Raw genomic sequence first — 56302 nt, 5'->3', positions numbered from 1 at the left:
AGCATTAAGGGTGAATGGACATAAACGAATTAGTATAGGATGCGTATATTTTGAAATAACCTATCGCACGTTTGTAAATTTAACTCGCAGGAGAAGAACTTTCAAGCGAATAGGACGAATGTAATGCAAACGTAACAAGATTAAGCTTTATGAAATATATGAGAAATTATGTGTAATATTTATAAAAAGCTTATAAATAAAGGGTTTCAGGGCAATTGAACTTAAGATTTCAGTGAAAAAATGAATGTAATATTACAAATGAAAAACGTGAGAAAAATAACCTAATTTTGATTTTTCATGAGGAATGAACTAATCTATAAAAATCAGTAAAGCCAAAATATGCTGCAGAAGAAAAAAGGGACAGGGCGGAGAGAAAACACTCCGGCAGTACAACAAAAAACCCCCTGAATCATCAGGAGGCCTGCAGAAAGCTATGTGGAAAAACATAAATCGTGAGAAATTAGTTGTGCGTCAGTCGTTGCTTAAATGCTGATAAAGAGTGATTTTAAGTAAATCTGTCAGGACAGTCAGAGGGATATTTGACATCGACCATCCTTTTTCCATGGCTTTTTCCTTTGTTCTGTTCCAAATATTGTCGTCTTCGGCAACATCGATGAAATCATGGCCGGCAAATGTAATTTTAATATTATGGTAGCTTGTCACCTGCTTACTCAAGGTTTTATGCCGGGTAGCCTCGATCAGGCCTCCATCGGTGAGCAGATACATATAATAATCGGTTTCTTCGTTTTTAGATGTGAGGCTGAATCCGGGCTTTTGCTCTTTCAGATCAATCAAAAGCTTCCTGATTGATTCCATGTCTCTTTCCATAACCATTTTATCTTCCACCTTTTTTATACTTACTGAAATTATAATATTGGGACTGGCTTAAATGCCAGAAAAGATTTACGTACCCGGGTGCTTTGATAAGAAATATTGTCATACGCACCTGTTAAAAAAGAAGCCGGGAAACGCCGGCTTCTTTTTCCGAATGCTTATTGCCAGACGTCTTCGGCAAGAGAAACAACGTGGCGAACTTTCGCCCATTGCTCTTCTTCAGTGAGGATATTGCCTTCTTCGGTAGAAGCAAAGCCGCATTGAGGGCTTAAACCAAGTTGTTCAAGTGGTACATATTTTTCTGCTTCCTGCAGTCTGGATTTAATTAAATCCGTATCCTCAAGTTCAGGGAATTTTGAAGTGATTAAACCGAGAACTACCTGAAGATCGCTGCGGTTCACATACTTTAAAGGCTCAAAGCCTCCGGAGCGCTCGTCATCAAATTCCAGCAGGAGGGCGTCGACGTTTAATTTACTGAACATATATTCTGAAACGGCGTCGTAGCTGCCGCTGGATGCATAGGTGGACTTGTAGTTGCCGCGGCAGACATGCATATATATCCGCATATCTTCAGGTTTATCAGCGATCGCTTCATTGACAGTGTTTACAAACATTTCCAGCGTTTCTTTCGGGTCCAGGCCTCGTGCTTCAAGCAGGCCGCCGGAAAGTACGAGGTCCTTATCCTTTTCAGCTCCGAGAAATAAAGACCAGGTTGTATCATCAAACTGAAGGTGGCGGCAGCCAGCCTTGTAAAGAGCCTGTATCGTATCCTTGTACACCTGCACGAGGTCTGAAAACAGCTCAGCTTCCGACTGATAGACATTTTTTTCTTCTTCGGTTACAGTCCGGAAAATAAACATGCTCGGACTTGGAACTGTCACGCGGGCGGCGTGCTCCCCTTTCAGGCTGTGCAGAAATTCGTACTCGCGGACAACAGGGTGGTCGCTGAAGGCTAATTTATTAACAACTTTAACCCCCTCGGCTTTTGTTTCCGTATTGTCGCTGAATACAAGCCCATGGTCCAATTTAATAAATTCTGCCCCTTCGACCTCCTGCATAAAATCGAGATGGAACCATGCGCGGCGGAATTCACCATCTGTTACGACCGGAAGACCAGCTTCTTTTTGTTTTTCAACAAGAGCAGCAATTTCTTCATTTTCAATGTCCCATAGCGCCCCGGCGCTTAACTCTCCCTCTGTGTACTGCTGGCGGGCTTTTTTGAGTCGCTCCGGACGGAGAAAGCTTCCTACGTGTTCTGCGCGAAACGGTGCTTTTGTCAAACCATCCACTCCTCTGTAATATGTAATGAGTCAAAAATACCTGTATATTTTGCCTACTAATAGTATATGGAAGCCGATGATGTTTTGTCTACAGAAACCGTTGGAAGCAGAGCGTACTTCCAGGAAAATGAAAAACGGTAGTAACTTCTTTCTTAGCAGGCAGGCTAAGGACGCCGCTGAAAGACAATCACCGGCTCCCCGAGGTCGTTTGTGTGACAAACAGTCTTGTAAGCGGAAAATAAACGGTAAAGGCCGTTAAAGCCTTTCAATTTGATTACAAACGCAATATCTTTCATACTCAACTTTTCTCCAGTGAGAGCGTAAATCGTTTTTTTCGGCCGGAAGCTGTTGTCCATTTTGTCAGCGGTCTGCTTATCGATTTGCTGAAAAATGAGAATAGCTTTGAGCTGGCGTGCAAATTCGCCTTCTGCCTTCATGGCAGGGGCTTTTTTCTTTCGCGCCCGGTTTAGCGCGGACGGTTTTTCTACGAGGGTCATTATAAAATTCCTCCTGACAATAGTTTGCTGCTTTTCTTTCCATACCCCGAAAGCTGCCTCATTCAACCCAGCCGTTTATAGCGTTTTGAAGGAAGTTTATGAGAATAGAAAACCGTGAATAAAATAATCATCTCCAGCAGAAAGAAGGAACGGCCTGTGATTGAAATATTGATTGAACATGTACCGAGTACACTGCTGCATCTGCTGACCGGCGCGGCAGTAATGTATATATTTTACGGAAATCCGGATTTAATTGTTTCACAACGCTTGAAGGTGATGGCATTCGGTGTGATGGTGATTGTGCCTGATATCCCGAAGCTGTTTGGTAATTATATTTTTCATACGCTGCTGACGGTGCCATTTATTGCGGCAGCGTTCGCTCCGGTTGTCCGCCACGTGCTCGGGGGAGGATTCCCAAAAGCCTGGACAGCTTCATTTTTTACGCTGGCCGTCGGCTCCATGCTGATTGACTTTCTGGGAAACGGTACTCAGTTTTTATTCCCAATAACCTCGAAGAATTTTTCTTACCCTCTGCTTTATCAGGAATGGTGGGTAATCGTACCGCTTGCGGGTGTCCTGGGGACGCTGGCTGTATGTGGAAAAAGAAATATTTCGCCCCGGCAGACATAAAAAATACATGAAAACCTCTTCAATTCCAATGAATATATTAGTAAACTTATAGTATATTTAGACTAGGAATTCTATTTAAAAGAAAAGAGGATGTCATGCGAAAATTGTATTATGGATTGACGTGCGGGATTTTCCTTTTGAGTGGCTGCAGCAGCGCCGGGGAAAATGAAAATTCTGAGACACAGAATGAAGCCTCGGAGGCGCAGAATGAAAATTCAGAAGCACAGACAGAAGAAGATTCCAAAAATCAGAAGCAGGAAGATGAAAGCATTACGATTGGCGCGGCGGGAGACGTTTTGCTGCACGGGCGTGTATATAAAAGAATGGAAGAAGACGGGGAGTACGATTTCACTCCGGCGCTGAAGGCAGTTGCTCCGATGCTTGAAGAACCGGATTACACGATTGTGAACCAGGAATCAATACCCGGCGGCGAGGAGCTTGGTTTATCGGCTTATCCTTCCTTTAACAGTCCATATGCAATTGTAGACGACCTTCAGGATGCCGGAGTGGACATGCTCTCCGGAGCCAATAACCATACGCTTGACCGTGGAATGGAGGCTGTAAACAATGCGATTAATCATTATGAGCAGACAGGTATGGATTACGTAGGAGTCTATAAGGACGAGGAAGATGCAGAGCGGCAGCGTATTGTAAATGTGAAGGACGTAGACATGGGGGTGCTTTCCTATACATACGGGCTGAACGGCATCGAGGTGCCGGAGGGGCATGAATATGTCGTGCAGAAAATTGATAAAGAACAAATACAGGAAGATGTCGAAGCGATGAGAGATGACGCGGACATCGTAGTCGTCAATATGCACTGGGGAAATGAATACGAGCGCCTGCCCAATGAAGAACAAAAAGAGCTGGCCCAATTTCTTGCAGACCAGGAAGTGGACGTAGTTATTGGTCATCACCCTCACGTGCTTCAGCCGATGGAATGGGTGGAGGGTGAAGAAGGAAATGAAACGCTTGTTTATTATTCTCTCGGCAATTTCTACTCCGGTCAGGATCAGGAATATACCGATACAGGCGGTATTGCTACATTCGATGTGGAAAAAGACGGCGAAGACGTGAAGATTACAGAGCCTAACGTTGATTTTACCCAGGTTGTACCGGGCCCTGAGGATCAGTACACAGTGAAGCCGATGGCCGAAGCAGACCACCCTGCTGAAGGTGGTGAAACCGAAGAGGATCTGCGCGAGCATGTGTATCAATGGATCGAAGCAAACGATTAAAATACTAACCGTCTGAAACTGGGCGGGAATGCATAAATAATTTCATTTACTGTATTAAGATATTAAAAGACCTCTAATTTTAAATCAGAGGTCTTTATTTTTATGCGCCAAACCCATTAATGAACGGGTTGGAATCCATTTCGGCTTCGATATCGGTGAAGGGGCCGTGGCCGCAGGCTACTATTGTATTTTCCGGGAGTTCAAGCAGCTGCTCGTGAATAGAGGCTAGCAGAGTATCCATGTCGCCTCCGTAAAGGTCAGTACGTCCAACACCACCTGAAAACAATACATCGCCGGAGAAGACTGTGTTGGTTTCTTTATGCCAATAGGAAACACTTCCCGGCGAATGGCCCGGTGTATGAAGCCATTGGAATTCAAAGCTGCCGAATTGAAGCGTTCCTTCGGACTGCAGAAGGTGATCCGCGGGCTTTGCAGTAAACGCAGCCTCCGGCATCATGCGTCCGGAGCCGTTTTTTTGGGCGTCCCCAGGCCAGTCCCTTTCATGCTCATGAAGATAAACAGGGATATTGTAGGCTTCCCGCACGGCATCAAGCGCACCGATATGATCAAAATGGGCGTGTGTTAACAGAATGACTACAGGACGCATCTCGTTTTCCTGAAGATAGGTGAGCAGTTTATCGGCATCCCCGGCCGGATCAATAATTACGGCGTTTTTATCATTATCGTACAGAACATAGCAGTTTGTCTGCAGTGGTCCCAGTGGAAGCTGTTTCCAGTTCATAGTTTCCCTCCAATTTTTATGCTGGTTTTAGTATAAACAATATTACAGTGAGAAGAAATGATTGATCCAAAGTGATAAACGAATGATGCAGTACAATTTATCGGAAATGTTCGGGTTAATTTTTTTTTCAGCATTGGTTTTTATCTGAATTAGTGATAGAATATGAGCAAATAAAGATGTACATATAATGCGCGGATGATGGTAAGGGGAGAGACTGCCAGGCAGCGCCGAAGGAGCAAGCCGTAACAGGTGAATCTCTCAGGCAAACAGACTCTTACTGGACGCTCCTCTGGAGAGCGCTTCTTTTAGAAGCCACCCACGAAGACACTCTTTCCGTACAACGGAAAGGAGAAACTTTCTGGTTATAGGACAGAGCTTCCATATCTTATGGAGTTCTGTCTTTTTTATGCTTTTTCCTGTTTTGATTTTTCAGAAAATAATGATGAGGTGATTTTCTTGGCAGAATTAAAACGAACACCCCTGTATCCGGTATATGAAAAACACGGAGCAAAAACCGTCGATTTTGGCGGATGGGAAATGGCTGTTCAGTTTTCCGGCATCAAAGACGAACACGAGGCGGTTCGTACAAAGGCTGGTCTGTTCGACGTTTCCCATATGGGCGAGGCGGTCGTAGAAGGAGAGGGTGCTGCTGAATTTCTGCAGTATATGCTCACAAACAACATAAAAAATGCAGAACCCGGAAAAGCACTTTATACCGCCATGTGTTATGAAGATGGAGGTACGGTTGACGATCTGCTCGTGTACCAGCTCGAAAAAGAAAAATACATGCTCGTTTTGAACGCAGCTAACATTGAAAAAGATCTGGCATGGCTTCGCCGCCACGTAACGAAAAACGTAAGTATTACCGATATTTCGGAAGAAACAGCACTAATCGCTGTACAGGGCCCGGTGGCAGAAACGGTGCTGCAGAAAGTAACTGATGCTTCTCTTGCAGAGATTCTGCCATTTCGGTTTGCTGCCGGTGCTTCAGTCGGAGAAGCGGAAAATATTATCATCTCAAGAACCGGCTATACCGGAGAAGACGGCTTTGAATTATACTGCCGGGCTGAAGAGGCCATCCGCTGCTGGGAGACGATCATGGAAGCAGGAGAATCCGAAGGACTCATTCCATGCGGTCTCGGCGCGAGAGACACCTTGAGGTTTGAAGCGAAGCTGCCGCTCTACGGCCAGGAGCTGAGCGCAAATATTACTCCGCTTGAAGCAGGCATCGGCTTTTGCGTAAAGCTGAAGCAGGAAGATAATTTCATTGGTAAAGAAGCTTTAAAAAAACAAAAAGAAGCGGGATTAAAACGTAAACTTGTCGGGATCGAAATGGTTGATAAAGCAATTCCGCGCCCGGGTTACATGGTACACAATGATGACGGAGAGGAAATCGGCTGGGTAACTACGGGCACTCAGTCGCCGACGCTGAAAGCAAATGTGGGACTTGCTCTTCTGAATATTGGATGGACGAATCTTGGTCAGGCTGTCGAAGTGGATGTGCGGGGTAAAGCCAAACGCGCAAAAGTGGCAGCTGTGCCCTTTTATAAACGGGAAAAATAAACAGAGGAGGCACCAGAATGGATTATCGCTATCTGCCGGTAACCGGCGAGGATAAAGAAGAAATGCTTAAAACGATCGGTGTGGATTCGATCGGTGAATTGTTTGAGGACGTACCGGAAAATATTCGCTTTTCCAAAGAAATGAATCTGCCGAAAGCTCTTGGCGAAACGGATCTTCTAAAGGAAATGAAGCGCCTCAGTAACAGAAATACCAGCGTGCAGGACTGCGTCTCCTATCTCGGGGCAGGGGTGTACGAGCATTATATACCGACAGTCGTCGATCATGTGCTCCGGCGCTCGGAATTTTACACGGCATATACTCCGTACCAGCCGGAGATTTCGCAGGGCGAGCTGCAGGCAATCTTTGAATTTCAAACGATGATCAGTGAACTTACGGGAATGGATATCGCTAATTCGTCTATGTATGACGGGCCGACAGCGCTCGCAGAAGCAGCACTGATGGCCGCAAGTGAAAACAGGGGGAGGCGCCGTACCATCGTCGTCTCTGGAACGGTTCACCCTGAAGCGCTCGATGTATTGAACACATACGCTGCCGGGCCCGGACTTACAGTGAAAATCGTTCCCGAAAAGGACGGGCATACGGACATGGCTAAGCTTGAAGACATGATTGATGCTGATACCGCAGGAGTGATTGTGCAGTACCCAAACTTTTACGGTACTATTGAAGATTTAGCTGCTGTAAGGCAGGCAGCCGATAAAGAAAACTCGCTGATGATTGTGTCGGCAAATCCCCTTGCGCTCGGCGTCCTGACGCCGCCGGGAAGTTTCGGAGCGGATATTGTGGCAGGAGACGCTCAGCCGCTTGGTATTCCAATGCAGTTTGGCGGACCGCACTGCGGATTTTTTGCCACCACTAAAAAGCATATTCGGAAGGTCCCCGGGCGTCTTGTCGGACAGACGGAGGATGAAGACGGAAGCCGGGGTTATGTACTGACGCTGCAGGCAAGAGAGCAGCATATCCGCCGGGATAAAGCGACATCCAACATTTGTTCAAACCAGGCTCTGAACGCGCTGGCTGCTTCTGTCGCAATGACGGCTCTCGGTAAAAAAGGGCTGAAGGAAACGGCAGAAAGAAATGTTAAAAGTGCTCATTTCTTTAAACAGCTGCTCAAACAAAAAGGCATTGAGCTTGTCCATGAGGCACCATCGTTTAATGAATTTGTGGTTGACCTCGGCCGTCCAGTGGCAGAAGTGAATGAACAGCTATTCAGGCAGGGGATCATCGGCGGGTATGATTTAGGTGAAGTGTCGGCGGATAAAAAAGGCCAGATGCTCGTATGTGTGACTGAACTTCGCACAAGAGAGCAGATGGAAACCTTTGCCAAACATTTGGAGGTGCTTGTACATGAAACAGCCTAACCAGCCGTTAATTTTCGAACAAAGCAAACCAGGGAGGGTAGCGTATTCCCTTCCTGAGACAAATATACCTGAACAAAGCCTGAGCGATATTTTGCCCGGGGCTAATATCCGGGAAGAAGAGCCGGCACTGCCGGAAGTATCTGAACTGCAGTTGATGAGACATTATACGGCGCTTTCGAATCGAAATTACGGAGTGGATTCGGGCTTTTACCCGCTCGGGTCCTGCACGATGAAATACAATCCGAAAATCAATGAAGAAACGGCCCGCATGGCCGGTTTTGCCGCGACGCATCCGTACCAGCCGGAAGCACAGGTGCAGGGGAATCTCGAAATGATGTACGACCTGCAGCAGGCGCTTGCTGAAATAACCGGTATGGATGAAGTGACGCTGCAGCCGGCGGCCGGTGCCCAGGGAGAGTGGACCGGTTTGATGCTGATCCGGGCGCTTCACGAAGCGAACGGAGAAACGGGACGCACGGAAGTAATCGTGCCCGACTCTGCGCACGGAACGAACCCTGCTTCAGCAACGGTGGCAGGATTCGATCATGTAACGGTCCGGACCGATGCACGCGGCCTGGTGGACCTTGAGCATTTAAAAGAAGTAACGAGCGAAAAAACGGCTGCCCTCATGCTCACGAACCCGAATACACTCGGTTTATTTGAGGAAGATATTATGGAAATGGCCGATACGGTCCATCAGGCTGGCGGCCGGCTCTATTATGACGGGGCGAACTCCAATGCTATTATGGGCATCACAAGACCCGGGGACATGGGATTTGATGTCGTTCACCTGAACCTGCATAAAACATTCACGGGCCCTCACGGAGGCGGTGGGCCCGGCAGCGGGCCGGTTGGCGTAAAAAAAGAGCTGATCCCTTATCTGCCGGGGCCGGTGCTTGCAAAAGAAAATGATAAGTACTACTGGGATAAAGACCGTCCGCATTCCATCGGCCGCGTCAAGCCGTATTACGGTAACTTTGGCATTAACGTACGTGCCTACACGTATATCCGTACGATGGGAGCAGAGGGACTCAAAAGAGTATCAGAGTATGCTGTATTAAACGCCAATTATCTAATGAGACGGCTTGAGCCGTATTTTGACCTCCCATACGGCCGTCACTGCAAGCACGAATTTGTGATTTCGGGCCGCCGCCAGAAGAAGCTCGGCGTACGTACGCTCGATATGGCTAAACGCCTGCTTGATTATGGTTACCATCCGCCGACCATTTATTTTCCGATCAACGTCGAAGAGTGCATGATGATCGAGCCGACGGAAACCGAAGCGAAAGAAACGCTTGATGCGTTCGCAGACGCCATGATCGGGATTGCCAGAGAAGCAGAGGAAGACCCGGAAATGGTGCAGGAGGCGCCTCACACTACCGTAGTCGGAAGGCTGGACGAGACGCTGGCAGCACGTAAGCCAGTGCTGACATATAATACTGAAACGTCGCTCAAGTCCATGAAATAAATAAATCGATGAGGTTTGCGGACTTCAAAGATATAAAAAAAGGAAGAGCATGCCAGCTCTTCCTTTTAATTATGCGCTTTTTTTCTTTTTGCTGATCTTACCTGTCCAACGCTTGAATCCGCCTTTCAGGTGATAGATATCCCGGTTTCCCTTATGCTTTTTGATCAATTTTGCAGCTTGCTTTGAACGCATGCCGGATTGGCAGTATAAATAAACAGGCTGGTCTTCCCGGATCTCCACCATCCGCTGCTTCATCTGGGAAACAGGAATGTTCCGGGCCCCGAGGATGTGGCCGCCGTCATATTCTTTCGGCTCACGCACATCGATAAGCTGGGCTTTGCGATAGCCTTTAATAAAATCTTCCTGTGGTAATGCAGTTAAGTCTTTCGGGCCGACAAACCGTCGTACAATAAGAAAAACTAATACCGCAATAAGCACTATCCATAACCATTCAAATATCATATATATTATTTCACCTCTTTCCGGGTCGATTGCAGATTAATTATAACGCATAACCCTGGTACTTTGCTAGATTTCTAATTAACGGGCTGTCATTTTTATATATAGAAAGCAGTGATCTCTGCTACAATGGAAATGGAAAAATCGAGAAAGAGAGATGAACATTAATGGCAAAAGATACTTGGCTTTTTATAGATTCAGGCAATCAGTCACCAGCCTATAACATGGCGCTCGATGAAAAATTGCTGCAATGGCACAGCGAAGGACAGATTCCGCCGGTAATCAGATTTTACGGTTGGAATCCGCCTACGCTTTCGGTCGGTTACTTCCAAAAGGCGAAGAAAGATATTGATATGGATGCAGTGGAAAAGCACGGCGTAGGTTTTGTGCGCCGGCCGACGGGAGGTCGGGCGGTTTTGCATGATCAGGAGCTGACCTACAGCATCATCGTTTCAGAAGATCATCCCGAAATGCCGGAAACGGTGACAGAAGCCTACCGCGTACTGTCGGAAGGGATTCTGCAGGGATTTTTAAAGCTCGGCCTGGATGCTTATTTTTCCGTGCCGAAAACGAAGGAAGAAGAGGATTCTTTGAAAAATCCCCGTTCGGCTAATTGTTTTGATGCCTCATCGTGGTATGAGCTGGTGGTGGAGGACCGGAAAATTGCGGGGAGTGCCCAGACGAGACAGCGCGGCGTTATCCTTCAGCACGGTTCGATTATTTTGGATCTTGATGAGGATAAATTGTTCGATTTGTTTAAATATCCGAGCGAGCGCGTGCGGGAAAGAATGCAGAAAACCTTTAAAAATAAAGCTGTAGCAATTAATGAGCTGACGGATACGCCATTTACCCTTGGCGATCTGCGCGAAGCATTTAAGGAAGGATTTGCCGACGGTCTGAATGCCGGGCTTGAAGAATATGAGCTGACCACCGTCCAGGAACAAGAGGTGCAGCAGCTGGCCGCAGAGCGCTACCAGTCAGAGGAATGGAATTTCAGGCGCTGATACAGTGCATAAATCACGGAATAAAAATACAAAAGACCGCTCCGGAGCGGTCTTTTGTTGATTACGCATATAGATGCTCAGTTATAGGTGACAAGCGGCTGGGTATCCCCTGCTTCGAATAGTTCTACCTCCCGGCGGAATTCTCCAAGCAGCTCTCTCGTTACGGGAGAGTCTCCGTATCCGGCTTCAAATGAGCCCTGAATGGATCGCACAGGCACAATTTCAATCGAAGTGCTCGTCATAAACATTTCGTCAGCCTCCTGGGCCTCCCCGATAGTAAACGGACGTTGTTCAACGGGAATATTCAGCTGCTTTGCAAGCTGAAGCACATAGCGTTTAGTGATACCTTCGAGAATATAATTGCTCTGCGGATGGGTGATAATCGTTTCATCTTTAACAATAAAGGCGTTAGTGGAAGAGCCTTCCGTAATAACGTCTCCGCGGTGCTGGAGGGCCTCTGCGCAGTGGTGGTCCTCTGCGGCTCGTTTGGCAAGGACGTTTCCGAGCAGGTTAATGGTCTTTATGTCACAGCGAAGCCAGCGGATGTCTTCAGTGGCGTACACATCAATACCGTCGGACTGCTTAGCAAACGGCACCTCGGCCGCTTTTGTAAAACCGGTTAGTACAGGGGCATTGCCGCGTTCATACAAATGATCCCGGGCCTGGATTCCTCTGGTCAGCTGAAAGTAAATATAGCCCGTGGTAAGCCCGTTTTTATCAATCAACCGGCGGAGAAGCGATTTCATAGTATCGGGGGAATAGGGAACTGCCAGGTCAAGTTTAGAGGCACTGTCCTGAAAACGCTCAAGATGACCTTCCTGGAGGAATAATTTCCCGTTATATACCCGGATTACTTCATAAATACCGTCGCCGAAATAATAGCCGCGGTCGTCAAATGAAATAGCGGCTTCCTCTTTTGGGATGATGGATTCGTTATACATCACATAGCTCATGAATGCTGCCTCCTTCAATACTTTATATTGTACAAGATTGCAGATGCGAAAAAAAGAAAAGCCCTTCAAAAGGGAAAGAATTATTCAGAAAACAAAAAAGTTTCTTAGGGGCAATTTTGAAATATGGGTTAATAATAAGAAAAAGAAGGTTTGTTTTTTAGAAATAGTTTCGTTAAAATGAAGAAAGCCAATTTTTTTGTGTGACGGTTTTTATCATATTTATTGGAGGGTCTCGATGCCGACTCCTAGTATGGAAGATTATTTAGAGCGGATCTATCAACTGATTGAATCAAAAGGTTATGCGCGGGTCTCGGACATTGCAGAGACGCTCGAAGTGCATCCTTCCTCGGTAACAAAAATGGTCCAAAAACTCGATAAGATGGAATATCTGATTTATGAACGGTATCGGGGACTTGTGCTGACTTCAAAAGGAAATAAAATAGGGAAGCGTCTGGTTTACAGGCATGAGCTGCTTGAGAAGTTTTTACATATTATCGGTGTGGAAGAGGACAAAATATATGCCGATGTGGAAGGAATTGAACATCATCTCAGCTGGGATGCGATTGACCGTATTGGAGATGTTCTTCAGTATTTTGAAGAGGATGATGAACGTGTGCAGGCGCTGCGTGACATTCAGCGTTCGTATGAATAAAAAAGATCAGGCGTTTATTTTACGCCCGATCTTTTTTTCGGTTTTTGTTTCCCTGAATTACTTTCAGGTTTGCATCGTTTCGTCGTTTACTGGAGTTTTTAGCGGATTTTTTCTTCTGCTGCTTCTGGGCCTGTTTGAAATTTTTCGCCTGATTTCCTTTCGCTGCCCCAGGCCGTCCCGAAGCAGCATTAGAGCCGGCTTGGTATTGGTTCATCATCGCGCGCTTCATGATAACTTTTGTGAAAAGGAAATATAATCCAACAGCGATAGCTGCACCAATAACAAGATAGAGAAGCAGACCAAGCGGGTCTGTTACGAGCCGGTAACCCACCCCTAAAATGGCAAGTCCCAGCACAACAGTGGCAATGGGATTTTTCAGCGCTTGCTGCATGGAACACACCTCTCGTTTCGTTAAAATTTTCATGCGTTATCAGCGGGCAGGGACAGTTATATCGAAAATTAATCAAATAGTATAGTACATTAAATAGTAAAAATCAGAGATACCCTGATATCCTTCTTGCTAAATCAAACAGCTTCCTTGAGAAGATTTACTTCCATACCCGCTGGGTGAGGCGGTGAAACTTTCTGCAGAGGCATAAGGAGGTAGGGGGGATAGAGTGTTAATAGAAATAGTACTTAAATTTTACAATAAAGATTTGAAATGCGCTACTTTTAAACATTCTCTCACAGTAATATTAATATTCCCATATTCTAACGAAAATACACGTGATATATAAATGAAGCTCTCCACCCTCCTAATGCCTGTTTCCCTTCCGGGCGTTGTGTTACGATAAACAGGGAAGCAAAGTTAATCGAAAAAGAGGTGTCGGTAATGCACGAAATCACAGCACGTATTCGGGAAGACCTTGAACATAAAAAGCTCGACGCTCTAGTGATACAAAGCCCTTATAATCGCCGTTATGTGAGTGGTTTTACCGGTTCGGCCGGTACGCTGGTTATCACAAAAAAATCGGCCCGGCTGATTACGGATTTTCGTTATGTGGAGCAGGCTAACGATGAAGCCCTTGATTTCGAGGTGGTGGAGCAGAAAGGCTTGGCATGGGATATGGTCGAAGAGATCGCCCAGAGTGAAGAAGTGACCTCCATCGGATTTGAAAAGCAGCATGTAACCTATGCACAGTTTGAAGATATGAGAGAAAAATTAAGCGGATCCCTTTCTCCGGTATCGGGAATCGTGGAAAAGCAGCGGGCGTACAAATCTAAAGAAGAAGTGGAAAAGCTGCAGACAGCGGTCAATATTGCTGAGGATGCGTTTGAACACATTAAATCGATCATTGCCCCGAACATGACCGAGCTTGATGTAAGTAACGAGCTGGAATTTTACATGAGAAAAAACGGGGCAGCGGGATCTTCATTTGATATTATCGTTGCTTCAGGCTGGAGAGGCGCTCTTCCTCACGGTATCGCTTCCGATAAAGTGATAGAGGATGGGGAGCTGGTGACGCTTGATTTTGGGGCTTATGTGGACGGATACTGCTCGGACATTACAAGAACCCTCGCTGTCGGTGAACCCAATGACGACCTGAAAAAAATATATCAAACCGTATATGAAGCCCAGGTGAAGGCCGTGGAGCAGATTGGGCCGGGAATGACCGGAAAAGAAGCAGATGCGATCGCGCGGGAGCATATTAATAAAGAAGGTTTCGGCGAGCGCTTTGGCCACAGTCTCGGGCATGGACTCGGTATGGAAGTGCATGAACAGCCGGGCGTTTCCCCGAAAAGCGATGTGCAGCTCGAGCCGGGCATGGTGATTACCATTGAACCGGGGATTTATGTACCGGAGCTTGGCGGCGTTCGAATAGAAGACGACGTTCTTATTACCGAAACAGGCATCCGGAAGCTCAGCTACTCCGCAAAAGAGCTGACGATTGTCGGCAATTAACCGGGAGTGCGTATAAAAAAACGCACAGCTGTGATATAGTAATAATCGATCAATTGAAGAGTGGAGGAACGTTTATGGTTTCAGTTAATGATTTTAAAACAGGACTCACCATCGAAACAGACGGCGATATCTGGACAGTGGTCGAATTCCAGCACGTAAAGCCTGGAAAAGGGGCAGCATTTGTCCGCTCCAAACTCCGCAGTCTGCGTACGGGTAACATTCAGGAAAAAACTTTCCGCGCGGGTGAAAAAGTGAATAATGCCCATATCGAACGCCGGAAAATGCAGTATTTGTATGCGAGCGGTGATGTGCATACATTTATGGATATGGAGACGTTTGACCAAATGGAATTGACGAGCGATCAGCTGAAGTATGAATTAAACTTTCTGAAAGAAAACATGGAAGTGTCCATCACCAGTTATGGGACTGAAACACTTGGTGTTGAAGTGCCTAACACGGTAGAGCTTGAAGTCAAAGAAACAGACCCAAGTATTAAAGGTAACACTCAGTCCGGAGGATCCAAGCCGGCAGTGGTAGAAACCGGCTATCGTCTGCAGGTCCCTATTTTCATTGAAGAAGGCGAGCGGATCGTGGTCGATACAAGGACCGGCTCATACGCCTCCCGTGCCTAAAAACTAACGGCCTGCCATTGGGGAGGCCGTTTTTTCTTGAACAAATAGACGCAGGTGGCTCCGGACCGGTGAAATTGCAGAATCACCGTGATATAATGGAATGGAATTTTGAGCGGTAATACGGAAAGAGAGGCTATTATATGGAATGGAATGATTTAACGGAAGGCGCAAAAGCGGTACTTGAACAGACCCGCAATATGAAAAGCGACCAAATACAGATCGTGGAATTTGAAATAGGGTTTGAGCACCAGTACGGAGAACCCGGCCATGAATATACGGTATCGATTCAGGAAGAAGATTACCAAAGCATTAAACAGTTTGCTGAAGAAAATGAGTACGGAGAAAAGTATCATATGGCCCGGAATAAGGATATTGTCAAATTGATTCTGCTTGAAAAAGGAAAAATTCCTGATAATCTTTCTGAGTATCCCGTATTCCGCCAATATAAATACGAATATGTACAAAAGCAGAAAGAAGCGGAAGAAAAAGAAAGAGCAGAAGCAGAGGCGGAGCAGGACGAATAAAATCATGCTGCATAGAAAGCGGGGAGCGCTGTGAGCGAATACACGCTGCTTACGATAGGCGAAGAAAAAGAAAGCCTGGGAAATATTGAGATCGCCCGGGACGTGATTGAAGTAGTGGCAAGCATTGCCGCGCTCGAAGTCGAAGGGGTATACGACCTGCAGGGCAGCATCGCAGATGATGTAGCAGAGCGTCTCGGCCGGAAATCATACGGCAAAGGTGTGAAGATAGACTTGACTGAAAGCGGGGCGGTGGTAACGATCAGCATGCTGATTCATTACGGAAGCTCTGTGCCCGTTACGGCTAAGCAGGTACAGGAAAACATTCAGCAGACCGTACGGGGCATGACAGATATTCACATCGATGCGGTGAACGTACACATTATCGGCCTGCAGTTCCCTGAAGAAGAGCAGCCGTTACAGGAACAGGAAAAATGAACAGGGGGGCTCTCCCGCAACCGTTTTTCGGGGCAGCCGTCCTTCTTTCATTTACGAATACGGCTCCGGGTACATAGGAGAAAAGGAGAACACGAAATGAATCGACGTTTAGCCAGGCTTCGGTCCGTACAGGCACTGTACCAGATGGATATTACAGATGTTGATGCAGACCAGGCAATAAAAAATTCCATGCTCGAGGATGAAGAAGCAGATGAATTTCTGATTTCTGCGGTGCATGGCGTATGGGAACACCTAGTAGAAATTGATGAACGGCTCGTAGATCAGCTTGAACACTGGACTCTTGAACGGGTTGGGAACGTGGACCGGGCTATTTTAAGAGAGTGCGTTCATGAGATGTTATATGTACCTGATATTCCACTGCATGTCAGCGTCAATGAAGCCATTGAACTGGCCAAAGCATTCGGTGGTGTAGAGGCAGGGAAATTTGTCAACGGCGTGTTGTCGAATATTTTAAGCGATTGTGAGCGTGAAGGGAGAGAGAGCGAATGAGTGCCCAACTGATCAGCGGCAAAGAAGTAGCAGCTTCATTGCGTGAGGAAATCAAGCAGGAGGTCGCCTCCTGGAATAACGGAGAGCAAATACCGGGGCTTGCCGTGGTTTTAGTAGGAGATAATCCGGCTTCGAGGTCGTACGTCAAAGGAAAGCAGAAGGCGTCTAAAGAAGTCGGTATCCATTCAGAATTAAAAGAACTGCCGGAATCGGTTACTGAAGAAGAACTTTTGCAGGTTGTAAAGGATTATAACGACAATGAAGATATCCACGGAATTTTGGTGCAGCTGCCGCTGCCGGATCACATTTCGGATAAAAAAGTAATTGAAACCATTTCGCCTGATAAAGATGTAGATGGGTTTCATCCCATTAACATCGGCCGGATGATGACCGGCCAGGAGGCGTTTCTTCCCTGTACTCCATACGGCATTATTAAAATGCTTGAATACACCGGGGTTTCAATTGAAGGCAAACACGCTGTCGTTCTCGGACGAAGCAATATCGTCGGTAAACCGATGGGTCAGCTGCTTTTAAATAAAAATGCTACGGTTACCCACTGCCATTCACGCACGAAAGACCTGGAGTCCTACATGCAGTCGGCAGATATTTTGATTGCGGCCATCGGCCGGCAGGAGTTCGTTAAAGGAAAAGATGTTAAACCGGGAGCTGTCGTGATAGACGTCGGGATGAACCGTAAGGAGGACGGTAAGCTTTGCGGAGACGTTGATTTTAAAGAAGTGAGCGAGAAAGCCTCATACCTCACGCCGGTACCGGGAGGCGTCGGTCCGATGACGATTACGATGCTCCTCTACAACACACTGCAATCTGCTAAACGTTTTCACCGGCAGGAGGCATAAGGCCATGCAGTCACCTGCAGATAAATGGCTCTCCGTTTCCCAGCTGACGGGTGCGATCAAGCGTTCTATCGAACAGAACCCAGGGCTGCAGAAAGTATGGCTCCGCGGAGAAATCTCAAACTTTAAAAAGCACAGCAGGGGTCACATGTATTTCACCCTGAAGGACGAGCAGGCGAGAATATCGGCGGTTATGTTTGCCGGAAAAAACAAAAATCTTTCTTTTATTCCGGAAAACGGCATGAAGGTTCTCGTAACAGGCAGCGTCTCTGTGTATGAGCCTTTCGGGCAGTACCAGATGTATGTGAACGCGATGGAGCCGGATGGGATCGGACAGCTGTACGTGCGCTTTGAACAGCTGAAAAAACAGCTGGAGGCCGAAGGGCTGTTTGCACCGGAGCATAAGCGTTCTCTCCCACCCATCCCAAGGCATATTGTCGTAATCACGTCGCCGACCGGTGCAGCCATACGGGATATTGTATCCACCCTGAAGCGACGTTTTCCCCCGGTGAAAATCACATTGTTCCCTGTGCTGGTGCAGGGGGAACAGGCGCCGGGATCGATCACCCGGGCTCTTGAGAGAGTCGAAAAAATGACCAGCGCAGATGTAGTCATCGTTGGACGCGGAGGCGGCTCTATCGAAGACCTGTGGGCGTTTAATGAAGAAGTGGTGGCACGAGCCATCCGGAACGTAAGCGTGCCGGTGATTTCCGCTGTGGGACACGAAACAGATGTTACGATTGCCGACTTTACTGCGGATGTGCGGGCAGCGACGCCAACAGCGGCTGCTGAGATAGCTGTCCCGATGATCAGTGAACTCGAGGAAAAAGTCCGGCAACTGCAGAATCGCCTGCACCGGCAGATGAATTATAAAATACAGGAGCAGCGCACCCGGCTTGCCAAGCTCCGTCGCTCGTATGCATTTAAATACCCGGCCCGCCTGTTTGAGCAAAAAGAACAGGATCTTGACCGGATGATGGAAAGGCTTGAAAAGCAGGCGCTGCAGACGATAAAAACAAGCAGGCAGAAGCTTGAAGAAACAGAAAAGCGGCTTATGCGCCAGCACCCCGAGCGCTTAATCGAACTTGAACGCGAGCGGATGCACGAAAAGCGGGCCCGGCTGCAAAAAGCGATGAATCAGCAGGTGGAGCGGAAAAAAGCCACTTTTGCAAAATCACTGCAGGCGCTTGAGCTGCTGAATCCGCTGGCTATTTTACAGCGCGGCTACAATGTTGCTTACGACGAAAATGATAAGGTGCTGTCTTCGATTGCCCAGGCAGAAGAAGGAAGCAGCCTGCGGATGTATATGACGGATGGGTATCTGCAATGTGAAGTTAAAGAAAAAGGGGAAGATGGCTTTGAGGCACTTTCCCGTCCGGAAAAGGAGCGGTAATCTTGGCAGAACAAGAACAAACTTTTGAACAGGCGATGGAAAAGCTCGAGCAGATCGTAGAACGGCTCGAGGAAGGCGAAGTGCCTCTGGAAAAAGCGATCACGATGTATCAGGAGGGCATGACGCTTTCCAACACGTGTCATGAAAAGCTGCAGAAGGTTGAAAAGCAGATGGACGAAATTGTGGATGAGAACGGAGAGGTAACACCGCTTGAAAACGAGGAACCGGGCGAATGAGTGCAGATCTCCAGCATTTTTTCGATACATACCGGCCGTCTGTCGACCGGGCTCTGACTGACCGGGTACGTGCATTAAAAACGCCGGAGACGCTGAAAGAAGCGATGCTTTATTCTCTCGAAGCAGGAGGGAAACGTGTGCGTCCGCTGCTTTCACTGGCTGTGCTGCAATGCTACCGCCCGGTGGAAGAAGAGGATCTTCCGGCCGCGTCTGCCGTAGAGCTGATTCATACGTATTCGCTCGTCCATGATGATCTGCCGTCGATGGACGATGATGACTGGCGCCGGGGACAGCCGACGAATCATAAAAAATTCGGGGAAGCCGCGGCCATTTTAGCGGGTGATGCTCTGCAGACGACAGCCTTTTCCTGGATTGTGGAAGCCGGCCGGCCGGCTTCTGCCGCTGCCAGACTGCAGCTGGTACAGGAGCTGGCTGAGGCCTCCGGAAGCGAAGGCATGGTTGGCGGTCAGATGGCCGACCTCGAAGGGGAAAGGCAGTCTCTCACCCTGGAGGAGCTCGAATACATTCATCATCATAAAACGGGAGATCTGCTGACCTACGCAGCAGTTTCCGGATCGCTTATAGCAGAAGCTGCAGACGAAGATGTGGAAAACTTGCGTGCATTTGGCCGGGAACTCGGTCTCGTTTTTCAAATTAAGGATGACATTCTGGATGTAGAGGGCTCTCTCGAGGAAATGGGAAAGTCCTCTGGAAGCGATGAAACGAAAGAAAAAAGCACGTATCCAAAGCTGCTGACGCTTGAAGGGGCAAAAGAGAAACTTGCCCATCATATTGAACAGGCGGAAAAGCTGCTCGGGCGCATGACGGTAGACACGTCCCTTTTAACAGCATTTCTCCAATATGTTGGTCAGCGTAATCACTAAAGCAGAACGAATTAGTTTTCAGGACAGAAAAACCATGCTAAAATAACTTTGAAAAGTTGAATGGTGCAGTATCCTAGTCGGTTCTCCATTTTCGAAGGCGGGCCTAAAAATCCGCTGAAGGGCACATCGATGAAGTTCCTGGCGTCGGCTTGCGGCGCCCAGCCCTGGGTCGGTGCTGGGAGTTAAGGCGTAAGGGCGATCCACAATGGCATGTGGGCGCGAACCCTTTCGCCGTGGAGGCTGCGGTTATGCATCCGGGTCATCCTGGAAGACGGATACCGTCCCGGACGCATGCCGCGGTAAGACCTGTTGCAAGGGCCAAGGGAAGGCCTTTCGACAGCGTAGCCTGCCTTGAGTGGAACAGTGGGGAGGTTGTTCAATTGGTATCATACCGGTCGGCCAACTGGTATGGGACCCAACAACTGAAACTTGTTCTGCAAAAGAGGATAAGAAAGTGGCACGGAACTGCCGGGGAAAACCCCTAGGCTGTTTGACGCACGTCCGGAGTGGATTGCAGTGTGGTCTGAGTGGTAATTCAGTCGAACTGCCGGTGACGGCGTTCACCAGGCATTAAAGGGAAACCACCGATTCGGCGACGAATTGGCTGCCTGGTGGGAAATCCTACTGGACCTAAGCCACAAGGTTTACGCTCCGGGCGACCATTCAACTTTATACATAAGTAGTTGAAGAAGCGCTGACAGGCGCTTTTTTCTTTTACGTGAGTGTTTGAGGGGAAAGCAGAGAAAAGCTTAAATGTATGTTATTTAGGGTATAAACAATCAGGCCAGAGCACAAAATGATATTAAAAGAATGAGATGTACGTTATGATAAAAACAAAGAATTTGGTGATAAGTGAAGATGAATAGTTTATGGAAAAAATCACTCCGGTGGAGTACGTTAATTGGGTTTGTTACCCTGATACTTGCAGCAATCTTCTCAGTAGTCTCGACAGCAGTGCTTTCGGGGGTTGGCTGGGCGATTGGCATGGTAGTCGTGCTTATCATCGTATTTACCGGTGTCATCTTTGATGTGATCGGCGTAGCTGCCACCGCGGCAAAGCCGAGACCGTTCAATGCAATGGCCGCTAAAAAAGTTCCCGGGGCCTCCCACAGTGTTTTTATTCAGCGGAACGCCGACCGGGTTGCGAACTTTTGTGCCGACGTGATCGGCGATATCAGCGGGGTTGTAAGCGGGACGGCCAGCTCGGCAGTTGTTGTGCAGCTTGGTATGACCATTGGCACAAATAACAGCTCCAACGGCCAGCTGGTTCTAAGTACTATATTCACCGCTGTCGTGGCAGCGCTCACAGTCAGCGGGAAAGCACTTGGGAAAACACTAGCGATTACGTATGCGAATAATATTGTTTTTCAGGTCGGAAGAGTCTTGTATTTTATTGAAAATAAGTTAAAAATTAAGCTGATTCCAAAGAAAAGAAGATGGAAATCATCAACAGAAAAACATAGCAGGTAGGGGGATTTAAATGAACCTGGAAACGATCCAAGACCCTGGATTCATGAAGGAATACAATGATAAAGAGCTAAAAGCACTCGGGGAAGACATACGGGCTTTTCTGATTGAAAAATTATCCGTTACCGGCGGCCATCTCGGTCCCAATCTCGGAGTAGTGGAATTAACGCTCACCCTGCATCAGCTGTACAACACGCCAAAAGACAAACTCATCTGGGACGTCGGGCACCAGTCCTACGTGCACAAAATTTTAACTGGACGCGCGGATCGCTTTGATTCGCTGCGCCAGTACCAGGGACTTTGCGGCTTCCCTAAACGCTCAGAAAGTGAACATGACGTATGGGAGACCGGCCACAGCTCGACGTCGCTGTCTGCGGCAGAGGGAATGGCGCTTGCGAATCAGCTGAAGGGTGAAGATGCCAAAGTAGCAGCTATTATTGGTGATGGAGCCCTTACTGGCGGTATGGCTCTCGAAGCACTTAACCATATCGGGCATGAACAGACGGACGTTACTATTATTCTGAACGACAATGAGATGTCGATTTCTCCGAACGTAGGGGCACTCCACAGTATGCTCGGCCGTATTCGGACAGCCGGTACTTACCGCAGAACGAAAGAAGACGTCGACCATATGCTGCGCAGAATTCCTGCGTTCGGGTCGAAGCTTGCTTCCTATGCCGACCGGATGAAAGACAGCATGAAGCAGATGGTTCTGTCCGGCATGTTTTTTGAAGAGCTTGGATTTACGTATCTCGGTCCAGTGGATGGTCACGATCTCGATGACCTGCACGCTAACATTAAATATGCCAGAGACACTAACGGACCGGTGATTGTGCATGTACTCTCCAAAAAAGGCAAAGGCTACACACCGGCGGAGGAGGATGCCAAAGGAACGTGGCACGGTCTTGGGCCATATAAGATTGAATCCGGTGAAGTAATTAAAAAACCGGCAGCCGCGCCTGCCTACAGTGCCGTATTCAGCAATACCCTGCAAAAAATAGCAGAACAGGATTCGCGTCTGGTGGCCATAACAGCGGCTATGGCCGGCGGTACGAAGCTCGACACGTTTGCGGACAAATTCCCGGATCGCATGTTTGACGTAGGCATCGCCGAACAGCACGCTACGACGATGTCTGGAGCGCTTGCCACGCAGGGAATGAAGCCGGTGTTCGGCGTGTACTCCACGTTTTTGCAGCGGGGCTACGACCAGCTTGTTCATGACGTCTGCCGCCAGAATCTGAATGTGCTCTTTGGCATTGACCGTGCAGGACTGGTCGGCGCTGATGGAGAGACGCACCAGGGCGTGTTTGATATTGCATACCTGCGGCATTTACCGAATATGAAAATATTGATGCCGAAGGATGAAAATGAACTGCAGCATATGCTGTACTCGGCTTTCCATAATGACGATGGCCCGACAGCTGTCCGCTATCCGCGTGGTAACGGCCTCGGAGTGGAGATGGATGAAGAGTTTCAAATGATTCCTTATGGCAAATGGGAAATCGTCCGTGAAGGGACGGACTGTACGATCCTCTCGTTTGGAACAATGCTTCCAATCGTAGAGGAGGCAGCTGCTTTGTTAAGCAGTCAGGGCACAGATGTCCGTATCGTTAATGCCCGTTCAGCCAAGCCGCTTGATGATGAAATGCTCGAAGAATTAGCTGAAGAAGGTAAGCCGGTGCTGACAGTCGAAGAAGCAGCACTGAAGGGCAGCTTCGGAAGTGCCGTGCTTGAATATATGGCCGACCATGAGCATGACTCGCTTCCAATCCGCCGGATGGGCATTGCCGACTACTATGTAGAGCATGGCAGTGTGCCGGAGCTTTATGAAGAACTGGGCCTCACGCCAGAGAAAGTAGCGGAAAAAGTGGCGGCGATGACCAGTAAAGAAAGAACAAATATCCGCGGATGAATAAAGAACGCATTGATACGCTGGTAGTGCAGAAGGGACTATTTGATTCCCGGGAAAAAGCTAAACGGGCAATTATGGCAGGTCTTGTACTGGCAGATGATGAAGTGGTGGACAAGCCCGGCGCAAAAATAAGTGATGAGGCAGCTTTACGCCTGAAGGGAAAGCAGATGCCCTACGTCAGCCGGGGCGGATTAAAGCTGGAAAAAGCTATTGAGTCTTTTCAGCTGGAGCTGCAGGACGCTGTGGTGCTCGATGTCGGAGCTTCTACCGGGGGCTTCACCGACTGCGCGCTGCAAAACGGGGCTTCTATGGTATATGCGTTGGATGTCGGCTACAATCAGCTCGCCTGGAAGCTTCGCCAGGACCCCCGGGTAGAGGTGATGGAAAGAGTGAATTTCAGGTACCTGGATAAAAGTCAGCTGACGCGCGGGCTTCCCGGGCTGCTGATCGCTGACGTATCCTTTATCTCTCTGGAAAAGCTTTTCCCGGTGATGCCGCAGGTGCTGGCCGCAGGTGCCGGCTTTTGCGTACTCATCAAGCCGCAGTTTGAAGCGGGACGGGAAAAGGTTGGCAGAAAAGGCATTGTCAGGGACCCCGCGGTGCACAGGGAGGTACTGAAAAAAACAATTCAGTCAGCCGAAAGCTATAACTTAGTGCCGGAAGCGCTCGATTTTTCACCGATTACCGGGGGAGACGGCAATATTGAATACCTGCTGTATGGTTCGGTATTAAGCGATAAGCCGTCTCCTCTTAGTGAAGAGCAAATAGAAGCTGTAGTCCGTGATGCACATGAATCATTCAAGAAAAAACTGGAACCTTCGTAAACGCCGATACCCTTCGGCGTTTTTTTTGTTTAACTCATGGTTTTGAAAGAATTTTTAAATCATGGCATGCTATTTACTCATAAACTTGTATAATTATAATGAAATAGTTATGATGAAAGTAGTTTTGCACGGGAGGTTTCGGGATGAATAAGGGACAAAGACATATAAAAATCAGGGAATTGATTTCAAATACAGACATAGAAACGCAGGATGATTTAGTAGCGAGACTCCGGGGGGACGGCTACAACGTAACCCAGGCGACGGTGTCACGGGATATTAAAGAGCTTCACCTTGTGAAGGTGCCGATGATTGATGGCAGATACAAGTACAGCCTGCCTGCCGATCAGCGCTTCAACCCTATGCAGAAATTAAAACGGGCGCTCGTGGACAGCTTTGTCGGCATTGACCATTCGGAGAATTTAATTGTCATGAAAACACTGCCGGGCAACGCCAATGCTGTAGGTGCACTCATTGATAATCTGGACTGGGAAAATATTATGGGAACCATTTGCGGGGATGATACGATTCTCATTATATGCAAGCAGAAGGAAAATTCGCCGGAGATTGTAAACCGATTTTTAGAAATGCTTTAACGCTAATTGGAAATGGGGTACAGAAATGCTTGAAGAAATTTCCATCAAGAATTTTGCCATTATCGAAGAGTTAACCGTTTCATTTGAAAATGGATTAACAGTATTAAGCGGTGAAACGGGTGCCGGAAAATCCATCATCATTGATGCGATCGGCCTGCTTATCGGTGGAAGGGGATCGGCTGAATATGTACGCCACGGAGAAAAACGGGCAGAAATGGAAGGGCTGTTCCGCCTGGAGGATAACCACCCCGCAGTTGAAAAATTAGAGGCCGCAGGCATTGATATTGAAGATGATATGGTCGTTTTGCGCCGGGATATTACGCATCAGGGCAAGAGCATCTGCCGCATCAACGGTAAATTGGTGACGCTTGCTGTATTAAGGGAAACAGGCCACAGCCTCGTAGATATCCATGGCCAGCATGAACATCAGGATCTGATGCATGCTGAACGTCATCAGCAGATGCTTGACCGGTTCGGGAAAACGGAGCTTGAAGAAGCGCTTGAAGACTATCAAAAACGCTACTACCGTTTTGGACAGCTGCAGGCCAAATTAAAGCAGCTGAAGGAAAGTGACCAGGAAACAGCAAACCGGCTGGATTTTATTCAATACCAGCTTCAGGAAATTGAGGCCGCCGGCCTTCAGCCTGGTGAAGATGAAGATCTGGAAAAAGAACGTCACATTCTGGCCAACAGCGAAAAACTGTTTGAGGCGATCCGGGGAGCCTATGATCACCTGTACGGTGAAGGGAAAGCCCTCGACTGGGCAGGTATGGCCGTATCGAGCGTGGAAGAAGCCGCAGAAATCGATACAGATCTCGGAGAGCTTTCCGAATCAATCAGCTCGGCTTATTACATGATGGAAGAGGCAACGTTTACGCTTCGGGACAAAGCTGATTCCATGGCGTTTGACCCTGAGAGGTTAAACGAAGTGGAAAACCGGCTCGATGAGTTGAATAAGCTGAAAAGAAAATACGGAGATTCCGTTGAAGAAATTTTAGTGTATGCCTCCAAAATCGAAGAGGAAATCGATTCACTCGCCAATAAAGAAGAGCGAATCGCCGAATATGAGCAGGCGCTTTCCCAGGCAGCAGAAGAGCTGATTGCCGAAGCAAAAACATTAACCGATCTTCGCCGCCAGGCGGGTCATTCGCTTGCCGGCAGTGTGCAGCAGGAGCTTCAGGCACTATACATGGAGAAGGCTACAATGGAAGTGCAGATTTCACCTCTCAGCCGGGGGAAAACCTATCAGACGCCGGAGGGGGAAACGTGGGTATTTAATGAAAAGGGAGCAGACAAGATTGAGTTCCTTATTTCAGCCAATGCGGGTGAGCCGTTAAAGCCGCTCGCAAAAGTAGCTTCCGGCGGGGAGATTTCCAGGATCATGCTGGCATTGAAAACGATCCTTTCCGGCTTCCAGCACGTTACTTCCCTGATTTTTGACGAGGTTGATACGGGTGTAAGCGGCCGGGTTGCCCAGGCGATTGCGGAAAAAATCCATCTGGTTTCCAGAGGCTCCCAGGTACTTTGCATCACCCATCTGCCACAGGTAGCTGCAATGGCAGACAGCCATTTGTATATTCAAAAAGAAGAAAAAGAAGAAAGAGTCCAAACGATCGTTACACCGTTAACGTCAGATTATAAAATCGATGAAATCGCCCGGATGATTTCGGGAGTCGAAGTGACGGCACTGACAAGAGAAAATGCGACTGAACTGCTGGAAATGGCTGAAAAAGCTAAAAGCAATGTGTAGCCCGAATAGAATGTGTCCGCCTGAAAAAGACAACTGCTGAAGTTGTCTTTTTCTATGCGACACGCTATGGTAAAATAATGTCGAAAGGAAAATGGAACGTGGCAGAGCCTGCGGCAAAAGGAGCGGAAAGAAATGATACGGGTCGTAGTGGCCGACGATAACAAAGAACTCGTCGAAGTATTAATTGAACATATAGAAGAACAGGAAGACATGGAAATAGCAGGGACGGCCCATAACGGGGAAGAGGCGCTCGAGGTAGTGGAACAAAAACGGCCGGAGGTCTTACTCCTTGATATTATTATGCCGCATCGGGACGGGCTTTCTGTATTAACGGCATTAAAAAATAAACATACTGTTAACACGAAAGTTATTATGTTAACTGCATTCGGTCAGGAGGATGTAACAAAAAAAGCGGTGGAGCTCGGGGCTGCCTATTACGTTTTAAAGCCATTTGATATGGAAGCACTGATGGCAAATATCCGGGATGTGCATAGAGAAAGCCTGAATTCCCAGGTGCTGATTGAGGATATGCCGGAAAAATCTTCTGGCCGTCGGTCGGTGGAAGAACGTATTAAAGATATTATTCAATATGTTGGTATTCCCTCCCATATTAAAGGCTATGTATATATGCAGGAAGCAGTGAAACTTGTGGTGGATGATATGCAGATGATTAACGCGGTCACCAAACAGCTGTATCCTGAAATTGCCCGGAAATTTCAGACGACGCCAAGCCGGGTCGAACGAGCGTTAAGACATGCCATCGTTGTTGCATGGGACCGCGGCCATACGCAGGCAATATCCGATCTGTTCGGCTGGAGCCAGGACGGTGCCTTGCCCTACAAGCCTTCAAACAGTGAATTTATCGCAGTAGTAGCCGACCGGCTTCGCACAGAGCAGATATAAATGTGAATTTACAAAAAAAGGAGAACGAAAAATGGAATTGTTTGAACGTATGGAGCTGCACGATTATGAGCAGGTAGTTGTCTGCCAGGACCGGAATTCAGGATTAAAGGCAATTATTGCGATACATGATACGACCCTCGGCCCGGCTTTAGGTGGCACAAGGATGTGGACGTATGAGAATGAAGAAGCAGCGTTTGAGGACGTGCTGCGTCTCGCCAAAGGGATGACGTACAAAAATGCAGCAGCCGGGTTGAATCTTGGTGGAGGAAAAGCTGTGATTACAGGAGATGCCCGCACAGATAAGAATGAAGAGATGTTTCGTGCATTCGGTCGTTATATTGAAGGTCTTGCCGGGCGCTACATTACGGCAGAGGATGTCGGTACGACAGAGCATGATATGGATATTATCCACGAAGAGACGAACTTTGTGACCGGGATTTCCCTTTCTTCTGCTTCCGGTTCGAGCGGGAATCCTTCACCGGTCACCGCACGAGGTGTGTATCAGGGCATGAAGGCAGCGGCGAAGGAAGCCTTCGGTACCGACAGCCTTGCCGGCCGAACGATAGCAGTTCAGGGCGTGGGGCACGTATCATTTGAAATGTGCAGATTTCTTCATGAAGAAGGAGCCTCATTAATTGTAACGGATATCCGGGAAGCTTCAGTGGAGAGTGCTGTTCACACCTACGGAGCAACAGCAGTGGCGCCGGAAGAAATTTACGATGTTCCATGCGATATTTTCAGCCCGTGTGCGCTGGGAGGCGGATTGAATGAACGCACCATCCCCCGTCTTCAGGCAAAAGTTGTAGCAGGAGCAGCGAACAATCAGCTGCAGACGGAAGAGGACGGCATCCGTTTAGAGGATCGTGGCATCGTTTATGCCCCGGATTACATTATCAATGCAGGCGGCGTAATTAACATCGCCGACGAGCTCTACGGGTACGACCGCGAGAGAGCTATGAAGAAAGTTGACGGTATTTACGATAATATTGTTCGAGTGTTTGAAATTGCGGGACGCGACGGAATCCCATCGTTCCAGGCCGCCAATCGGCTGGCCGAAGAGCGCATTGAATCCATCAAGCGTTCAAGGAAACAGTTTCTGCCCCACTCGCGGCACATTTTAACGAACCGGTAAAGCAGCCTGAGCGCTGCTTTTTTTATTTTAGCACCAGGGTCTGTTTTACGGCTGATCAAAAGGATGTGCTATAATAATCTCCAAATGCCAAAACTTCTCTTCACCAGATCTATTTTCGTGCTATGATGAAACGGAAAAATCCATTAAAATAAAGTAGAGATAAATGAATAAAATCCTGGGTGAAAGCCCGCAGGAGGAATTTTTATGGCTAAAGAATATGACCTGGTCATATTAGGAGCTGGTACCGGCGGATATGTGGCCGCTGTGCATGCAGCAAAAAGAGGATTATCGACGGCGGTAGTAGAAGCCCGGGACATCGGAGGCACCTGCCTGCACCGTGGATGCATACCAAGTAAATCGTACTTAAAAAGCGCAGAAGTATATAAAATGATGCAGGAAAGTCTGGACTACGGCGTAGAAGCAGACAATGTGAGCCTGCAGTTCGGAAAGGTACGCGAAAAAAAGAACCAGACGGTACAACAATTACATAAAGGAGTCCAGCATCTGCTCTCTAGGCACCAGGTGGATGTATATTACGGACACGGGCGCATACTCGGGGCTTCCATATTTTCTCCAACGGCAAGCACCATTTCAGTGGAGACAGAAACAGAAGGAGAAAATATTATGCTGCAGCCCAAACAGATTATGCTCGCCACAGGCTCTCGTCCGGCGACGGTGCCAGGACTCGATATTGATGGCGAATACATTTTGTCCTCCGAGGAATTGCTCGAAGCAGAAAAGCTTCCTTCGTCAATCGTTATTGTCGGAGGAGGAGTTATTGGCGTGGAATGGGCTTCAATGCTTCAGGATTTCGGCGTAGAGGTACAGATGGTGGAACTCGGCGATCGCCTGCTTCCGATGATGGACGAGGCCGTGTCAAAAGAGGCGGAAAAACGCTTGAAGAAAAAAGGGGTCCGTGTTTATACAAATACACAGCTCGACCCTTCGTCTCTTACGAAAAACGGAGAAATAGCGGTCCGTACAGCAACCGGAGAGGCACTGGCGGCTGAGAAGATGCTCGTCGCTGTCGGAAGAAACGGCAACACGGGAGATCTGGGGCTCCACAATACAGAAGTCGAAGTACAGAACAGCTTCATCCAGACGTCCGACATGTACCAGACGAAGGAATCGCATATGTACGCTATCGGCGACGTTATCGGCGGCATGCAGCTCGCCCACGTGGCCTCACGGGAAGGCATCATTGCTGTAGAGCATATGCTCGGAAATCACCCTGAGCCCCTTAACTATAAGCACGTTCCTTCCTGTGTCTACTCGGATCCTGAAATGGCTTCCGTAGGCTGGACAGAGCGTGAAGCCGCAGATGCCGGTCTGGATATTAAAACAAGCACCGTGCCTTTTCAGGCGATAGGCAAGGCGCTAATAGAAAGTGATCCGGAAGGATTTATGAAAATGATTGTAGATAAAGACACTGAAGACGTGCTCGGCGTTCATATTGTTGGAAAAAAAGCGACCGAATTGATCAATGAAGGAGCACTAGCAGTCTATATGAATGCTGCACACCTTGAAATACAGGGAGCCGTGCATGCGCATCCGACATTGGCGGAAATTTATGCTGAAGGTGCCCTGGCTGTAGACGGAAAAGCTATTCACCACGGGTGAAATAACGAGGAGGAACGAAAATGATTCAGGAATACAGTACTCACCGGGAAGTAGGCTTAAGCGACGAAGAAGCGCTCACAATGTATGAAATTATGCTGCAGGCGAGACGTCTTGATGAACGGATGTGGCTGCTGAACCGTGCCGGCAAAATTTCTTTTGTTGTTTCCTGCCAGGGCCAGGAAGCGGCGCAGGCGGCTGCAGCTATGGCACTTGACCGTGAAAAGGACTACCTGCTCCCGTATTACCGTGATTTTGGTCTCGTCATGGCATTTGGAATGACTGCAAAGGACTTGATGCTGGCAGCTTTTGCTAAAAAGGGAGATCCCAACTCTGAATCCAGGCAGATGCCGGGCCATTTCGGCCAGCGGAAAAATCGTATTGTGACCCAGTCCTCTCCGGTAACTACTCAGATTCCACATGCTGCCGGGTTCGGACTGGCAGCTAAAATGAAAAACAAGGATTTTGTTACGATGGTCACGTTTGGCGAAGGCTCCTCCAACCAGGGAGATTTTCATGAAGGTATGAATTTTGCTGGCGTTCATGATCTTCCGGTCGTGTTTTTCTGTGAAAACAATAAATACGCTATTAGCGTGCCACTCAGTAAACAGCTCGCCTGCGAGCATGTTGCTGACCGTGCAAAGGGCTACGGCATGCCGGGAGTAACCGTGGAGGGCACGCGTCCGTTTGAGGTTTATAAGGCAATGAAAGAAGCGGTGGACCGTGCGCGGGACGGTAAAGGTCCGAGCCTTGTGGAAGCGCTTGTGGCAAGACTCACACCTCATTCAAGCGATGATAACGACAAACTGTACCGTAGTGTCGAAGAAATGGATGAGGAAAAGCAGACCGATGCAGTTGTAGCTTTTGCCGATTACCTGCGGACAGAAGGGATACTTACCGAAGAAAAAGAGCAGGCGATGGAGCAGCGGATTCGCGAGGAAGTGGATGCCGCCACGGATGCCGCTGAAGCAGCAGAATACCCGGCTGTCGAGACGCTTGGGCAGTATGTTTACGAGGAAGAAGGGAACTAATATGGCAGTCATGTCTTATATTCAGGCAATCAATACAGCGATGAAAGAAGAAATGGCGCGTGATGAAAATGTGTTCGTACTGGGCGAGGATGTCGGTCTGAAGGGCGGGGTCTTCCGTGCGACCGAAGAACTGCACAGCACCTACGGAGACCAGCGCGTCATCGACACTCCACTCTCCGAATCAGCGATCGCAGGAGTGGGCATAGGAGCTGCGATGTACGGCCTCCGCCCGGTAGCGGAAATGCAGTTTGCAGACTTTATTATGCCGGCAGTCAACCAGATTGTGTCCGAAGCAGCGAAAATCCGGTACCGTTCCAACAATGACTGGTACTGCCCGATTACGATCCGGGCACCGTTTGGCGGCGGGGTGCACGGCGCCCTGTATCATTCCCAGTCAGTAGAGGCGCTGTTTGCAAATACGCCGGGACTGAAGGTCGTGATTCCGTCCACCCCTTATGACGCGAAAGGGCTGTTGAAGGCTTCGATCCGGGATAACGACCCGGTGCTGTTTTTTGAGCATAAGCGTGCGTACCGGATGCTTAAAGACGAGGTACCGGAAGAAGAATACACGGTGCCAATCGGAAAAGCGGCGGTCAAACGGGAAGGGACGGATGTCACCGTGATTACATACGGACTGTGTGTGCATCTGGCCAATCAGGCCGCCGATACACTTGCCGCAGAAGGCATTGATGTGCATCTGGTGGATCTGAGAACCGTCTATCCAGTCGACCAGGAAGCAGTCAAAGAAGCCGCAGCTAAAACAGGAAAGGTGCTGCTTGTCACCGAGGATAACCTCGAAGGAAGCATCATGAGTGAAGTGTCGGCCATCATTTCCGAACACAATTTATTTGATCTCGATGCGCCGGTCCGGAGACTGGCTGCTCCCGATGTTCCGGCCATGCCTTACGCTCCGACACTTGAAAAAGAATTTTTAATGAACACGGATAAAATCACGACAGCGGTACGAGATTTGGCGGAATTTTAGGAGGGTATCAAGGATGCGCAAAGAAGTAACCATGCCGCAGCTCGGGGAAAGTGTCACCGAAGGCACGCTATCCCAGTGGCTTGTAAAACCGGGCGATAAAGTAAAAAAATATGACCCCATCGCAGAAGTACTTTCGGATAAAGTGAGTGCAGAGATCCCGAGCTCTTATACAGGCGAAATCAGCGAGCTCGTCGCTGAAGAAAACGAAACAGTGGCTGTGGGCACGCTCATATGCTACGTGGAAACAGAAGAAGCACAGCCGGCCGCAGCAGAAGAAACTGAGAAGCCTTCTGCAAAAACGGAACAAACGGCTCCAGCACAACAAACAGCCGGGGAGGACGAGACGTCGATGAAAAAAAGGTATTCGCCGGTGGTATGGCGTCTCGCCCAGGAGAACGGTCTGGAGCTTGAAGAGATTGAAGGCTCCGGTAGACAGGGGCGCATTACGAAAAAAGATGTTGAAAAAGCGATCCGGGAAGGAGCAGAAAAAACCAAACAGGAAGAAGCTGCACCTTCGCCATTTCCAATCTATTCAACAAAGCCTTCTGAAAATCAGGAGGAGCGTGAAGGCGACACGATTATTCCGGTAACCGGAGCAAGAAAAGCCATTGCAGACAACATGGTGAAAAGCAAGCAGGAAATTCCACACGCCTGGACAATGATTGAAGTAGACGTGACGGATTTGGTAGCGTACCGGAACAGTGTGAAGGACGAGTTTAAACAAAAAGAAGGCTTTTCGCTGACGTATCTGCCGTTTTTTATGAAGGCTGTGTCCGAATCCCTGCAGCTGTTTCCGAGTCTTAATTCCACCTGGGACGGGGACCGGATTATTCAGCGCAAGGAAGTGAATCTGTCGATGGCTGTGGCCAGCGAGGAAGCTCTTTATGTCCCGGTCATCAAACGGGCAGACGAAAAAAACATCCGAGGTCTCGCCCGGGATATGCAGTCTCTGGCCACTAAAGTCCGCCAGGGGACCATTAAGGCAGAAGAAATGAGAAGCGGGACGTTCACGGTGAACAACACTGGTTCATTCGGCTCGGTGCAGTCCATGCCGATTATTAATCACCCGCAGGCAGCCATTCTTTCTGTGGAATCGATCGTAAAACGACCGGTTGTCATGCAGGGTGATATGATAGCGATACGCTACATGGTTAACCTGTGTCTTTCCCTGGATCACCGGATTTTGGACGGCCTGCTGTGCGGACGGTTTTTAGCTGATTTAAAGCAGCGGCTTGAAAATTATAAAGGCACCGAAAACATTTAAGAGAGGTTCCCCGCGGGAGCCCCTCTTTTTTTGGCATAAAAAAGAATCGTTCTTATTTACAAACGGACTTCCCTGCGCTAAAATCAATGTACATACAAAACGTAATCATTACGATAAAGCAGAGGTGCAATGATGAAAAAACTATTTGTTTTAGGGGCAGCTGGGACAGCCTTTATTTCTTTAAGCGCATGCGGTTCAGCAGATACTCAGGAAGAACAGGGAACCGAAGGTGAGGAAAAGCTCGAAGTGTACACCACACTTTTTGCCTGGGAAGACTTCACAAAACAGATCGGCGGCGATCATGTGAATGTAGAAAACATCGTACCAGCAGGGTCGGATGCGCATACATATGACCCAACGCCGCAGACACTAACAAACATTGCGGAGGGAGATATGTTTGTTATGACTGGAAACGGGATGGAAGGGTTTGCCGATGAAGTGGAGAGTACTATTGGCAACCAGGATATACAGATAGCCAGAGTGGCAGAGGCGGCCGGCGAGGAGGAAGCCCACGATCATGAGGAGGGCGAATCTGAAGAAGAACACGCTGAGCATGCTGAAGAAAGCCACAGCGGGGAAGAGCACGACCACGGAGGTACGGACCCTCACGTATGGATCGACCCGGTTCAGGCGAAAGAAGCAGCCGGCGTGATTAAAGACCAGCTGGTAGAGGCGGATCCAGATAATGAGCAGGCCTATGAAAGTAATTATGAGGAACTGTCGGCGGAGCTCGATGAATTAGATGAGCGGTTCCAGACTCTTGTGAATGAAAGCAGTAAAAATCAATTTATTGTTTCCCATGCAGCATATGGGTACTGGGAAGAACGATACGGATTGGAAGAAATTGCTGTTAACGGTGTAAACGCCCAGAGTGAACCTTCCACGCAGGAAATTAACGATATCATCGACACAGCAGAAAAAAATGACCTGAACGCCATTATGGTGGAGGAAAACATCCCTTCTGACACCACAGATGTTCTTCAGGAAGAAATCGGAGCAGAAGTGTATACGCTGAATAATCTCGAATCAGCCAGCGATGAAGAAATTGCTGATGGCGCTAGCTACGTATCATTAATGAATCAAAATATCGATAACCTTGAAAAAGCATTGAACGAATAACTTTTCAAGCTTCTCACTTGTGATTTCCTGTTCTTATCCGCTACAATATAGGTATTCGGTGAAGGAAAGGAAGGATTTTAATGAATTTTGATTTTTACGTTAATGATATAGTACAAGCTTCCCGGGATGAAATCGAAGAAGCGGGCTACCAGTCTCTTCGTACCCCGGAAGAAGTTGATGAAGTGTTGAACAAGGAAGGCACGACACTTGTTATGGTAAACTCCGTGTGCGGCTGTGCTGGAGGCATTGCCCGTCCGGCAGCAGCTTACATGACAAATTACGATACGAAGCCGGACCGGCTTGTGACCGTGTTCGCAGGTCAGGATAAAGAAGCGACCGAGCAGGCCCGTTCTTACTTTACAGGATTCCCGCCGTCGTCCCCATCGTTTGGGCTCTTAAAAGACGGAGAATTGGTGCGCATGGTTGAACGTCATGAAATTGAAGGCCACGAGCCGATTCAGGTTGTTCAAAAACTCGAAGAAGCTTTCGATCAATACTGCACAAAATAAAAAGTGCCCTCCGGGGGCGCTTTTTTTTATAAAAAAAAGCTCCTTCCTAAAGAAGGAGCCCGTAGAATTTATTTTTCCAAATGATAGATGTTGCCGTCCTGTTCTACAGTAGTATCAACATCCGGAAATACAATTTCGCTTGTTTTCGGCTCGAATTCCTGGGAAGTTTCAAAACCAACCCGATAGTCATTACTTTTTGTTGAAGGGCCTTCCTCTTTTGTCACACTGTACCATAGTGTTTTGCCATTAGAAGCGATTGTTGTCTGTGGTTCTCCTACGTTAGCTTTAAATGTTACTTCTGCCATATGCTATCCCTCTTTCTTCGTGTAAGATCTATTAAGGATTCTTCCCTCTGGAGCTTTTGATTTAAACGTCAATTGCAAAAATAAGAAATGGCAGGGAAGTGCCTTGACGCTCAGCTTTATATTCGTGGTATACTGTTTCGGAATACATAAATGAAAAGGGCGGAGACAAATGATTCAGACGCATTATGAAAAAATTCAGGAATACTTAAACATGAATGAAGAGATTTCGTACGAAGAGTTCCGTGATTACTACCAAAACGTCATCGATGAACTTGATGCAAACGCATCCGGCTATGAAGAAGATCAGGTGTGGAAGGCCTTGTTTATTACCGAGAGCATCATGTCCAATGCGGAAGACCGCCAGAAGCGGACGAAAAAAAAGCAGGAGTCCAAGAAGTTCGGAAAGATGCAGGAACGTTCCAGAGTGTATTCCCAGCATTTTACTAAAAGACTTCAGGAAGCAGGGTACAGTGAAGAGGATATCAACGAACAGTTTGAAAAAATGCTCGAAGGCTCTCCCGGGGAAGCGTAATTAAAAAATGGGTTGACTTTCATATTCGTTCATTGGTATAGTATTCATTGTCTTGTTAAAACATATGACAAAAGCGCCTATGGTGAAAGGGATATCACTCGAGATTCCGGTTCTCGCATTCCAGGTTCGAGTCCTGGTAGGCGCACCAATGAATAAATGTGTAAGCAAAGGAGCTATTCCTTTGCTTTTTTATTTGTTTTTAGGCTGGTACGAATGCAGAAGAGGGCGCTGCCGGGATGAAAGGCGCCAGTCAGTTTCCCTCTGCCTGTGTTTACGATATAATATAAGAACGAATGAATAAACAGAGAGGTTTTTTAGATGGGGAGATTCCGAATTGGATATCGGACGCTGAAAACAGCAGTAGGCACGGCTATATCCGTATACATTGCCCAGCTGCTGCAGCTGGATTATTACATATCAGCAGGTGTCATTACCATTCTTTGTATTACAACGACTAAAAGGGGCTCCCTGACTGTCAGCATTGAACGACTCGTTTCCTGTGTGATTGGGCTTGGGGTCGCTAGTGTATTCTTTGAACTGATAGGCTATAATCCGGTGGCCATCGCTGCACTCTTTCTCATCAGTATTCCACTCAGCGTAGCAGCGAACGCTGCCCGGGGTATCGTCACAAGCAGTGTTATCGTCCTGCACCTTTATACAGAAGAACAGGTGAGCGCAGGTATCTGGATGAACGAGCTCGCGATTATTTTTATCGGCATTGGGGTAGCTTTAATTATGAACCTTTATATGCCGAGCAGTGAAAAAAGCCTGGCCCAGGACCAATTAAGCCTTGAAGACGCTTTTCGCAAAATTTGGGAGGAATACGCAAACTACCTTCGTTTTGGAGATAATATCTGGGATGGGGCAGAATTTTCGGATGCAGCGAAGATTATTGATGAAGCTAAAGGAAAAGCCCTGAGAGATATAGACAATCACTTCCTCCGGGATGACGACTACTTTTATCACTATTTCCGTATGAGGGAAAAACAGTTCTCGGTACTCGAGAGTATCCTGCCGTTTATTTCTTCGATTGATCAGTCAGTGCCTCAGGGCCATAAAATGGCTGATTATATGGATGAATTAAGCGACGCTGTTTCCCCGGGTAATACTGCCGGCTATTTTTTATACCGTCTTGACGAAATGAAGTATGAAATTCAGCAGATGGAGCTGCCTAAAACAAGGCATGAATTCGAAATACGTTCCTCTCTGTTTTATATTTTGTATGAAATTGAAGAATACCTGCTCATTAAAAAAATGTTTAAGCCCGATCCGAAGCGTACCCATACAATATCGGGCAAACGATTAAACAGACAGATGGCACGCAGAAACAAATAAAAAGCAGAACAAGTGGGTATGAAAACCCGCAAGTTCTGCTTTATCCGATACATACAAGGATTGACGTTTATTTAAAACATCACCGCTCCGCCCATTAACAGGCTGCTGCCGACAAGCGCAAAGATCATAATGTAAATAATGACTTTCTGCATTCTAACCCCCGCTTTCAATAAAAACTGATGCTCAAATTATAACACAGCAGGCAAAAAAATATATAATAAACCTAAGCAACCCGCAAAGGAGTTATAATAGTGATGGCAAATCAGGAACGTTTAATACAGGAATTTATCGAACTGGTGCAGATAGACTCGGAAACGAAGCATGAAGCCAAAATCGCAGATGTCATCAAACGAAAATTCCAACAGCTTGGCCTCGAGACAAAAGAAGATAATGCCAAAGCCCTGACCGGACACGGAGCAGGAAACCTGGTCTGTACGTTAAAAGGCACAGACAGCACAAAGCCGGTAATTTATTTCACCTCTCACATGGATACAGTCGAACCGGGGAAAGGTATTGAACCCGAAGTGCAGGATGAATATATCGTTTCAAGCGGGGAAACCATTCTCGGAGCTGATGACAAAGCAGGGATTGCGGCGATGCTTGAAATGATAAAAGTACTTCAGGAAGAAGACGAGCCTTATGGTGATGTTCAGTTTATCATCACAGTCGGGGAAGAGTCCGGCCTTGTGGGCGCAAAGCATCTTGATACCGGGCTTGTACACGCCGATATGGGTTATGCGCTTGATAGTGACGGACCGGTTGGCACGCTCGTCACGTCAGCGCCGTACCAAACGAAAATGCACGCGACTATTTACGGAAAGAAAGCGCACGCAGGTGTGGAGCCAGAAAAAGGCATTTCAGCCATCAGTGTTGCTTCTAAAGCAGTGACTAAGATGCCGCTTGGACGAATTGATGAAGAAACAACAGCCAACATCGGAAGCTTTGCCGGAGGCACGCAGACAAATGTTGTATGTGATGAAGTCGTGATTTCTGCTGAAGCACGCTCCTTTAAACCGGATAAGCTGAGCAGACAGATAGCTGCGATGCGCGGGGCTTTCGAAGAAGCAGCGGAAGAAATGGGCGCCGAGGCATCTATTGACATACAGCCAATGTATGAAGGATATGTGCTGGCTGAATCAGATGATGTGGTGCAGCGTGCTGTGCAGGCCGCCAACCGGCTCGATGTGGAGCCGAGAACTGTACAGAGCGGAGGCGGCAGCGATGCCAACGTGATTTCCGGCTACGGCATACCTACCATCAATCTGGGCGTCGGGTATGAAAATATCCACACTACGGAAGAACGGCTGCTTATAAAAGAATTTGTGAAAGTACCAGCGTTTATGGCGGCCATTGTAACTGGGCCGGCAGAAGACGCGTAAAGGAGGACAGTATACGCGTGGATATTCATCGTCTTCAGGGAAATATTAAATCACCGCTCCCCAGTGTAAAGGAGAGAAAAGCCGAAAAGAATCCGTTTTCGGAAATGATGCAGACCGAACAGTCTAAAACATTCAACCGGCAGATGGGTATCATGCTCGAACAGCTCGATCAGCAGGGCAAGCGTTTGATGGAGCACCAGACCATTCCAGAGTTAAAAGAGTATAAACGCCTTGTAAGAGAAATTATTACAGAGCTCAAGGACCACGGATTGAACCTGCATGAAGAAAGGTCGTTTGGCAGCGACGGACGGCTCAAAACCCATCAGCTGATTGAAAAGATTGATAAAAAATTAGTGGAAATGACAGACCAGATGCTGCAGCAGGAACAGGAGCCCCTCTCCCTTCTCGATATGACCGGGGAAATAAAAGGCATGATTATACATCTCTACGGATAAAGGAGGGCATCTATGAGTATAAAGGTTTTATTCATCTGTTTAGGAAACATCTGTCGTTCGCCAATGGCAGAAGCGCTTTTGCAAAAGCACCTGCAGGAAGCAGGAGTGGAAAATAAAATCAGCGTGGATTCAGCCGGTCTCGGTGATTGGCATGCAGGCTCGCCTCCGCATAAAGGAACGATTGGTGTGCTCGAACAGCATGGTATTCATGCCGGTCCGGGAACCGCCCGGGTCGTGCAGTCCGGAGAAGAAGCCGATTATATTGTAGCTATGGATGAACAGAACCTTGAGATGCTTCAGGACTTTCACGTTTCCACTAAAGACGGCAGGGTATGGAAACTGTTGGACTTTCACCCTGAGCGCCGGAGTGAAGACGTCCCTGACCCTTATTTCGATAATAATTTCGACCACGTGTTTGAACTGGTTAATACGAGTACCTTTCATTTATTACAATGGATCAGAGAGCAGGAGAATGTATAATGGAGCATATTCAAAAAGCGATACGATACGTGGATCCGCAGGCAGAAGTAACCAATATAGCAGGCCTCTCCGGAGGAAGCATCAGCTCTGCCTACCGGGTGGATACAAACAAGCGCTCCTATTTTTTGAAATGGAATGAAGAGGCGCCGTATGATTTTTTCCGCCAGGAAAAACGCGGGCTCGAATTTCTGCGTGAATCGGAAGCGGTGCATGTGCCTGATGTACTGCACTGGTCGAAGAAATTTATTATTATGGATATTATTCAGGGAAGAGGGGACAGCCGCACGGACGAGTGGCTGGGCATCGACCTGGCCAATCTTCATCAATCCTCCGGAGATTATTTCGGCCTTGAGGAGGATAACTTTATCGGGGAGCTGCCGCAGGAGAATTCCTGGGAAACAAGCTGGGTGCGTTTTGTAAGGGATCACCGCCTGCGGCCGCAGATGGAAATCGCCAGATCCCTGGGCAAATTGACTGACGAACGGTCCCGCCGCCTGCGCTATATTCTGGACCATCTCGAAGAATGGATACCCGACGACCGGCAGCCGGTTAAGCTGCACGGAGATCTTTGGGCCGGGAATTGGCTCACAGGAGAAGAAGGGCGTCCATATTTGATTGACCCCGCCTGCTGGTATGGAGACTACGAATTTGATCTTGCCTTTACACGGCTGTTTGGAGGATTTTCTGAACGGACGTATGAAGCGTATGAAACCATCCAGCCGGTGGAAGCTGAATTTGAAGAACGGATGCCTCTCTATCAGTTATATTATTTGCTCGTCCATTTAAACGTGTTCGGGGAAATGTACGGGGCGCAGGTGGACCGGGTGCTCGCATTATACAGCAGAAGCAGTTGAACGGGACCTTTCTTTTTGAAAGGTCTTTTTTTATGCTTTTACAATGTCTATTTTCCCGGGCTTTTGGGCAGGTTGAGAATGCAAAAAAACGGGAATAAAACTTTGGACATGCATATAAGGTTTTGACAGAGAGGGGCTTTTTGGAGTGAGAGAGACACGAATTGCGGTGATTGGAGCGGGCCCCGGAGGACTTACCGCTGCCATGCTGCTGCAGAGTCAGGGTTTTCAGGTAAGTGTGTTCGAAAAGGATGATAAGCCAGGTGGACGCACGTCCCACGTGGACGTTGACGGCTACCGCTTTGATAAGGGCCCGACATTTTTAAGTATGCCTCATATTGTTGAGGAAATTTTTTCGGCAACCGGAAAGGATCTGGCTCACTATATTTCATGGAACTACCTGGATCCGATGTATGAATTATTTTTCGAAGATTCAAGCTTCCGGCCGACTTCCGATAAGCAGGAAATGAAGCGAAGGATCGCTGCTTCCTTTCCGGGCGATGAAAAGGGCTATGACCGTTTCATGCATGATCTGGGTAAACGGTGGGATGCGCTTCTGCCGGTACTTGAGCATGAGCACGGGTCGCTGCTTGACTATATGAAGCCCCGAACGCTTAAAGCCCTGCCGCACCTGGCGCTCGGCAAGTCTGTGTATGACGTGTTGAGCCAGTATTTTTCCGATGAGCGGCTGAAGCTTTCTTTTACCTTTCAGTCCAAATATTTAGGAATGTCACCGTGGGACTGCCCGGGGGCCTTCAGCATTCTTTCCTATATGGAGCATGAGTACGGGATTGTTCATCCAAGCGGAGGATTGAACCAGATACCAAAAGCAATGGCTAAAGCATTTGAAGAAGACGGTGGCCATCTTTACCTGAACACGCCGGTAAAAAAAATCCGTACGAAAAAACAGCAGGCGGTGGGCGTAGAGCTTGAAAACGGAGAAGTGTTTGGAGCAGACGAGGTGGTGGTGAATGCGGATTTCGCCTATGCAGCTACCGAATTGTTCGATGAGCCTTTGAAGAAGTGGAAAAAAGAAAAAGTGGCTAAAAAAGACTATTCCTGCTCGGCGTTTATGCTTTATGCCGGCGTTGACACTACTTATCCGGACGCGGCCCACCATTCTATCGTCTTTTCCAATGATTATAAAAAAAATGTGGAAGAAATGATTCATGAAAAAATTGTTTCAGACGATCCGTCAATCTATATTCATAATCCGGCTGTTACCGACGACACGCTGGCGCCTGCCGGAAAATCCCCAATTTATATGCTTGCCCCGGTTCCGAACAACCAGAGCGGCATCGACTGGGAGAATAACAAAGACAGCTTCCGGGACCTGGTGCTTGATCAGGTGGAGAGCCGTACGCCGTTTAAAGGACTCCGGGACCACATTGAGGTGGAAAAAATTTATACGCCTACAGACTGGCAGCTCGACAGTAACGTATACGAAGGGGCTGTATTCAATTTATCCCACCGATTAAATCAAATGATGTATTTCCGTCCTCATAACAAGTTCGAGGATGTTGGAAGCTGCTGGCTGGTGGGTGGAGGTACGCATCCCGGAAGCGGTCTGCCGACGATTATCGTATCCGGCAGGATTACTGCTCAGGCACTGACGGCCAAATATTCCAGGGAGCGGGCGCAATGAAAAATATTATCGTGGGAAGCGGTATCGGCGGTCTTGTGACAGCTCTCTACAGAACTCAGGCAGGCGAAGAAGTAACAATAGTGGAAAAAGATAAAGAAGCAGGCGGAAGAATCAAATGGGTGAAGCAGGACGGGTTTAAAGTCGATGAAGGACCGACCATCGTTCTTTTGCCCGAAACTATTAAGGGGATACTTGCTGAAGCAGGGATGGACCCGGAAGTGCTTGAAATGGAGCGAATTGACCCTTTGTACCGGATGGTTTTCGCCGATGGCACGGAATTTTACAAATGGAGTGATCCTGAAAAACAGAAAGAAGAGCTGGCCCGGACTTTTCCGGGGGAAGAAGAGAATTTTGAAAGGTTTATGCACGATATGAAGAGAAATTTTCTCCAGGGGGAAAAGGATTTTTTATCCCGGTCATTTATGCGCAAACGCGAGTTTTTCACGGCGGCAAATATTCGTTCCCTGTGGCAGATGAAAGCTTATCAGTCGGTTAGAACCCAAGTGGCCGATTACTTTACCGATCCCCGGCTCCGGGACGCCTATTCCCTGCAGACGCTCTACATTGGCGGCAACCCTGCCGCCACTCCCGGTATTTACTCCCTGGTCTCCTTCAGCGAGCAGTATCACGGCATCTGGTATATCCACGGGGGCTATGCGATGCTGATTGAAAAAATTAAAGAAGAGCTGGATCGTCGCGGAGTGATCTTTCGGTTTGAAGAAACAGCATTAAGCATTCAGGCGAAGGGAAAGACTTTTACTGCTCTGAAAACGGATAAGCGGGTAGAGCCGGCAGAACGGCTCATCTGCAACTGCGAGCTGCCGGCAGCAGAACAGCTGGTGGAAAATAAATCACAAAAAAAATACACTTCTTCATCAGGATGCTTGCTAATTTACTTAGGATTAGACAAAATATATACAAAGGCATCTATTCACCAGTTTTTTATGGGCAGCAATTTTGACCACCAAATGAAGCAGGTTTTTGAAACTAAGGAATTACCAGAAGAGCCAAGTATTTATGCATTCCACCCGTCTTTAATAGACTCTGCCCTCGCCCCGGAAGGTAAGAGTGTACTGTATCTGCTCGTTCCCGTACCATCAGGAGATAACATCGACTGGGAGGTGCAGGAAGAGTTTATTCAGTCTGTTTTAGAGACGGTCGAGAAAAAAGGATTCCCGCACCTACGTTCTTCGATTCAGTGGATGCAGGTCCGGACGCCTCAGGACGCCGGCAGATACGGGTTGTATGAAGGAGGCAGCTTTGGCATAGCTCCGAGCTTTGCCCAGTCAGGTGCATTCCGGCCGCAGCTTAAGCCGTTCTCCTACAGCAACGTATACGCTGTGGGTGCTTCTACGCACCCCGGTGGCGGTGTCCCAATTGTCATGCAGGGAGCAAAACTGTTAGCGGAGCATCTCGGGACAGGGAGGAAGCAGAATATGTTCTGATATACACCCGGCAGGGGACCAGCCATCGCTTGGCTTCTGAAACGCGGGAGAGGGGATGAGAAGTATGAAATCAACGTTAGAAGAAGCATACGAAGAATGTCATCGTATTATTGCAATGCACAGTAAAACTTTTTCGAAGGCATTTGATATTCTGCCGCTTGAAAAAAGACAGGGCGTCTGGGCCGTTTATGCTTTTTGCCGGGCCGTCGATGATATTGTGGATGAAGGGGAAAATCCGGAGCAGGAATTAAAGGAATTTGAAACGATGTTTCATCAGTTTCTTCGCGATCCATTTTATCAGCCGTCCCTGCAATGGATTGCCCTGAGAGATACTTTCGAACGATTCGATATGGAAGTACAGCCTTTTATAGATATGATTCAGGGCCAGTATATGGATTTGGAAAAAATTTTTTATTACACATTGGAAGAAGTTGAAGGGTATTCCTATTATGTAGCAGGCACTGTAGGGCTGATGCTTCTGCCGATCCTTTCCCCCGAGCGTTTTGAACATCTGAAGCCGGGCGCTATCGCCCTTGGAAAGGCGATGCAGCTGACCAATATCCTTCGCGATGTAGGTGAAGACCTGGAGCGGGGGCGCATATATTTTCCGGTTGAAATACTCGAAAAGCATGGCTATACCACCAGGGATCTTCACCAGCACCGCCTTGATTCCTCATTTGTCCAGGCGTGGGAGGATACTGCCGCACGGGCAGAAGAGCTGTATACAGAGGCACTTGAATCTGTTGAACAGTATCCAAAGGATGCAAGGTATCCCGTCAAAGGCGCTGCTTATATGTATCAGGCCATTTTGGAATCAGTACGAAAAAACAACTATCAGGTGTTTAAGGAGCGGGCCTACGTTTCCAAACGGGATAAATGGAGTATTTTAAAAAGACTATCCTCCTAAAGAATACTAAGCAGGACGGGGAGTAGGCCCAAAAGTCTTCAAGCAGAAACTCTGCCTGTTTTTTCTTGGGTGAAAAAAGAATCCTTAAAATGGTATTTTATGTATGATAAAATAAATATGAATACATAAGACTGGAACCGCGGGATGTTATTATATCCGGCGGTTTTATTCTGTTTATGTACAGATACAGCAGGGGAAATTTTATGAAAAGACGTGTCACGCTGCTGGCAGCCGGGGTCATCATTTTCACCGCAGTGCTCAGCATTTATGTAGTGTATCCATGACTTGAAGAAATGGAAAAACAGACAGCCAGAGCAGAGCAGGAGGAAGAAAATAACTCGGAAAAAGAGGCAGACAAGGAGCACCAGCTGACAAAAGCAGAAAAGAAAGTACAGCGGAAAGGGGAAATGAAAAATTACATTGCTGCCCGGCATGACCGCTGGAATGACCTGACGGGCTATGGGGGTGAAAAAATGGTGGATGCAGAAAACATTCAGGCCCCGGAAGAAAAAATAGAAAAGCTGAAGTCACTGGCTGCGCAGACGGACAATCCGGATTTAGCGAGGGATCTTCGCAATGCTGCCGGCTGGAATGAACGCTTTCAGCAGAAAGAGCAGTCTGATTTAGAAGAAGAGCAAACGGCAGAAACGATTCACCGTATATTTCATGATCGGGATGTATACTATAACGGCCACGGAAAAGAGCCATTTGGCGTTACGCATGTAGACGACGGAAAGTATGCGGAAAAAACTGATATATGAGCGGGGCATAAAAAAACCACCAGGGCCGTACCCGGTGGTTTAACTCGTTTTAGAAAATCTTTTGCTTTCTCCGCGGAGAAAAGCTTAGCTATTGCTATTTGGGTCACGCTGGTTTTTTCCTTCTTCCTGCGGCTCAATATCGGCCTGGTTGTCTTTGCGCTTAATTTCTTCTTCCGGAGACTCCTGGATATTTTGGCTGCCACTAGTTTCAGAAGAAGAGGCGCTGGAATTATTAGAGGAAGAATCAGAAGAAGAAACCTGCTCTGCGCCCTGTTTTGCCTGATCCTTGACTCCTTCGAGCTCCTGCTCGGCTTCTTTAGCTGTGTCAGCTACATCCTTCAGCTCATCGCCAGCTTCTTTAGCTGTAGATACGACGCCTTCAGAGTCTTTTTTCACCTGCTGGATTTGTTCAATGATATCTTTGCCGTAATCATTGTAAATCTCCTGTAGCTGGGTCGTTGCCTGCTTAGCAAGCTCTACTGTGCGCTGAAAGCGGCTTTTCAGTTCATCCTTGTCGACTTCCTGGTTCGCTTTGTTTACTTTATCCTTAATGCCTTCGCTGCTGCCACTATCGCTGTTGCTGGTACTACCGGAGCTTTTCGTATACCAGTAGACGCCTCCCCCGATAGCAGCGGCTGAAAGTGCAATAATCGGCAGTGTTTTTCTGGTTGATGTGTTACTCATTATATCTACTCCTTTTAGTTTAAAATATGGAAGCAATGGTTCAGGAAATTAAAAAAAGAGTCAGCAAAGAAAAGCTTTCTTCTGCTGGCTCATGGGTTAGCTTATTATCCAACCATTACCGCCGTGCTCAATATGCAAAGTAAGAATGAACTATAAACATATATCCTTTATGCTTCTTCAGTAAACATTCTGTTGAGTTTTTGCGTAGACGCTGTTGTTAACAAAATTTCTGATGATAGCGTTCACTTCGCCGGCCGCTCTTGTAGGGAGCTGGTGTACCTTCCCCTGGATATGAACGTTTTGCATGTGGGGAAGCCGGGATTTAAAATAGTGCTGATGTTTTTTGACAAACACATCGTTGCTGCCAAATATCGTAAGCACGGGGCAGGTAATATGAGGGAGAAGGCCGGTGCCGTCATAATGCCTGCCATTCAAATACATTTGCTCCAAAATGCCGGGATCACTGTTTTCAATGTTTTTTTCGATGCGCGCCTGCTGGTCCGGCTTTTTGGTATGGGAAAAGGCAAGGCCTTTGCCAAGTGTACCGAGCAGGTTTTCATATGTGCTCCAAATGCCAAGGCGGAATTTTCCGGCTAACAGAAACGTTCTTACTTTGGGAAAGCTGCTGATTAATACGAGCGCTTTCGTCTTTTCGGGGTATTTGTAAGCAAATTCCTGGGCTGGCAGGCCGCCAAAGGAATAGCCGCACAGAATAACCTGGTCAGCCCCAAGATGAGATACGAGGGCGTAAATATCCTCCGTCCACTGTCTGATGGTGCCGTCAGCAGCTTCACTGCGTTCGCTTCTGCCGTTCCCCCGCGGGTCAAAGGTAACGACCCGAAACTGGTCTTCCAGCGAATGCTGCTGCTCAAAGGCCGCGCAGCCGAGACCGGGAGGGGAAATAAACACAAGCACGGGCCCCTGCCCCCGCTGTTCATAATAGAGTGAGGTGTTTTTTGAAGTGAAATATGGCATAAACAGACTCCTTTGGCTCTCGTCAGCCGTAAAATTAAAAGTTCCATTCTATCTGTCTTTTTACCTTCAACCTATATAACTAAACTCCAGAACTGAAAGAGGGCCATTAAAAAAGCCCCTTTAAGCTTTCACCTGCTTAAAGGGGGTCTGGTTTTGTGTGTAAAGCTATGCTTTGTTCATGATTAACGATCTTTTACTGTTTCATATGCTGACTTCGGACTGGATAAAAACCAGCCACTGACCGCGATCACAACGAGGACAATATAGAAGGAAGCCTTCCACAGTGGTGAATGGGAAAATGCTTCCGGGATGATGTGCAGCGCCGGGTGACTCAAAGCATAAACTGCAAGTTTGACCCCGACCCATCCAACGATAACGAAGGCAGTTATTTCAAGGCCTGGACGTTTTTCGAGCAGGGTAACAAATTTAACGGCGGCAAAACGCATAATGACGACTCCAATTAATCCGCCGAATAAAACCACCGCGAAGATTCCGCCGTCAAGGCCGCCAATTGCCGGAAGACCGGAGGCTGGAAGAGTAATAGCGAGAGCAACACCCGCAAGAATCGAATCGACGGCAAACGCAATATCTGCAAGCTCTACTTTAAAAACAGTTTTCCAGAAGCCGGTAGATTTAGTTTCCTGTGCGGCAGCAGTCACGTTTTGCCGCTGGCGGTGGCGGACCATATGCCTAATAATATGATTAATAGCGATATAGAGAAGGTAGGCCGCGCCGATAGCCTGCACCTGCCATACACCCGCCAGAAAACTGATGATAAACAGCGATCCAAACCGGAAAAGAAAAGCGCCAAACAACCCGTAAAAAAGAGCTTTTTTTCGCTGTTTTTCAGGCAGACCCTTAACCATTACCGCCAAAACCATCGCGTTATCAGCTGCCAGCACACCCTCAAGCAGCACGAGAATAACCAAAACCCAGCTGTATTCCATCAATAAACCTACGTCCATTTCTTTTCTCCCCTTATGAGAAAAGGACATGAAAAATGCCTTTTCCCCAAATAATTCGAAGGAAAAGGCATCAAAAAAACCTTTTCCTCCCCCGAAATTGCTGCGGAGAAGAAAAGGTCTCGCTTATAGTCTGGTAACTACCATCAGCACCGGGGCGTCAAAGCCCGTCATGACGATGCAGATGCAGGAAAGCTACTCCCCTTTAATTCTATATTAATCATATTCTGAAGTGCAGATAAAGTCAATCTTTATTTAAAAGGAAAGCAGGATTGAAAGGAAGGTGAACGGCCCGGCATACTGAACTAAAAATGTTTTTGAACTTAAAAGACAGAGCCTATATACTATTAATACATCACTTATTTCACGTAAAGACAAAGGAGAAGGGTATGCCGGAATCAAGAAAAAACCTACGCTACTATTTCGAAGATCAGCCACTCCACGGAACCTTTTTCATTTACCGGATGGACAATACTATCGTGAACAGCGCGACAGGTGATATGACGATTTATGATCTCTCCGGCGGGGGCATGCGGTTCTTTTCCCGTTTAAATCTGCCGGTCACAGACCGGGTGCTTTTGACTTTTTCCTTTCGCTCGCTTCATAAAAATTTTGTCCTTCACGGTCATATAAAACGAAAGGAAAAACATAGCGGCGGCTGCATGTATGGCGTATTTTTCCCGGACGAGGTTAACGATCAAAAAAATGACCTGGTGCGCACGGTGCATCAATTAAACATCGAACAAAAAGAACGTCAGAGTTAAGAAGGCACGGAGGATTTCTGTTCATCCAACACAGAGATACAGGAGGAGGGTCTGTATGGATAACGATTTACTGAAAGAACTGCTGCTGATTGCCCGCATTGCCGCTAAAGAACAGGGGACGATTTCCCCGGACGATTCCAATGAAGAAGCGCATTTTGATTATTTGATCAAAGAAGCAATGCTCGAAGCAGAAAAAGTAATAGACGAGGAAGAAAAAGTGGAATATGTGGATCCGGTGGTGACAGAAAAGGGCAGCCGCTTTATTGATGTATAATTTAAGCCTGGTCTAAGCTATCTAAATGGTATTAATATGAAAAGACCCCCTGGCACTGAAGCCGGAGGGTTTGTTGTATAGGTGAAGTCATTTGACCTGCGATTGAAAAAATCAGAAAAAAGCACGTGCCTGGCACATGCTTTGTAAAATCAACGGTTTGTATTAACGGGGTGAGAAAGGGAATCGAGGGGCTGCTCCTGCGGCTTAGCGAAATAATATCCCTGAAACAGCTCATAGCCCATGTCGGCTAAGTAATCGGCATCTTCTTTATGTTCGACTCCTTCAGCAAGTGGCTGAGAGCCGGTATGGGCAGCGACCTGCAGCAGCGACGCCGCGACTTTTCGTTTTTCGGGATCCCGGCTTACGCCGTCGGAATATTCTCTGGCCAGTTTAACAATATCCGGCTCAAGGTAAGATAGCTTTTTAAGGTCATTGGCCCCGGTGCCTACGTCATCTAAAGCATATTTGAAACCATGACGCCGGTAATAATTGAGTATATTTTTCAGGTGATCAATATCCTGCACTTCATCGCTTTCCACAACTTCAAATACTACGTTTTCCGGTGAAATGCCCATTTCATTTATCAGGGAAATAGTGGTCGATAAACAGTGTTCAGGTACATAAATAGCGGTAGGAATAAAATTGATAAAAATGAGCTTGTCTTTAATAACAGCTGCATTTTTGACAGAAACGATTCGGCAGGCACGGTCAAGCGCAAACAGCCGGTGGCGGATGCGCGCCGCCTCGAGCAGGAAGAATGGGGCGATCGTGCTTCCATCTGATGCTTTTCCACGGGAAAGCATCTCGTGCCCAACAATAGTATAGCTTCCGTTATCTGGGCGGACGATAGGCTGGTAATGCGACTGTATCTGCTCCTGATCGATAATGTCATCGATCCAGCCTGCTTCTTTGTAAGCGTGGAGGGAGCGAAGCGGCTGTCTGTTCGCTTCGTCTTCCAAAGGATTATTCTTTTTTGCCGGAAAAATAAAAATTTCTTCGGGATTATAATGAACTTCCAGGTAATCCAGCAAATCAAAAGCAATGGCTTCATCCATCCATACCATGCGATTGTTTACCTCCTGCCATTGATTTTCGCTGTATTCACTAAAATAAGGGGTGAGTAGGGCAGGAGACTGGTCGTTTTCAAAAATGAATGTATAGCCCTGATGGCCGGGCATGCAAACATCGCAACCGTTCTTCATAGATGACCTCCAAATGATGTCGTTTTAATAATAATATCGGCTGAAGAACTATGTATTCAAGTGTTTCATGAGAAATTTTGGATGAAAATCTGATATCGGGATACGTATAATATCTATTTGGGCATCGATGTTTAAATTTTACTGTGAAAGGTAACTAAAATAGAGTGATCGTTGGCAGGAACCTGGGTCGTTGCAGGTGAGATACGTTGGAGCGGCCGCTTAATTGCAAATAATGAATATACCTTTATAGAGGAGGACAAAGTTTATGATTAATTTGAAGCAGGAAGGAAAACTCGGCTTCGGCACCGCGCCGCTTGGGAATATGTACCGTGATATTCCAGAAGAGGAAGCTTTAAAAACAATTGAAACAGCATGGGAACACGGCATCCGTTATTTTGACACTGCACCTTTTTACGGAGCTGGGCTTGCGGAGCTGCGCTTAGGCAAAGCGCTGGCCAGGCATAACCGCGACGATTTTGTATTAAGTACGAAAGTCGGCCGCTATATTTCTGAAGAAACTGAAGAAAAAGAAGGATTGTTTGCCAATGGCCGCCAAAATAAAGTAATTGATGATTATACTGCGGAAGGCACACGCCGGTCGATTGAGCAGAGCCTTGAGCGCCTGCAGATGGACCGGATTGATTTTGTGTATGTGCATGACATTTCTCCGGATTTTCAGGGAGACGAATGGCTCGCTAAATTTGAAGAGGCAAGAACAGGCGCATTCCGTGAGCTGACCAAACTACGGGAAGAGGGCGTTATTCAATCCTGGGGGATTGGAGTAAACCGGACGGAGCCGATTGAGCTCGCTCTCGACCTTGAAGATTCCAATCCGGATATCAGCCTGCAGGCTACCCGTTATACGCTGCTTAACCACGAACGTGCGCTTCAGCGCTTGATGCCGGAGGCGGAGGCGCAGGATGTTAGCATTGTGGTCGGAGCACCCTACGGATCAGGCGTGCTCGCCGGCGGTTCCACGTACGAATACTCGGATATTCCGCCGGAAATTGCTTCCCGTGTCGAGCAGATGAAATCCATTGCTGAACGTCACAATGTGAGCCTGATTGCAGCGTCCCTGCAGTTTTCAGCCGCTCATCCGGCAGTGGCGGCTGTTATACCAGGAGCAAGTCGTCCACAGCGTATTCAGGACAACCTCGAAGCATTAAACGCCGATATTCCTGCAGCTTTCTGGCAGGAACTGCGTAAAGAGAAGCTGGTTTCCCCTGAAGCGCCGCTTCCAATTAAAGAATAAATACGGTTAAAATGATAGCCGTCGTGCCTAAATACAGGCGCGGCGACTTTTTTTGCGGAAAAAGTAAAAATAGTCGGGAACCTCCAGCCTACTGAACAATCAGGGTGGCGGTCATATCTGCATGCCCTTCACCGCATGGAACGCTGCAGTAGATGTTATACTCTCCGGGTTCTTCCGGGGTGAACGATGCTTCTCCTTCCCCCTGAATGTCTACATCAAAGTTGTCAATAGCAAGACCGTGTCCGCCCTCCTGGCTCGTTAAGCTGACATTTACAGGTTCTCCGGCGTTAACGGTGTATTCCTCCTGGTCGAATTCAAAGTCAGTAGCGGTGACCTCCATTGTTTGAGCCTCGGCGTTTTCACTGGTGTTTTCGGATTCATTTCCTCCGTCACTGCCGCCGCAACCGGTCAGAAAAACAAATGAGGCAAGAAAAAGGGCTGATACAGAAAATTTCATCGTAAAGTCTCCTCTCGATATTAATATAAGGTGTTTCATACGAAAAAGGCTTGCGAAGTGCCATGACATCTGAGATGAAATATACGACTGACTTCACAATTAGTGTAAAACATAATGAGAATAAAAGACAAAAATAGTCTTAATAGATAAAGAGAAATCATTTGAAAATGACGGAATATTTATTATTTTCAAAGCAGGATACTAGATTTAAAGACTTGATACCTTTATACTAGTTGTAGCTTCATGGAATTAATTGAATGAATTTTTAGGAGGAGTTACTTATGGCAAAAACAGTCTGGTCCGTGGACCCTGTACACAGTGAAATTGGATTTTCGGTAAAGCACATGATGATTTCAAGAGTAAAAGGTACGTTTGACAAATTTGACGCTACGTTAAAGGTAGACGTGGAAGACTTAACAGACGCAGAAATCGAAGTGGTAATTGATATAGCGAGCATTAATACCAGTGACGAAAACCGTGATGGTCATTTACGGTCGGCAGACTTCTTCGATGCTGAAAACTATCCCAACATGACGTTTGTCGGCAAGGAAGTTAAAAAAACGGGAGAAAGTGAATATGACGTGACCGGAGATCTTACGATTAAAGGCACAACCAAAGAAGTTACGGTCGATGTTACGTTTGAAGGCCAAAGTAAAGATCCGATGAGCGGAAACATAGTAGCCGGCTTCAGCGGCCAGACAACTATTAACCGGAAAGAATTCGGTTTAACATGGAACGCTACGCTTGAAACAGGTGGGGTACTTGTTGGCGAAGATGTGAAAATTAATATTGAGATGGAGCTGCATAAGCAGGAGTAATGCTTATGCGAACACCATTAGAAAAAAGCCTTTTAGAGCTCTGTGGGAGACATCTAAAAGGCTTTTCTACGTAGCCTGGGCGAGGAAATTTTAAAAGGGGGCTTATCCGTAGGCACCGGCAGCTAACAGCACAAGAGCAAAAAAGACCGCGAGCCCGACTGCAAGGCCAAAATACAACTTGATAAAATGCCACATAGCTTTGATCGCTCCTTTTAAAGGAAAGGTGAATGTTACTGCTGTAAAAGGTTTTAATAAAAAATCACAAAGATGAAACAGAGTGCAGACAGAGCATATAAAAATAATAATACCAAAAAGAGCAGGTCCTGCCCAGAAGAAGCAGACCTGCTCTTTTTAATCGAAAGCTGTATCAATTAAACGCTTCTATATTTAAGATGCTGAATTTACAGTGGTATATAAAATTTCGTTCAACTTTTTTTATTTTGAAGAGTTTTGTTTAAATCATCAAGGTCTTTCACATCTTTATTGTTGCCTTCCCTGATTTCTTTCCGATACTTATCGAGACGCGCTTGTTTTTCATCCAGCTCGGCCAGTACTTTTGGACAGTCTGTACTATTTTTCTTTTTCATTTCAAGCCCCTCTTTCTAATAGTTATCATTAAATTCAGTATGTTGGATTATTATTGCTTTTACAATAGGTAAATAGATGATATATGGTTCACCTGTTTAAAAATGGTAAATATGCAAGGGAACAAAGGTAGTACATTTCACGAAGACAGGAAGGGGTCTGTTGAAAGTAGTTATTTGCGCGAAAAAGCAGCGCCCAAACTGTAAGGGCGCTGCCTGCTTATTAATTGCTTTCTTTCATTTTGTGATCATCATCGAGCACGGTTTCAGCAATGTTTACAGCATGATCACCGATCCGTTCGAGGTTGCTTAGGAAGTCTACAAATACAATGCCGGCGGAACCGGAGCACTGGCCTTCATTAAGGCGCAGAATGTGCTTTTTGCGCAGCTGCCGTTCAAGCCGGTCAATCTCTTCTTCCTGCTGCAGCACCTGACTGGCGATTTCATGGTTATCCTGCCCGAGTGCTTCAATTGATTGAGAAAACGTGCTCATGGTTAATTCGTACATCTGATTCAAGTCCTTGTATGCTTCAGTGGAGAGGGTTACCTTATTAGTGACCTGATAATCCACGAGTTCCATCAGATTTTCTACATGGTCACTCACACGTTCAATGTCTCTCGTAGTATCCATCAGAACCGAATGCTGACGTGAGCTTTCGGATGAAAGAGATCTAGAAGAAATGCGGGTTAAATAATCCGTAATGTTTTTGTCCAGATTGTTTACGGCTTCTTCGTACCGGACGATGTTTTCCGCGTCCTTTTTGTTCTTGGTTTCTAGATAGGACTCACTTTGCTTCAAACCTTTTTCAGCGTATTCTGCCATCCGCAGGGTTTCGAGCTTCGCCTGGTCGAGCGCGATCGCCGGGGACTGCTGGATAAAGGCCGGATCGAGGTGCTTGGCTTTGTACTCGATTTCGTCCCCTTTGCCCGGCACGAGCTTCGTGACCAGGTAGGCCAGCGCCCCGACAAACGGCAGCTGGATCAGGGTGTTGGACACGTTGAAAATCCCGTGCGCAAACGCGATCGTCATCGGCGGGTTCAGGTTCAGCCATTCCTGCAGGTTGCCGATGAACAGCGTGTACGGCACGAGCAGGATCAGGATGATGGTGGCCCCGATCAGGTTGAAGATCACGTGGGTGAGCGCCGCCCGCTTGGCCGCCACCGACGCCCCGATCGCGGCGAGCACCGCGGTGATAGTCGTCCCGATGTTGTCACCGAACAGCACCGGCAGGGCCGCGTCAAGCGGCATCGCCCCCTGGTTGTAGAGCTCCTGCAGCAGCCCGATCGTCGCCGACGAGCTCTGCAGCCCGATCGTGAAAATGATCCCGATCATGAGGCCGAGCAGCGGGTTCTCGCTCATGCTGAGCGTCAGCTCCCGGAAGGCCGGCAGGTCTTCGAGCGGGGCGACCCCGTCGCCCATCAGCGTCAGCCCGAAAAAGATCGCGCCGAACCCGAACACGGACTGGCCGATGTTGCTGATTTTTTTATTTTTAAAGAAGAAGATCAGGATCGTCCCCGCAAACAGGATCGGCAGGGCGAACTCCTCGATTTTAATCCCGATGATAAAGGCGGTGGCCGTCGTGCCGATGTTGGCCCCCATGATCACCCCGATCGCCTGGCGCAGCGTCATGAAGCCGGCGCTGACCAGGCCGACGACGAGCACGGTGGTGCCGGTGCTCGTCTGGATCAGGATGGTGACGATGATCCCGACCAGCACGCCCATGAACGGGTTGGTCGTAAATTTATCGAGCAGGTCCCGCAGCTTGTCGCCCGCGATCTTCTGCAGGCCGTCCCCCATGTACTTGATCCCGAACAGGAAAATCCCCAGGCCGCCGAGAAACGTAAATATCAGCGTTTGAATATCCAAAACAATGATTCCTCCCCTTGATGTCTATCTAACACAGATTACTGCAATACCCTCTACAGTTTTAAAGCATGATAGCCTGTAGTGTAAATAAAGGAATTGTTAAGATTTTGTAAAGGGAGGGGAGAGGCTGCAGCAGGAAAGGAAATCCAGTATAGGCAAGGGAGAAGGCAGGAGAAAATTCTTCGCTTTTATACATCTTAGATTGTCAATTTAAGCGCAACACTTCTTTTTGAAACACATCGTCCGTGGTCTTCCCATGTAAACATTTTCTGGGGCGGCGGTGAATCAGTCCAGTGACATAGTCCACTTTCTGCCGGCTGAGGCGAGCTAAATCCATGCCCTTCGGGAAAAATTCCCGGAGAAGGCCATTGGTGTTTTCATTGGTTCCCCGCTGCCAGGCGGCATAGGGATCGGCAAAATACACGGGCACGCCCCGGGTTTCGAGGGCGGGAAAGCAGGCGAATTCTTTGCCCCGATCCACCGTCATGCTTTTAAAAACACCACGGGGATACTGCTCCATCAGCGTTTCCACGGCCGTGGCTACGGTCCCGGACCGCCGGTCCGGTATTGGGACAGCCAACAGGTGCCGGCTTTTGCGTTCGGTAAGCGTCACCAGGCAACCCTTGCTTTTTCCACGGGACGAAACAATGGTATCCATTTCCCAGTGCCCAAAGGTTTGCCTGGTATCTACCGCGGCGGGGCGTTCCTCGATGCGCCGACCGATCGTGAAACGGCCACGGGTTTCCCACACCTTCTTCCGTTTGCCTTTCTGCCGGAGGCAGCGCAGGTCTCCCTGCACCAATAACCCCTGGTACAGCCATCGATAGATCGTGCGGCACTCCACCGTAACCTCCGGGGCGTACCGGGCGATTTGTTCGGGGGACCAGGTCGCATGGAGATGACGGGTAATGGCTTGAAGCAGCTCGGGCGTCGCTTTGCCTTTTCGCCCGCAGGCCTTCCGCCGTTGATGATAGGCTTCCTGGGCCTGCGCAGCCCGATACGTCTCGGAAGATGCCTGGCGCCGGCGTTCCCGGGAAATGGTCGATGGATGCCGGCCCAGAAAAGCCGCAATCCGCCGGATGGACCAGCGGAGGCTCGTCAGAGCCTCTAGTTGTCCACGTTCGATCATGGTAAGATGAGAGTAGCTCATGGTATCCCTCCGTGTGAGTGTTTGGTGGTACTTTCATTTTAC

Annotated in this window: 60 protein-coding genes, 1 tRNA gene and 3 riboswitches; of the genes, 44 read left to right on the top strand and 17 right to left on the bottom strand. The window is 47.8% G+C overall.

Translation table 11 applies throughout. The features are described from left to right. Positions 1 to 471: 471 nt before the first annotated feature. From ACTRXG_RS01705 to ACTRXG_RS01695, 3 genes are all read right to left on the bottom strand, one after another. Positions 472 to 834: a DUF2513 domain-containing protein gene (locus tag ACTRXG_RS01705; protein ID WP_474282454.1), complete on the bottom strand. Its 363-nt coding sequence runs from the start codon at positions 832 to 834 to the stop codon at positions 472 to 474. Positions 835 to 992: 158 nt separating this feature from the next. Beyond that, complete coding sequence (locus ACTRXG_RS01700; RefSeq protein ID WP_474283835.1) at positions 993 to 2123, bottom strand: 5-methyltetrahydropteroyltriglutamate--homocysteine S-methyltransferase; 1131 nt, start codon at positions 2121 to 2123, stop codon at positions 993 to 995. 155 nt (positions 2124 to 2278) lie between these two features. Continuing rightward, positions 2279 to 2611 carry a hypothetical protein gene (locus ACTRXG_RS01695; protein WP_474283833.1) on the bottom strand — a complete coding sequence of 111 codons (333 nt, stop codon included), beginning with the start codon at positions 2609 to 2611 and terminating at the stop codon, positions 2279 to 2281. Positions 2612 to 2767: 156 nt separating this feature from the next. Here ACTRXG_RS01695 and ACTRXG_RS01690 point away from each other — a divergent pair, with 156 nt between their 5' ends. Next, positions 2768 to 3241, top strand: coding sequence for a hypothetical protein (locus ACTRXG_RS01690; protein ID WP_474282460.1), 474 nt, complete (start codon positions 2768 to 2770; stop codon positions 3239 to 3241). 95 nt (positions 3242 to 3336) lie between these two features. Next, entirely contained in the window at positions 3337 to 4479 is a 1143-nt protein-coding gene (locus tag ACTRXG_RS01685; protein WP_474283831.1) for a CapA family protein, read from the top strand. Between the two features lie 100 nt (positions 4480 to 4579). Here ACTRXG_RS01685 and ACTRXG_RS01680 read toward each other — a convergent pair whose 3' ends face one another. Further along, positions 4580 to 5221 carry an MBL fold metallo-hydrolase gene (locus ACTRXG_RS01680; RefSeq protein WP_474261826.1) on the bottom strand — a complete coding sequence of 214 codons (642 nt, stop codon included), beginning with the start codon at positions 5219 to 5221 and terminating at the stop codon, positions 4580 to 4582. Between the two features lie 195 nt (positions 5222 to 5416). Beyond that, a riboswitch (glycine riboswitch) is annotated at positions 5417 to 5505 on the top strand. 3 nt (positions 5506 to 5508) lie between these two features. Beyond that, a riboswitch (glycine riboswitch) is annotated at positions 5509 to 5596 on the top strand. An 81-nt stretch (positions 5597 to 5677) separates the two neighbouring features. Between ACTRXG_RS01680 and gcvT the strand changes: the two genes are divergently transcribed. The 3 genes from gcvT to gcvPB are packed head-to-tail and all read left to right on the top strand — an operon-like array spanning position 5678 to position 9631. After that, the gene (gene gcvT, locus ACTRXG_RS01675; protein WP_474283829.1) at positions 5678 to 6784 is read left to right on the top strand and encodes a glycine cleavage system aminomethyltransferase GcvT; all 1107 of its coding nucleotides are present in this window, start codon (positions 5678 to 5680) and stop codon (positions 6782 to 6784) included. Between the two features lie 17 nt (positions 6785 to 6801). Continuing rightward, the gene (gcvPA, locus tag ACTRXG_RS01670; RefSeq protein WP_474283827.1) at positions 6802 to 8163 is read left to right on the top strand and encodes an aminomethyl-transferring glycine dehydrogenase subunit GcvPA; all 1362 of its coding nucleotides are present in this window, start codon (positions 6802 to 6804) and stop codon (positions 8161 to 8163) included. Continuing rightward, positions 8150 to 9631: an aminomethyl-transferring glycine dehydrogenase subunit GcvPB gene (gene gcvPB, locus ACTRXG_RS01665; protein WP_474282468.1), complete on the top strand. Its 1482-nt coding sequence runs from the start codon at positions 8150 to 8152 to the stop codon at positions 9629 to 9631. Before gcvPA ends, gcvPB begins: the two co-directional genes overlap by 14 nt. Before the next feature lie 69 nt (positions 9632 to 9700). On the opposite strand, the gene ACTRXG_RS01660 is transcribed toward gcvPB, so the two are convergent. Beyond that, the gene (locus ACTRXG_RS01660; RefSeq protein ID WP_474282470.1) at positions 9701 to 10093 is read right to left on the bottom strand and encodes a rhodanese-like domain-containing protein; all 393 of its coding nucleotides are present in this window, start codon (positions 10091 to 10093) and stop codon (positions 9701 to 9703) included. Positions 10094 to 10257: 164 nt separating this feature from the next. On the opposite strand from ACTRXG_RS01660, the gene ACTRXG_RS01655 reads away from it, so the two are divergent. Next, complete coding sequence (locus tag ACTRXG_RS01655; RefSeq protein ID WP_474283825.1) at positions 10258 to 11094, top strand: lipoate--protein ligase family protein; 837 nt, start codon at positions 10258 to 10260, stop codon at positions 11092 to 11094. Positions 11095 to 11171: 77 nt separating this feature from the next. Here ACTRXG_RS01655 and dat read toward each other — a convergent pair whose 3' ends face one another. Next, positions 11172 to 12047, bottom strand: coding sequence for a D-amino-acid transaminase (dat, locus tag ACTRXG_RS01650; RefSeq protein WP_474261833.1), 876 nt, complete (start codon positions 12045 to 12047; stop codon positions 11172 to 11174). Between the two features lie 235 nt (positions 12048 to 12282). Between dat and mntR the strand changes: the two genes are divergently transcribed. Continuing rightward, on the top strand, positions 12283 to 12699 hold the full coding sequence (gene mntR / locus ACTRXG_RS01645) for a transcriptional regulator MntR (RefSeq protein ID WP_322525818.1): 417 nt from the start codon (positions 12283 to 12285) through the stop codon (positions 12697 to 12699). A 19-nt stretch (positions 12700 to 12718) separates the two neighbouring features. Here mntR and ACTRXG_RS01640 read toward each other — a convergent pair whose 3' ends face one another. Then, positions 12719 to 13090, bottom strand: coding sequence for a hypothetical protein (locus tag ACTRXG_RS01640; protein WP_022793589.1), 372 nt, complete (start codon positions 13088 to 13090; stop codon positions 12719 to 12721). Between the two features lie 441 nt (positions 13091 to 13531). Here ACTRXG_RS01640 and ACTRXG_RS01635 point away from each other — a divergent pair, with 441 nt between their 5' ends. The 22 genes from ACTRXG_RS01635 to ACTRXG_RS01530 all read left to right on the top strand — a co-directional run bounded on the left by ACTRXG_RS01635 (position 13532) and on the right by ACTRXG_RS01530 (position 35176). Then, positions 13532 to 14602, top strand: a complete 1071-nt coding sequence (locus ACTRXG_RS01635) for a M24 family metallopeptidase (protein ID WP_474283823.1) — start codon at positions 13532 to 13534, stop codon at positions 14600 to 14602. 74 nt (positions 14603 to 14676) lie between these two features. Further along, the gene (gene efp, locus ACTRXG_RS01630) at positions 14677 to 15234 is read left to right on the top strand and encodes an elongation factor P (RefSeq protein WP_474261836.1); all 558 of its coding nucleotides are present in this window, start codon (positions 14677 to 14679) and stop codon (positions 15232 to 15234) included. Positions 15235 to 15374: 140 nt separating this feature from the next. Then, positions 15375 to 15758, top strand: a complete 384-nt coding sequence (locus tag ACTRXG_RS01625) for a hypothetical protein (RefSeq protein ID WP_322525822.1) — start codon at positions 15375 to 15377, stop codon at positions 15756 to 15758. A 30-nt stretch (positions 15759 to 15788) separates the two neighbouring features. Next, on the top strand, positions 15789 to 16193 hold the full coding sequence (locus ACTRXG_RS01620) for an Asp23/Gls24 family envelope stress response protein (RefSeq protein WP_474261837.1): 405 nt from the start codon (positions 15789 to 15791) through the stop codon (positions 16191 to 16193). Positions 16194 to 16289: 96 nt separating this feature from the next. Continuing rightward, entirely contained in the window at positions 16290 to 16703 is a 414-nt protein-coding gene (gene nusB / locus ACTRXG_RS01615; protein WP_022793584.1) for a transcription antitermination factor NusB, read from the top strand. Further along, the gene (gene folD, locus ACTRXG_RS01610; protein WP_474282479.1) at positions 16700 to 17560 is read left to right on the top strand and encodes a bifunctional methylenetetrahydrofolate dehydrogenase/methenyltetrahydrofolate cyclohydrolase FolD; all 861 of its coding nucleotides are present in this window, start codon (positions 16700 to 16702) and stop codon (positions 17558 to 17560) included. Before nusB ends, folD begins: the two co-directional genes overlap by 4 nt. A gap of 4 nt (positions 17561 to 17564) precedes the next feature. Then, the gene (xseA, locus tag ACTRXG_RS01605) at positions 17565 to 18950 is read left to right on the top strand and encodes an exodeoxyribonuclease VII large subunit (RefSeq protein WP_474282481.1); all 1386 of its coding nucleotides are present in this window, start codon (positions 17565 to 17567) and stop codon (positions 18948 to 18950) included. Then, complete coding sequence (gene xseB, locus ACTRXG_RS01600) at positions 18950 to 19186, top strand: exodeoxyribonuclease VII small subunit (protein WP_322525944.1); 237 nt, start codon at positions 18950 to 18952, stop codon at positions 19184 to 19186. Before xseA ends, xseB begins: the two co-directional genes overlap by 1 nt. Next, a complete protein-coding gene (locus ACTRXG_RS01595; protein WP_474283821.1) occupies positions 19183 to 20070 on the top strand; it encodes a polyprenyl synthetase family protein in 888 nt (295 codons plus the stop codon). Before xseB ends, ACTRXG_RS01595 begins: the two co-directional genes overlap by 4 nt. An 858-nt stretch (positions 20071 to 20928) precedes the next feature. Next, complete coding sequence (locus ACTRXG_RS01590) at positions 20929 to 21540, top strand: hypothetical protein (RefSeq protein WP_474261841.1); 612 nt, start codon at positions 20929 to 20931, stop codon at positions 21538 to 21540. A gap of 10 nt (positions 21541 to 21550) precedes the next feature. After that, on the top strand, positions 21551 to 23449 hold the full coding sequence (gene dxs, locus ACTRXG_RS01585) for a 1-deoxy-D-xylulose-5-phosphate synthase (RefSeq protein ID WP_474261842.1): 1899 nt from the start codon (positions 21551 to 21553) through the stop codon (positions 23447 to 23449). Beyond that, complete coding sequence (locus ACTRXG_RS01580; protein ID WP_474261843.1) at positions 23446 to 24273, top strand: TlyA family RNA methyltransferase; 828 nt, start codon at positions 23446 to 23448, stop codon at positions 24271 to 24273. Before dxs ends, ACTRXG_RS01580 begins: the two co-directional genes overlap by 4 nt. Before the next feature lie 143 nt (positions 24274 to 24416). Beyond that, the gene (gene ahrC, locus ACTRXG_RS01575) at positions 24417 to 24866 is read left to right on the top strand and encodes a transcriptional regulator AhrC/ArgR (RefSeq protein ID WP_079476774.1); all 450 of its coding nucleotides are present in this window, start codon (positions 24417 to 24419) and stop codon (positions 24864 to 24866) included. Positions 24867 to 24891: 25 nt separating this feature from the next. Next, entirely contained in the window at positions 24892 to 26616 is a 1725-nt protein-coding gene (recN, locus tag ACTRXG_RS01570; protein WP_474261844.1) for a DNA repair protein RecN, read from the top strand. A 132-nt stretch (positions 26617 to 26748) separates the two neighbouring features. Then, on the top strand, positions 26749 to 27519 hold the full coding sequence (gene spo0A, locus ACTRXG_RS01565; RefSeq protein ID WP_474261845.1) for a sporulation transcription factor Spo0A: 771 nt from the start codon (positions 26749 to 26751) through the stop codon (positions 27517 to 27519). 31 nt (positions 27520 to 27550) lie between these two features. Next, positions 27551 to 28651, top strand: a complete 1101-nt coding sequence (locus ACTRXG_RS01560) for a Leu/Phe/Val dehydrogenase (RefSeq protein ID WP_474283819.1) — start codon at positions 27551 to 27553, stop codon at positions 28649 to 28651. Between the two features lie 204 nt (positions 28652 to 28855). After that, positions 28856 to 30271 carry a dihydrolipoyl dehydrogenase gene (gene lpdA / locus ACTRXG_RS01555; RefSeq protein WP_474283817.1) on the top strand — a complete coding sequence of 472 codons (1416 nt, stop codon included), beginning with the start codon at positions 28856 to 28858 and terminating at the stop codon, positions 30269 to 30271. 20 nt (positions 30272 to 30291) lie between these two features. Further along, on the top strand, positions 30292 to 31299 hold the full coding sequence (locus ACTRXG_RS01550) for a thiamine pyrophosphate-dependent dehydrogenase E1 component subunit alpha (RefSeq protein ID WP_474283815.1): 1008 nt from the start codon (positions 30292 to 30294) through the stop codon (positions 31297 to 31299). Position 31300: 1 nt separating this feature from the next. Next, positions 31301 to 32284, top strand: a complete 984-nt coding sequence (locus tag ACTRXG_RS01545) for an alpha-ketoacid dehydrogenase subunit beta (protein WP_474283812.1) — start codon at positions 31301 to 31303, stop codon at positions 32282 to 32284. 13 nt (positions 32285 to 32297) lie between these two features. Beyond that, entirely contained in the window at positions 32298 to 33548 is a 1251-nt protein-coding gene (locus ACTRXG_RS01540) for a dihydrolipoamide acetyltransferase family protein (protein ID WP_474283810.1), read from the top strand. A gap of 129 nt (positions 33549 to 33677) precedes the next feature. After that, the gene (locus ACTRXG_RS01535) at positions 33678 to 34667 is read left to right on the top strand and encodes a metal ABC transporter solute-binding protein, Zn/Mn family (protein ID WP_474283808.1); all 990 of its coding nucleotides are present in this window, start codon (positions 33678 to 33680) and stop codon (positions 34665 to 34667) included. 80 nt (positions 34668 to 34747) lie between these two features. Further along, complete coding sequence (locus tag ACTRXG_RS01530; RefSeq protein WP_022793566.1) at positions 34748 to 35176, top strand: BrxA/BrxB family bacilliredoxin; 429 nt, start codon at positions 34748 to 34750, stop codon at positions 35174 to 35176. Between the two features lie 68 nt (positions 35177 to 35244). Here ACTRXG_RS01530 and ACTRXG_RS01525 read toward each other — a convergent pair whose 3' ends face one another. Beyond that, positions 35245 to 35481, bottom strand: a complete 237-nt coding sequence (locus ACTRXG_RS01525; protein WP_474261852.1) for a hypothetical protein — start codon at positions 35479 to 35481, stop codon at positions 35245 to 35247. Positions 35482 to 35650: 169 nt separating this feature from the next. On the opposite strand from ACTRXG_RS01525, the gene ACTRXG_RS01520 reads away from it, so the two are divergent. From ACTRXG_RS01520 to ACTRXG_RS01510, 3 genes are all read left to right on the top strand, one after another. Next, positions 35651 to 36013 (top strand): hypothetical protein, encoded by a 363-nt coding sequence (locus ACTRXG_RS01520; protein ID WP_474282498.1) that lies wholly within the window; start codon positions 35651 to 35653, stop codon positions 36011 to 36013. A 73-nt stretch (positions 36014 to 36086) separates the two neighbouring features. Continuing rightward, a tRNA-Arg gene (locus tag ACTRXG_RS01515) sits at positions 36087 to 36161 on the top strand. 170 nt (positions 36162 to 36331) lie between these two features. After that, the gene (locus ACTRXG_RS01510; RefSeq protein WP_462867683.1) at positions 36332 to 37348 is read left to right on the top strand and encodes an aromatic acid exporter family protein; all 1017 of its coding nucleotides are present in this window, start codon (positions 36332 to 36334) and stop codon (positions 37346 to 37348) included. Between the two features lie 71 nt (positions 37349 to 37419). Here the strand turns inward: ACTRXG_RS01510 and prli42 are convergent, their stop codons facing one another. Beyond that, positions 37420 to 37500, bottom strand: a complete 81-nt coding sequence (prli42, locus tag ACTRXG_RS01505; RefSeq protein ID WP_156847924.1) for a stressosome-associated protein Prli42 — start codon at positions 37498 to 37500, stop codon at positions 37420 to 37422. Positions 37501 to 37602: 102 nt separating this feature from the next. Between prli42 and ACTRXG_RS01500 the strand changes: the two genes are divergently transcribed. The 8 genes from ACTRXG_RS01500 to ACTRXG_RS01465 all read left to right on the top strand — a co-directional run bounded on the left by ACTRXG_RS01500 (position 37603) and on the right by ACTRXG_RS01465 (position 45271). Further along, positions 37603 to 38727 carry a M20/M25/M40 family metallo-hydrolase gene (locus ACTRXG_RS01500; RefSeq protein WP_474261879.1) on the top strand — a complete coding sequence of 375 codons (1125 nt, stop codon included), beginning with the start codon at positions 37603 to 37605 and terminating at the stop codon, positions 38725 to 38727. 17 nt (positions 38728 to 38744) lie between these two features. Then, positions 38745 to 39182, top strand: a complete 438-nt coding sequence (locus ACTRXG_RS01495; protein ID WP_474283806.1) for a YaaR family protein — start codon at positions 38745 to 38747, stop codon at positions 39180 to 39182. 12 nt (positions 39183 to 39194) lie between these two features. Continuing rightward, the gene (locus ACTRXG_RS01490) at positions 39195 to 39662 is read left to right on the top strand and encodes a low molecular weight protein-tyrosine-phosphatase (protein WP_474279597.1); all 468 of its coding nucleotides are present in this window, start codon (positions 39195 to 39197) and stop codon (positions 39660 to 39662) included. Next, positions 39662 to 40516, top strand: a complete 855-nt coding sequence (locus tag ACTRXG_RS01485) for a fructosamine kinase family protein (RefSeq protein WP_474282502.1) — start codon at positions 39662 to 39664, stop codon at positions 40514 to 40516. Before ACTRXG_RS01490 ends, ACTRXG_RS01485 begins: the two co-directional genes overlap by 1 nt. 145 nt (positions 40517 to 40661) lie before the next feature. Beyond that, complete coding sequence (locus ACTRXG_RS01480) at positions 40662 to 42158, top strand: phytoene desaturase family protein (RefSeq protein WP_474283804.1); 1497 nt, start codon at positions 40662 to 40664, stop codon at positions 42156 to 42158. After that, on the top strand, positions 42155 to 43603 hold the full coding sequence (locus ACTRXG_RS01475; RefSeq protein WP_474283802.1) for a phytoene desaturase family protein: 1449 nt from the start codon (positions 42155 to 42157) through the stop codon (positions 43601 to 43603). Before ACTRXG_RS01480 ends, ACTRXG_RS01475 begins: the two co-directional genes overlap by 4 nt. Positions 43604 to 43667: 64 nt before the next feature. After that, on the top strand, positions 43668 to 44510 hold the full coding sequence (locus ACTRXG_RS01470) for a phytoene/squalene synthase family protein (protein WP_474283800.1): 843 nt from the start codon (positions 43668 to 43670) through the stop codon (positions 44508 to 44510). 293 nt (positions 44511 to 44803) lie between these two features. After that, positions 44804 to 45271 (top strand): hypothetical protein, encoded by a 468-nt coding sequence (locus tag ACTRXG_RS01465; protein WP_474283798.1) that lies wholly within the window; start codon positions 44804 to 44806, stop codon positions 45269 to 45271. A gap of 84 nt (positions 45272 to 45355) precedes the next feature. Here ACTRXG_RS01465 and ACTRXG_RS01460 read toward each other — a convergent pair whose 3' ends face one another. The 3 genes from ACTRXG_RS01460 to ACTRXG_RS01450 all read right to left on the bottom strand — a co-directional run bounded on the left by ACTRXG_RS01460 (position 45356) and on the right by ACTRXG_RS01450 (position 47895). Further along, the gene (locus tag ACTRXG_RS01460) at positions 45356 to 45955 is read right to left on the bottom strand and encodes a hypothetical protein (protein ID WP_474283796.1); all 600 of its coding nucleotides are present in this window, start codon (positions 45953 to 45955) and stop codon (positions 45356 to 45358) included. 177 nt (positions 45956 to 46132) lie between these two features. Further along, the gene (locus ACTRXG_RS01455; protein WP_474283794.1) at positions 46133 to 46930 is read right to left on the bottom strand and encodes an alpha/beta fold hydrolase; all 798 of its coding nucleotides are present in this window, start codon (positions 46928 to 46930) and stop codon (positions 46133 to 46135) included. A gap of 182 nt (positions 46931 to 47112) precedes the next feature. Next, positions 47113 to 47895: a TerC family protein gene (locus ACTRXG_RS01450; RefSeq protein WP_474283792.1), complete on the bottom strand. Its 783-nt coding sequence runs from the start codon at positions 47893 to 47895 to the stop codon at positions 47113 to 47115. A gap of 48 nt (positions 47896 to 47943) precedes the next feature. Beyond that, a riboswitch (yybP-ykoY riboswitch) is annotated at positions 47944 to 48108 on the bottom strand. 173 nt (positions 48109 to 48281) lie between these two features. Between ACTRXG_RS01450 and ACTRXG_RS01445 the strand changes: the two genes are divergently transcribed. Continuing rightward, on the top strand, positions 48282 to 48656 hold the full coding sequence (locus ACTRXG_RS01445) for a PilZ domain-containing protein (protein ID WP_474283790.1): 375 nt from the start codon (positions 48282 to 48284) through the stop codon (positions 48654 to 48656). Between the two features lie 55 nt (positions 48657 to 48711). After that, positions 48712 to 48930: a hypothetical protein gene (locus tag ACTRXG_RS01440; RefSeq protein ID WP_474283787.1), complete on the top strand. Its 219-nt coding sequence runs from the start codon at positions 48712 to 48714 to the stop codon at positions 48928 to 48930. Between the two features lie 149 nt (positions 48931 to 49079). Here the strand turns inward: ACTRXG_RS01440 and ACTRXG_RS01435 are convergent, their stop codons facing one another. Beyond that, positions 49080 to 50132, bottom strand: a complete 1053-nt coding sequence (locus ACTRXG_RS01435) for an EAL domain-containing protein (RefSeq protein WP_474283785.1) — start codon at positions 50130 to 50132, stop codon at positions 49080 to 49082. Positions 50133 to 50397: 265 nt separating this feature from the next. On the opposite strand from ACTRXG_RS01435, the gene ACTRXG_RS01430 reads away from it, so the two are divergent. Continuing rightward, entirely contained in the window at positions 50398 to 51384 is a 987-nt protein-coding gene (locus ACTRXG_RS01430) for an aldo/keto reductase (protein ID WP_474279579.1), read from the top strand. Positions 51385 to 51472: 88 nt separating this feature from the next. Here ACTRXG_RS01430 and ACTRXG_RS01425 read toward each other — a convergent pair whose 3' ends face one another. Next, positions 51473 to 51841, bottom strand: a complete 369-nt coding sequence (locus ACTRXG_RS01425) for a cupredoxin domain-containing protein (RefSeq protein ID WP_474283783.1) — start codon at positions 51839 to 51841, stop codon at positions 51473 to 51475. Positions 51842 to 52122: 281 nt separating this feature from the next. On the opposite strand from ACTRXG_RS01425, the gene ACTRXG_RS01420 reads away from it, so the two are divergent. Beyond that, complete coding sequence (locus ACTRXG_RS01420; RefSeq protein WP_474283781.1) at positions 52123 to 52659, top strand: YceI family protein; 537 nt, start codon at positions 52123 to 52125, stop codon at positions 52657 to 52659. 425 nt (positions 52660 to 53084) lie between these two features. On the opposite strand, the gene ACTRXG_RS01415 is transcribed toward ACTRXG_RS01420, so the two are convergent. From ACTRXG_RS01415 to ACTRXG_RS01405, 3 genes are all read right to left on the bottom strand, one after another. Continuing rightward, complete coding sequence (locus ACTRXG_RS01415; protein ID WP_474279573.1) at positions 53085 to 53246, bottom strand: hypothetical protein; 162 nt, start codon at positions 53244 to 53246, stop codon at positions 53085 to 53087. Positions 53247 to 53466: 220 nt separating this feature from the next. Next, the gene (locus ACTRXG_RS01410) at positions 53467 to 55110 is read right to left on the bottom strand and encodes a Na/Pi cotransporter family protein (RefSeq protein ID WP_474283778.1); all 1644 of its coding nucleotides are present in this window, start codon (positions 55108 to 55110) and stop codon (positions 53467 to 53469) included. A 205-nt stretch (positions 55111 to 55315) separates the two neighbouring features. Then, on the bottom strand, positions 55316 to 56260 hold the full coding sequence (locus ACTRXG_RS01405) for an IS30 family transposase (protein ID WP_474283776.1): 945 nt from the start codon (positions 56258 to 56260) through the stop codon (positions 55316 to 55318). Positions 56261 to 56302: the final 42 nt, after the last annotated feature.

The organism is Marinococcus sp. LNSP9103-4 (assembly GCF_056034345.1).
The sequence above is the reverse complement of the archived record's forward strand: the minus strand, read 5'-3'. Positions and strand labels throughout refer to the sequence as shown.

Coding starts and splice junctions, on each gene's coding strand:
- ACTRXG_RS01705 (WP_474282454.1), bottom strand. CDS start 834: ATGGTTATGGAAAGAGACATGGAATCAATCAGGAAGCTTTTGATTGAT.
- ACTRXG_RS01695 (WP_474283833.1), bottom strand. CDS start 2,611: ATGACCCTCGTAGAAAAACCGTCCGCGCTAAACCGGGCGCGAAAGAAA.
- ACTRXG_RS01685 (WP_474283831.1), top strand. CDS start 3,337: ATGCGAAAATTGTATTATGGATTGACGTGCGGGATTTTCCTTTTGAGT.
- ACTRXG_RS01680 (WP_474261826.1), bottom strand. CDS start 5,221: ATGAACTGGAAACAGCTTCCACTGGGACCACTGCAGACAAACTGCTAT.
- gcvPA (WP_474283827.1), top strand. CDS start 6,802: ATGGATTATCGCTATCTGCCGGTAACCGGCGAGGATAAAGAAGAAATG.
- gcvPB (WP_474282468.1), top strand. CDS start 8,150: ATGAAACAGCCTAACCAGCCGTTAATTTTCGAACAAAGCAAACCAGGG.
- ACTRXG_RS01660 (WP_474282470.1), bottom strand. CDS start 10,093: ATGATATTTGAATGGTTATGGATAGTGCTTATTGCGGTATTAGTTTTT.
- ACTRXG_RS01655 (WP_474283825.1), top strand. CDS start 10,258: ATGGCAAAAGATACTTGGCTTTTTATAGATTCAGGCAATCAGTCACCA.
- dat (WP_474261833.1), bottom strand. CDS start 12,047: ATGAGCTATGTGATGTATAACGAATCCATCATCCCAAAAGAGGAAGCC.
- mntR (WP_322525818.1), top strand. CDS start 12,283: ATGCCGACTCCTAGTATGGAAGATTATTTAGAGCGGATCTATCAACTG.
- ACTRXG_RS01640 (WP_022793589.1), bottom strand. CDS start 13,090: ATGCAGCAAGCGCTGAAAAATCCCATTGCCACTGTTGTGCTGGGACTT.
- ACTRXG_RS01635 (WP_474283823.1), top strand. CDS start 13,532: ATGCACGAAATCACAGCACGTATTCGGGAAGACCTTGAACATAAAAAG.
- efp (WP_474261836.1), top strand. CDS start 14,677: ATGGTTTCAGTTAATGATTTTAAAACAGGACTCACCATCGAAACAGAC.
- ACTRXG_RS01625 (WP_322525822.1), top strand. CDS start 15,375: ATGGAATGGAATGATTTAACGGAAGGCGCAAAAGCGGTACTTGAACAG.
- nusB (WP_022793584.1), top strand. CDS start 16,290: ATGAATCGACGTTTAGCCAGGCTTCGGTCCGTACAGGCACTGTACCAG.
- folD (WP_474282479.1), top strand. CDS start 16,700: ATGAGTGCCCAACTGATCAGCGGCAAAGAAGTAGCAGCTTCATTGCGT.
- xseA (WP_474282481.1), top strand. CDS start 17,565: ATGCAGTCACCTGCAGATAAATGGCTCTCCGTTTCCCAGCTGACGGGT.
- ACTRXG_RS01595 (WP_474283821.1), top strand. CDS start 19,183: ATGAGTGCAGATCTCCAGCATTTTTTCGATACATACCGGCCGTCTGTC.
- ACTRXG_RS01590 (WP_474261841.1), top strand. CDS start 20,929: ATGAATAGTTTATGGAAAAAATCACTCCGGTGGAGTACGTTAATTGGG.
- dxs (WP_474261842.1), top strand. CDS start 21,551: ATGAACCTGGAAACGATCCAAGACCCTGGATTCATGAAGGAATACAAT.
- ACTRXG_RS01580 (WP_474261843.1), top strand. CDS start 23,446: ATGAATAAAGAACGCATTGATACGCTGGTAGTGCAGAAGGGACTATTT.
- ahrC (WP_079476774.1), top strand. CDS start 24,417: ATGAATAAGGGACAAAGACATATAAAAATCAGGGAATTGATTTCAAAT.
- recN (WP_474261844.1), top strand. CDS start 24,892: ATGCTTGAAGAAATTTCCATCAAGAATTTTGCCATTATCGAAGAGTTA.
- spo0A (WP_474261845.1), top strand. CDS start 26,749: ATGATACGGGTCGTAGTGGCCGACGATAACAAAGAACTCGTCGAAGTA.
- ACTRXG_RS01560 (WP_474283819.1), top strand. CDS start 27,551: ATGGAATTGTTTGAACGTATGGAGCTGCACGATTATGAGCAGGTAGTT.
- lpdA (WP_474283817.1), top strand. CDS start 28,856: ATGGCTAAAGAATATGACCTGGTCATATTAGGAGCTGGTACCGGCGGA.
- ACTRXG_RS01550 (WP_474283815.1), top strand. CDS start 30,292: ATGATTCAGGAATACAGTACTCACCGGGAAGTAGGCTTAAGCGACGAA.
- ACTRXG_RS01545 (WP_474283812.1), top strand. CDS start 31,301: ATGGCAGTCATGTCTTATATTCAGGCAATCAATACAGCGATGAAAGAA.
- ACTRXG_RS01540 (WP_474283810.1), top strand. CDS start 32,298: ATGCGCAAAGAAGTAACCATGCCGCAGCTCGGGGAAAGTGTCACCGAA.
- ACTRXG_RS01535 (WP_474283808.1), top strand. CDS start 33,678: ATGATGAAAAAACTATTTGTTTTAGGGGCAGCTGGGACAGCCTTTATT.
- ACTRXG_RS01530 (WP_022793566.1), top strand. CDS start 34,748: ATGAATTTTGATTTTTACGTTAATGATATAGTACAAGCTTCCCGGGAT.
- ACTRXG_RS01525 (WP_474261852.1), bottom strand. CDS start 35,481: ATGGCAGAAGTAACATTTAAAGCTAACGTAGGAGAACCACAGACAACA.
- ACTRXG_RS01520 (WP_474282498.1), top strand. CDS start 35,651: ATGATTCAGACGCATTATGAAAAAATTCAGGAATACTTAAACATGAAT.
- ACTRXG_RS01510 (WP_462867683.1), top strand. CDS start 36,332: ATGGGGAGATTCCGAATTGGATATCGGACGCTGAAAACAGCAGTAGGC.
- prli42 (WP_156847924.1), bottom strand. CDS start 37,500: ATGCAGAAAGTCATTATTTACATTATGATCTTTGCGCTTGTCGGCAGC.
- ACTRXG_RS01500 (WP_474261879.1), top strand. CDS start 37,603: ATGGCAAATCAGGAACGTTTAATACAGGAATTTATCGAACTGGTGCAG.
- ACTRXG_RS01490 (WP_474279597.1), top strand. CDS start 39,195: ATGAGTATAAAGGTTTTATTCATCTGTTTAGGAAACATCTGTCGTTCG.
- ACTRXG_RS01485 (WP_474282502.1), top strand. CDS start 39,662: ATGGAGCATATTCAAAAAGCGATACGATACGTGGATCCGCAGGCAGAA.
- ACTRXG_RS01475 (WP_474283802.1), top strand. CDS start 42,155: ATGAAAAATATTATCGTGGGAAGCGGTATCGGCGGTCTTGTGACAGCT.
- ACTRXG_RS01470 (WP_474283800.1), top strand. CDS start 43,668: ATGAAATCAACGTTAGAAGAAGCATACGAAGAATGTCATCGTATTATT.
- ACTRXG_RS01465 (WP_474283798.1), top strand. CDS start 44,804: ATGGAAAAACAGACAGCCAGAGCAGAGCAGGAGGAAGAAAATAACTCG.
- ACTRXG_RS01460 (WP_474283796.1), bottom strand. CDS start 45,955: ATGAGTAACACATCAACCAGAAAAACACTGCCGATTATTGCACTTTCA.
- ACTRXG_RS01455 (WP_474283794.1), bottom strand. CDS start 46,930: ATGCCATATTTCACTTCAAAAAACACCTCACTCTATTATGAACAGCGG.
- ACTRXG_RS01450 (WP_474283792.1), bottom strand. CDS start 47,895: ATGGACGTAGGTTTATTGATGGAATACAGCTGGGTTTTGGTTATTCTC.
- ACTRXG_RS01445 (WP_474283790.1), top strand. CDS start 48,282: ATGCCGGAATCAAGAAAAAACCTACGCTACTATTTCGAAGATCAGCCA.
- ACTRXG_RS01440 (WP_474283787.1), top strand. CDS start 48,712: ATGGATAACGATTTACTGAAAGAACTGCTGCTGATTGCCCGCATTGCC.
- ACTRXG_RS01435 (WP_474283785.1), bottom strand. CDS start 50,132: ATGAAGAACGGTTGCGATGTTTGCATGCCCGGCCATCAGGGCTATACA.
- ACTRXG_RS01430 (WP_474279579.1), top strand. CDS start 50,398: ATGATTAATTTGAAGCAGGAAGGAAAACTCGGCTTCGGCACCGCGCCG.
- ACTRXG_RS01425 (WP_474283783.1), bottom strand. CDS start 51,841: ATGAAATTTTCTGTATCAGCCCTTTTTCTTGCCTCATTTGTTTTTCTG.
- ACTRXG_RS01420 (WP_474283781.1), top strand. CDS start 52,123: ATGGCAAAAACAGTCTGGTCCGTGGACCCTGTACACAGTGAAATTGGA.
- ACTRXG_RS01415 (WP_474279573.1), bottom strand. CDS start 53,246: ATGAAAAAGAAAAATAGTACAGACTGTCCAAAAGTACTGGCCGAGCTG.
- ACTRXG_RS01405 (WP_474283776.1), bottom strand. CDS start 56,260: ATGAGCTACTCTCATCTTACCATGATCGAACGTGGACAACTAGAGGCT.